This is a genomic window from Streptomyces sp. NPDC111744, from assembly GCF_055634995.1.
In genome coordinates, this window is the sequence record NZ_JBVKCG010000027.1 from 1 (window position 1) to 55,656 (window position 55,656).

Here is a 55,656-nt window from a genome sequence, read left to right on the forward strand (position 1 = left end):
GCGTCCGACGAACGATCTGAATCACGGGGCTGTGTCGTGGCCACAGCCAGAGCCTCCCATCACTCCGTGATCCAGATCTAGCCCTGTAGTACTAGCGGGCTCGCTCCACCCGGCGCTCGTCCCACACCGGCTCCGGGGTCTCGCGGACCCGGCCGTCGGTGCCGAAGACCAGGTAGCGGTCGAAGGAGCGGGCGAACCAGCGGTCGTGGGTGACGGCGAGCACCGTGCCGTCGAAGGCCTCCAGACCCTCCTGGAGGGCTTCGGCGGACTCCAGGTCGAGGTTGTCGGTCGGCTCGTCCAGCAGCAGCGCCGTTACACCCTGTAGCTCCAGCAAGAGGATCTGGAACCGGGCCTGCTGGCCACCGGAGAGCCGATCGAAGGTCTGTTCGGCCTGGTCCGTCAGCTCGTAGCGGCGCAGCCGGGACATCGCGGCGCCCCGGTCCTGGGAGTGTTCCGTCCACAGGATGTCGAGGAGGGTACGGCCCTGGAGCTCGGGGTGGGCGTGAGTCTGCGCGAAGTGGCCGGGCACCACCCGTGCGCCCAGCTTCCACTGTCCCGTGTGCGCCACCTCCTGGCCGGCCAGCAGCCGCAGGAAGTGCGACTTGCCGGAGCCGTTGGAGCCGAGGACGGCGACCCGTTCGCCGTAGAAGACCTCCAGGTCGAAGGGTTTCATCAGGCCGGTGAGTTCGAGTCCCGCGCAGGTGACGGCCCGCACACCGGTACGGCCGCCGCGCAGCCGCATCCGGATGTCCTGGTCGCGCGGCGGCTCCGGGGGCGGGCCGGCCTCCTCGAACTTGCGCAGCCGGGTCTGCGCGGCCGCGTACCGGGACGCCATCTCGTGGGAGACGGCGGCCGCCTGGCGGAGGTTCAGCACCAGCTTCTTCAGCTGGGCGTGCTTCTCGTCCCAGCGGCGGCGCAGTTCCTCGAAGCGGGCGAAGCGTTCACGCCGGGCCTCGTGGTAGGTGGCGAAGCCACCGCCGTGCACCCAGGCGTCGGCGCCGGTGGGCGAGGGCTCGACGGAGACGATCTTCTCGGCGGCGCGGGCTAGGAGTTCCCGGTCGTGGGAGACGAACAGGACCGTCTTGCGGGTCTCCTTGAGCTGCGCCTCCAGCCAGCGCTTGCCGGGGACGTCGAGGTAGTTGTCCGGCTCGTCGAGCAGCAGCACCTCGTCGGTGCCCCGGAAGAGGGCCTCCAGCACCAGCCGCTTCTGCTCACCGCCGGAGAGGGTGCGCACCTGCCGCCACTGGGCCTTCTCGTACGGCACGCCGAGCGCGGCCGTCGTGCACATGTCCCAGAGCGTCTCGTGTTCGTAGCCGCGCACCTCGGCCCAGTCGGCGAGCGCCTGCGCGTAGCGGAGCTGGGCGGCTTCGTCGTCGACGGTCATGATGCCGTGCTCGGCCCGGTCGACGGCCTGCGCGGCCTCCCGGATCCCGGGCGGCGCCACGGACACCAGCAGGTCACGCACGGTGGTCTCGTCCCGTACGGAGCCCACGAACTGGCGCATCACGCCGAGGCCGCCGCTCACGGTCACGGTGCCGCCGTGCGGCTTCAGCTCACCGGAGATCAGCCGCAGCAGGGTGGTCTTGCCTGCGCCGTTGGGGCCCACCAGCGCGACGGCTGCCCCCTCACCGACCCGGAAGGACACATCCCCGAGCAGGGGCCTCCCGTCGGGGAGGTAGTACTCGAGATGCGCGGCTTCCAGATGTCCCATGGTCTGGGATTCTGCGTGGCGCCCCCGACCGGGGGCAAACCGTTATCAGCCCGGCGTCTGCGGATGCGGGCGCGTAGTCACTCCGCGGCGGACTCCAACGGCTCCCCCGTCGGCCCGCTCGCCCCCGCCGGCTCCACGACCGCGCCCTCCCAGGAGACCGCCTTCCAGCCGTCCTCCGGGTAGCCCTCCAGGATGACCACGCCGGTGTTGTCGAGGGGGCGGGCGGCGGCGTAGGCGATGTCGACGTTGTCGGCGCGGGCCGCTGTCCACAGGCGGATCGCGGCGCCGTGGCTGATCATGGCGACTGTCCTGGCGCCACTCGCCGCGGCCTCGGCGATCACGGCGTCGTAGCGGGCCAGGGCCTCGTCCCCGGTCTCCCCGCCGGGCATGCGCAGCGCGGTGTCCCCGGCCGCCCAGGCGAAGACGGTTCGCATGTACTCCTCGCCCCGCTCGGAGTGACCGGGCAGCATCTCCAGGTCGCCGGCGGAGACCTCGCGGATGCCGTCGCGGACGACCGGGCGGAGACCGCGGGCCGCGGCCAGCGGGGCGGCGGTGAGCTGGGTGCGGGTCAGCGTGGAGACGTAGAGGACCTCGATGTCCTCGTCGGCGAGGGCCTCGGGAAGGGCCGCCGCCTGCTGTTCGCCGAGCGCGGTCAGACCGGGGCCCGGTACGCCGGTGTCGAGCAGGAAGTCGACATTGGTCGGGGTCTGCCCGTGACGTATGAGGAGCAGGCGCATCCGTGGGTTCCTCTCACTCGACCGCACCGCGTACCGGCAGGAAACAGCCACTTCAGGGTAACCGGACCCGCATGAGCCCAGATGTTGACCTGACCGTCCTGAAGCCGGGCCGGCACGCGCTGCGCGACCGGCTGCTCGCTCTCGACCTGAGGCTGTTCGAGGTGGCCGCCGAGCGGAACTGGCCGTTCGCCGAGCCGGTGCTGCCCCGGCTGAGCCGCAGCGCCAACCACGGCGTGCTGTGGTTCGCGGTGGCGGCCGCGGTGGCCGCGTCCCGCACCCCCCGGGCCCGCCGGGCCGCCGCCCGCGGCCTGGCCTCGCTCAGCCTGGCCTCCCTGACCATCAACACGGTTGGCAAGCGCTCGGTACGCCGGCCCCGGCCGGTCCTGGACCCGGTGCCGGCGGTACGGCATCTGAAGCGGCAGCCGATCACCACCTCCTTCCCCTCCGGACACGCCGCGTCGGCGGCCGCGTTCGCGACCGGCGTCGCCCTGGAGTCCCCGGCGTGGGGCGCGGTGGTGGCGCCGGTGGCGTTCTCCGTCGCCATGTCCCGGGTCTACACGGGCGTGCACTTCCCGAGCGATGTGCTCGCGGGCGCGGCGCTGGGCGCGGGCGCCGCGTTCGCCCTACGCCGGCTGGTGCCGACCCGGGGCCAGAACGGCCCGCCGCCCCGGCCCCGTGCGGACGCCCCGGCGCTGCCCGACGGGGACGGCCTGGTGATGGTGGCCAACCGCGCCTCGGGCAGCGCCGACCGGGTCCGGGCGCTGCACGACGAGCTGCCGAAGGCCGAACTGGTGGAGTGCGAACCGTCCGAGGTGCGGGCCGAGTTGGAGAAGGCGGCGCTGCGGGCGCAGGTGCTCGGGGTGTGCGGCGGCGACGGCACCGTGAACGCGGCCGCCCAGATCGCCCTGCGGCACGGCCTGCCGCTCGCGGTGCTGCCCGGCGGCACCCTCAACCACTTCGCCTACGACCTGAGTGTCGAGGACGGCCGCGCCCTGGGCCGTGCGGTGCGCGACGGCGAGGCGGTCCGGGTGGACGTCGGCCGCTTCGCCTGCGACGGCAAGGAGGGCGTCTTCCTCAACACGCTGAGCCTCGGCGTGTATCCCGAGCTGGTGCGCGAGCGGGAGCGCTGGGCGCACCGCATCGGCGGCCGGCCCGCCGAGGTGCTCGCGGCGCTGCGCGTGCTGCGCACGGACCGGCATCCGCTGGAGGTCGAACACGGCGGCGAGGCCCACCCGTTGTGGCTGCTGTTCGTCGGCAACTGCGTCTACCACCGGATGGGCCTGACACCGGGCCGCCGTACCGACCTGGCGGACGGGCAGCTGGACGTACGGGTGGTGCACGGCGGTCGGCATCCCGCGCTGCGCCTGCTCTCCGCCGCCGTCGCGGCCCCGCTGGTCCGTTCCCCCGCGCACGCGGAGGTGCGGGTGAGCCGGCTGCGTCTCACCGGCCTCAAGACCGGCACCCCGCTCGCGTACGACGGCGAAGTCACCGATGTGACGGGGGAGGTGACAGTGGAGAAGCTGCCCGAGGCGCTGACCGTCTACCGGTCCCACTGACAGTTCGTCAGTCCATATCGTAAAACTCGGATCTCATCATTCGGCGTGCGGGCGTAGCGTTGCGGACAGCGCGGGACGGGGTCGACCGGCCCCGTCCGCCCGGTGTGAAGCGAAGGGGCTGAGCCATGTCGAAACCGCAGGAGACCGCCGTCTACACGCACGGGCACCACGAGTCGGTGCTGCGTTCCCACACCTGGCGTACCGCCGCCAACTCCGCGGCGTATCTGCTCGGTGCGCTGAAGCCCCACATGAGGATCCTGGACATCGGCTGCGGCCCCGGCACGATCACCGCCGACCTGGCGGAACTGGTGCCCGAGGGCCATGTCACCGGCGCCGACCACGCGCCGGGCATCCTTGAGCAGGCCAGGTCGACCGCCGCCGGGCGCGGGCTGACGAACGTGGACTTCACGGTCGCCGACGTGCACGCGCTGGACTACCCGGACGACACCTTCTGCGTGGTCCACGCCCACCAGGTGCTCCAGCACGTGGGCGACCCGGTGCGGGCGCTGCGCGAGATGCGCCGGGTCACCAGGCCCGGCGGTTTCGTCGCCGTACGAGACTCGGACTACGCGGCGATGACCTGGTACCCGGCGGTGCCGGGGCTGGACGAGTGGCTGGAGCTGTACCGGCGGGTGGCGCGGGCCAACGGGGGTGAGCCGGACGCCGGGCGGCGGCTGAAGTCCTGGGCGCTGGCCGCGGGGCTGACCGACATCACCGCCACCTCCGGCACCTGGACGTACAGCACGACCGAGGAACGGGAGTGGTGGGGCGAGCTGTGGGCGGACCGCACGGTCGCCTCGTCCTACGCCGGGCGGGCCACGGAGGGCGGTCACGCGAGCACCGGGCAACTGCACGCGATAGCGGCGGCCTGGCGGGAATGGGCGGCCCAGGACGACGGCTGGTTCGCCGTGCTGCACGGAGAGATTCTCTGCCGGAAGCAAGTCTGATCCGTGTCATTCGGGAAACTCGGATCACAGGAGGTCAGACTATGGTTCCCATTCTGCTGGTACTGCTTCTGGTGCTGATACTTTTCGGTGCCGGATTCGCGGTGAAACTGCTCTGGTGGGTCGCGCTCGCCGTACTTGTGCTGTGGCTACTCGGATTCCTGGTCCGCGGCACGACCGGCGCCGGCGGCAGGGGCCGCTGGTACAGGTGGTGAGGCCACCTCCTGGTGGCCGGCTCACTCGCGCGGCAACAGCGGTCCCAGCGGCCCGAGGTCCAGATTGAGGTCCTCGGGCCGCAGTCCGTAGCGGTCCCGGAGTTCGGCCATGCGGTCCTCCAGGAGCATCAGGGTGAGCCCGATCCGCTCCTCCTGCTGCTCGGTGAGGTCCCCGGTGTCGAAGCGGCGCAGCGCCTGCCGCTCCATCAGCTGACGCAGCAGCTCCACGACGGTCAGCACCAGCTTGACCAGGTCGCGCTCGACGGTGTCCGGGTCGAGGTCCAGCCGGTTGCGGCGCTCGCCCGGCTCCAGGATCTCGCCCCGCTCCAGGTCCTCGCGCTCCAGGTCCTCGCCCGGCTCCAGGTCGCGGTGCTCATTCACGTCGGCTCCCCCCAGGGCGCGGGCACTTGGGCGTTGACCGAGCTGATCAGCGCGTTGAGGTCGATCCGGACGAGGTCGACATCCGCGATGCGCAAGGTGATGTCGCCGGTGATGACGACCCCGCCGGCCAGCAGCCGGTCGAGCAGGTCGACCAGGGCGACCTCACGACGTTCGACGATGGTCACCGCCCGGCCCCCTCCCCCGGTTCCTGCGTCGGTTCCGTGAACGAGTAGGCCGCCCAGGGCCCGGTGAGTTCCACCCGCATTCCGGGTGCCTCGTCCTTGGTACGGTCGACCAGTTCCACGAATTCCTCGGATTCCGCGCGCGCCACCAGATAAGCCGCGTTGAGTAGATTCTGTCCCGGCGCTCCGGAAAGCACCGCGTTCTGCGGTGGGTGCAACCGGGAATCCTCGGCGTGCTGGGAAAGCTGCCTGTGGAGGGCGGCGGCGAATTCCTCGGCGGCCCGCCATTTCTCCTCGTGCTCGCGGCTGCGCGTTCGCCGCTGCCGCAGATAGTCCCGCCCGCTGACGGGTTTGCCGACGGGCGCCGGCTCCTGCTCGGGCGGGTCGGCGTACAGCTTGACGCCCCACTCGACCCGTCCCTCGAGCCGGTCGAGGGTGCGCAGGAAATCGGCCTCGCGGGCCTCCATCATGGTCCGTACGCCGCTGTCGTCCCGGAAGACCGTGGCGAGCCGCAGCGGCAGCGGGGTGGTGACCGTGGTGAGCGCGTCGATCACACCCTGATGGGCGCGGGCGGTCGCGGCCAGCCAGTCCAGATCCTCCAGATGGTCCCGCAGGGGCCCCTCGGCGAAGTCCCCCTCCGGGACCGTGCTGACGACGGCGACCAGCCCGTGGTGCCTGAGCAGCCCGGGCGGGGCGCCGGCCACGCCGGTGAGCTGGGACTGGAGGGCCGCCTCGAAGGGGCGGCAGACGGCGTACACGTACCGGAGTCCGGCCTGTGCGGTCATCGCTCCTCCTCCTGCCGTCGCCCGCGTCCGGCCTCCAGCGCCTCCAGCGCCGCGAGCCGTTCCCGCAACTCGTGGTTCTCCCGCGTGAGCTGGTCGCGCCGGGCACGGGTGGACAGCTCGGGGTCGTGCTCCCACCAGTCGATGCCCATCTCCTTCGCCCGGTCGACGGAGGCGACGACCAGGCGAAGCTTGATGGTGAGCAGTTCTATGTCGAGCAGGTTGATCCTGATGTCACCGGCAATGACGATGCCCTTGTCCAGGACGCGCTCCAGGATGTCGGCGAGGTTGGCGCCTCCACCGTCACGTCCGTACGGCTCGGGCAGCCGACCGGGCATCGTCATCGACGGCTCCCGGACTCGGCGTACTCGTCCTCGTCCTCGGCCTCGCGCTCGGTGACCTCAGAGTCCTCGTACCCGTCCTCGGGCTCCTCCTCGGCCTCTTCGCCTTCCTCTTCGTACTCCTCATCCTCCCCCTGCCCGGCGGCCTCCGCCTCGTCGTACGGCTCCTCGTCCTCGTACTGCTCCTCGCCCTCGTTCTCCTCGTTCTCTTCGTTCTCTTCGTTCTCTTCCTCGGCCAGGGCGTCCTCATGGCTGCGGACGACCTCGCCGTCGCGGATCTCGCCGCGCCAGCCGTCGTCCACCTCGCCCTTGATGGAGATGTGCCGGGCGAAGTGCTTGAGGTCGAGACGGGTCCGGCGGCCCGGGGCGCGCCAGATGTTCGCGGTCTTCTCGAAGAAGCCGCTGGGGTAGTACTCCATCACCAGGAGAATGCGGGTGAGGTTCTCGTCGAGCGAGTGGAACGTGACGACGCCCTTGTGGGTGCCCTTGGCGCCCTCCGACGACCACTGGATGCGGTAGTCGGGGACCTGCTCGATGGTGTGGCCCTTCCAGCTGCGGCTGGACCACCAGATCTTGCCCTGCCAGTCCGACGTGGTGTCGTCGGTACGGCTGGCACTCTTCACACCCTTGGCGAAGGTGCTGAAGTCCTGGTAGCGGGTCCACTGGTCGTAGGCGGTGCGCACCGGCACGCCGACGTCGACCGACTCGATGATGACGGTCGGCTTCTGTCCGCTGCTCTTCCCCTTGCCCTTGCCACCCCCGATGTTGCGCACCTTGTCCATGACGGTGTCCTTCGCGTGGGACAGGCCGATCTCCACTGCGGAGCGCACCGGCCCCTTGCCCTCGGCGACCTTGCGGCCGGCGTCCAGGGCCAGCTGGGCGAAGCCCGGGCTGTTGCCCTCGGCGATGTCGTTGAGCTTGCCGGTGGTCTCGCCGAGCTTGCGTCCTGCGCCTACGAGCAGGCGCTGGGCCTGGGCGGCGAGGTACTCCTGCACCTCCGCCTTCAGGCGGTCGGCGGCCTCGGAGCGGGCCGCGTCCGTGAGCGGGCTGTTGTTCATCGGTCACCGCCTCCCTTCGGGGCCCGGCCCGCCGTCTTCTTGGCGGCGGGCCGGCCCTGCGCGGCCTTCTTGGCCGGAGCCTTCTTGGCGGCCGCCTTCTTGGCCGGAACCTTCTTGGCCGCCTGCTTCGCCGGGGCCTTGCGGGCGGGCCCCCTGTCGCGCTTCTCCTCGCCACCGCCGCGCTCGTCGTCGTCCTCGGCCCGCCCGCGACGGTCCTCGTCCTCCTCCTCGGCGTCCTCCTCGTCGTCCCGGTCGTCATCGAGACCGAGGGTGCCGGTGTCCGGCACGACGCCGGCCAGCTGGTCGCGCACCTCGGCGGTACGGCCGTGCAACCGGTCGGCGAGGGAGTCGAGCTGCCGTTCGACCATGGCGCCGGAAGCGGCCCGGCCGACACCGCGCAGATCCTCGCGCAGCTGGTCGCCTATCTCCTTGAACTGCGGATTGTCACGCAGCTGCTGGTTGACGACGCTCATGAGCGCCCCCGGGCTCAGATTCAGCTTCTTGCCGGCAACCAGCGTGCCGACGGCAAAGGCCAGCTTCAGCTTCTTGGTCCGGCCCAGGAGGTATCCAGCCCCGATCGCGAGGCCCAGTCCTGTTCGGTTCATGTATGCATCCCATTGCCGGGCCCGGCGCCTTTGCGCAGGGCGATCTCCAGCCGGTCGAGGAGTTCGTCCTCGGCCCGGTCGAACTCCTCCTCGTCGATCTCACCGGCTTCCAGCCGTTCCTCCAGCCGGGCCAGTTCGGCCCGGATCGCGGCGGGGTCGTAGTAGATCCGTTCCGCCTCGTGCACTACCTGCTCGACGACCCAGGCGCTGCCGCGCACGGGTGCGAAGGGCAGTAGCAGCAGCTCCTTGATCAGTCCCATGGGTACGTGCTCCTGCTCTAGGCCTCGGCGCCGCCTGCCGTGGTGCCGGCGGGCTCGGAGGCACCCGGTTCGACGAAGCTGTACGGCGGCAGCGGCCCGTTGATGCGTACTTCCAGATGCGGATGGCTCTTGCGCAGCCGTTCGACGGCGGCCAGGAAGTTCTCCGCGGAGTCCCGGTCGACGAGGAAGGACACGTTGGCGAGCCAGCCGGTGGACTCGGGGCCCACGCTCACGGCCGCCGCCTCCGCTTCCAGTGCCTGCCGCAGCTCCACGGCGTCCTCGGCCTCCCGGGCCTGGACAGCGGCCACCACCATCTCGCCCAGTTGCAGCCGGCTGTCGTAGCTGCCGCCGCCCTCCTGCCGGTTGGCCTCGGCGAGGGCGCGCAGCTCCGGGTTCTCGGACATCACCCGGTGCAGGACCGCCTCTTCGACGTGGCTGGCCTTGATGTTGTACTCGACCTTGCCGTCGAGGGTGCGCAACCGCTCCTCGTAGTGGTCGGCGCGTTCGGCGAGGACGCTGGTGACGGTGTCGTCGTCCGGGGCGACACTGCCGAACCGCATGGGCAGCACACACCCGCCGCCGCCCGCCTCGGCCAGCACCTGCTGGTGAGCGAGCAGGTCCTTGCGCTTGGGGCGCAGCCCCTCCGGGGCCTCGCTCACCAGGGCGGCGAGCGGGCCCTGCGTCAGCACGCGCACCGGCCGGGCGGGGTCGCCGACACCGCCCATGCCCTCGGGCAGAGAGGGGTGTCCGGCGGCCGTGATGCCGTAGACATAGGTGCTCACTCCTGCTCCTCCTTGCGGCGCGCTATGGTCGACTTACGGGGGCGCGGGCGGGACTCGCTCTCGCCGGAGCGCTCGTCGCGAGCCTGCTGGAAGGCATCGGAGATGGTCTCGGCGGCGCCGGAGAGGGCGCCCTTCGACTTGCCACGGGCACCGGACTCGGTGACCTGGCCGACCACGTCCGGCAGGCCGGGGCTCTTGTTCGGGCCGGACTCCAGGTCGAGCCGGTTACAGGCCTCGGCGAAGCGCAGATACGTGTCCACGCTGGCGACCACGACCCGGACGTCGATCTTCAGAATCTCGATTCCGACCAGAGAGACCCGAATGAACGCGTCGATGACCAGCCCTCGGTCGAGAACGAGTTCGAGTACGTCATAGAGGCCGCTGCTGCCGCCTCCGCCGGTCTGCTGTGCCGGTACGACCGTCATGCCTGTCCACCCTCCTTGTCGTGTGATGTGTCCGCCGTCGGGCGGCCTAGCGGCCGCCGGACCGGTGTGCGTCGGCGCGTCCGCGTTCGTAGCGGCCCATGCGCCGGTAGCCGGTGAGCTGCCCGTCGGGGTCGAGCTCGACCCGGTAGCTCGCCATCAGGCTCATCGTGTCGGGCACCCTGGGGAGTTCGAGGACCTCGACCTCCAACACCCAGCCGTCCTCCGTCTGTTCGAAGGACGACACGGACTCGGCGGCCATACCGGTGAGTTCGGCGAGCTGGGCACGGGCCTGGCGCAGCACCTCCATCGGGCGCGGCCGGTTCTCCTCGGGGCCGGACCCGTCTTCGTGATTGCGGTCTTTTGGTGAATCCTGCGTCTTTGACGTGTCATTTGTGTTCGTCATGGCCACCTCTTGGTCCGAGTGGCCGGAGGTCCCAGGATCAAACCTTCACAGCCGGCCGGTGACGCAACGCGTCCGGACGGCGACGCCTTGCGTGCGCCGGAGCCGACTCGGCCGATTCCGCCGTGAGGTGTGCCGGAACCCGGCTCAGCCGGTGCCGGCGCGCAGCGCGTCGAGGCGGCGGCGGGCCGGGCCCAGGGCGCGGCCACGGGACGGCAGACCGCCCCAGGGGTCGGTGCGGGCCTGGTCGACGGCGTCGGCGATGGTCCAGCGGCGGGCGTCCAGGCCCGGGTCGTCGAGCTGGTCCCAGGTGACGGGTACGGCGACGGGGGCGCCGGGGATGGCCCGCACGGTGTAGGGGGCGACCGCGGTCTGGGCGTAGGCGTTGCGCCCGACGTCCAGGAAGAGCCGGTCACCGCGGTCCTCCTTGCGGACGGCGGTGGTGAGCCGGTCGGGGTGTTCGGCGGCGAGCAGCTCGGCCAGGTCGTGGGCGAATGCGCGTACCTCGTCGAAGTCGTGCCGGCCGTTCAGCGGAACGACGAGATGGAGTCCCCGGGAGCCGGTGGTCATCGGCGCCGAAGGCAGCTCCAGCCGGTCGAACAGGTCACGGGCCCAGCCGGCGGCCTCCCGCACCGGGGCGAAGTCGGTGCCGGGAGGGTCCAGGTCGAGAACCAGCTGGTCGGGGTAGTTGAGGCGGGGGGTGCGGGAGAGCCAGCGGTGCAGGGTGATGCAGGCCTGGTCCGCGAGGTAGAGGAGAGTGGCGGTGTCGCCGCAGACCACATGGGTCACCGTGCCGCCCTCCTTGGCGACCTCGGCCCGCTCGATCCACTCCGGGTAGTGGTCCGGGGTGTTCTTCTGCATGAACCGCGGGCCGTCCACACCGTCGGGGTGCCGTTCGAGCATCAGCGGGCGCCCGCGGAGCTGTGGCAGCAGGTAGGGCGCGACGGACCTGTAGTAGTCGACGAGGTCGGCCTTGGTGTACTCCTTCGCGCCGTCGCCTCCGGGGAAGAGCACCTTGCCGGGCCGGTGCACCTCCACCGTCCGGCGACCAGCCCGCACCGGCCGCACCTCGTCACCGCTCATCACATGATCACCTCGTCGGCGGTCATCGCACGACCACCTCGTCACCGGTCATCGCACGACGGCCTCCTCGACCAGCAGTCGCCCGGCCGCCGCGATCGACTCGGCGTCGATGCCCGCCGCGTGCAGCTGCTGGTCGGGCGCGGCCGAGCCCGGCATGGTCCGCACGGCGAGCCGTACCAGGCGCGGTACCGGCCGGCCGTCGGCGAACGCCTCGGCGACCGCGTCACCGAGTCCACCCTCCTCGCGATGGTCCTCGACGGTGAGCAGACAGCCGGTCTCCTCGGCGGCCCGGCGCAGGGTCTGCTGGTCGACGGGCTTGACCGAGTACAGGTCGACGACCCGGATCCGGATGCCGTCCTCGGCGAGCGCGTCGGCGGCCTTCAGCGCCTCGTGCAGGGTGACCCCGGCGGCGACCACGGTCAGCCGGTCCTCGGCGGAGGAGCGCAGCACCTTGCTGCCGCCCACCGGGAACTCCTCGTCCGGCCCGTAGATCACCGGGCTCGCACCGCGCGAGGTGCGCAGGTAGCGGATGCCGTCGAGCCCGGCCATGGTCACGACGAGTTTGGCGGTCTGGTTGGCGTCGCAGGGGTACAGCACGGTCGAGCCGTACACGGAGCGGAACATCGCCAGGTCCTCCAGGCCCATCTGGGAGGGCCCGTCCTGACCGATCGAGACGCCCGCGTGCGAGCCGACCAGGTTGATCCCGCTGCCGCTGATCGAGGCCATGCGGACGAAGTCGTGGGCCCTGGTGAGGAAGGCGGCGAACGTGGCGGCGTACGGTACCCAGCCGCGGGTGGCCATGCCGACGGCGCCCGCGACGAGTTGCTGTTCCGCGATGTAGAACTCGAAGTAGCGGTCGGGGTGTTCCTTGCCGAAGAACTCGGTACGGGTGGAGTCGCCGACCTCGCCGTCCAGTGCGACGACGTCGGCGCGTGCGGTGCCGAGCGCGGCCAGCGCCTTGCCGAAGGCGTCCCGGGTGGGAACCTCGTCGCCCTTGTCGTAGCGCGGGAGTTCGAGCGTGCCGGTGGGCACGGAGTGCAGGGCACGGGCCGCCGGAGGCTCCTGCACATGAACGTGGAGGTCGCGGATTCCGCCCAGTTCGGCGATGGCCTCCTCGGCGTCCGGCAGCGGCTTGCCGTGCATGCCCTCGCGGTCCTCGACGGCGGCGACGCCCCGGCCCTTGCGGGTGCGGGCGAGGATCACCGTGGGCTGTCCGACCGTGGACGCGGCCTCGCCGTAGGCGCGGTCGATGGCGTCCACGTCATGGCCGTCGATCTCCACGGTGTGCCAGCCGAAGGCCTGGAAGCGGCGGGCGTGGGCGTCGAGGTCGTGGCCGTGCCGGGTGGGGCCGCGCTGGCCGAGCCGGTTGACGTCGACGATCGCGGTGAGGTTGTCGAGATGCTCGTACCCGGCGTGCTCGGCGGCCTCCCACACCGAGCCCTCGGCCAGTTCGCTGTCCCCGCACAGCACCCAGGTCCGGTACCGGCCGTGCTCCAGCCGCTTCCCGGACAGCGCGATACCGACGCCGACCGGCAGGCCCTGGCCGAGGGAGCCGGTGGCGGTCTCGACCCAGGGCACCCGGCGCGGGGTGGGGTGCCCCTCCAGATGGGAGCCGAGCTTGCGGAAGGTGAGCAGTTCGGCGTCTTCGATGGCACCGGCCGCCTTGTAGGCGGCGTACAGCAGGGGCGAGGCGTGGCCCTTGGAGAGGATGAGGCGGTCGTTTCCGGGGTGGGCGGGCCGGTCGAAGTCGTAGCGCAGATGGTGGGCGAGCAGGACCGCCATCAGATCGGCGGCGGACATCGACGAGGTCGGATGCCCGGACTCGGCCGCAGCGGCCGCCCGCACGCTGTCCACGCGCAGCTGCTGGGCGAGTTCGACGAGTTCTGCGGTGTTCATGAGGCTCCTTCGGAGGGAGTGTCGGTAGCGGTTTCGGGGGCCTTCGGCAGCTCCGGTGAGGCCGTGTCCAGCGGCACCGACCAGGACCGCACGAGGCCCAACTGCACGCCCTGGCGCGGCAGTACGGCGTCCAGCAGCCAGTCGGCGGCGACCCGTACCCGGCCCGTGGGCATCGCCGCGAGGTGGTAGCCGCGGGTCACCAGCCCGGCGGGCGGCCCGGACAGGGGCACCCCGAGCGGGTCGGCGGCGGCCTGGAGACCTCCGAGGTCGACGACGAACCCCAGGTCACGGTGGCGGTAGGGGCGCCGGGGCCTTCCGCTGCCGAGCGAGGCGGCCACGTTCTCGCCGGCCACCCGCCCCTGCCGCCACGCGTGCTGGGCGGTCATCGGGGTGAACGCGCCGGGATTCGCCAGGTCCGGCACGGCGGCCGCGTCCCCGCAGGCGAACACGTCGTCGCAACCGGGGAGCTGGAGATACGGGTCGACGATCAGCCGCCCCTTCTCCAGCGGCCGCCCGGTGCCCTCGACCAGCGGGTCGGGCCGCACCCCCACACACCACACCAGGGTCCGCGAGGCGACGAACTCGCCGTCGGAGAGCAGCACCCCGTCCCGGGTGGCCTCCTTCACGGAGGTCCCCATGCGCACCTCGACCCCCCGCCGGCGCAGCACCCGGTCGGCCGTGCGGGACAGCTTGTCGTCCATCCCGGGCAGCACGCGGGGCGCCACGTCCAGCAACAGCCAGCGTGGCCGCACCCCGTACGGGAGGGGGTTACGGCGGGCGAGCTCGGCGGTGAACATCCGCATATGAGCGGCCACCTCGGTGCCGGTGTATCCGGCGCCGACGACGACGAAGGTGCACCGGGCGGCGGCGAGACCGGCGTCCGCGGCGACGGCTGCCAGCTCGGTCTGCCGGATCACATGGTCACGGAGGTAGAGGGCCTCGGGCAGTCCGCGGAAGCCGTGCGCGTGCTCGGCGACGCCGGGGATGGGCAACAGCTTGTTGACGCTGCCGACGCAGAGCACCAGCCGGTCATAGCCGAGGGCACCGCGGACGCCCTCGGGGTCGGTGTAGTGCACCCGCTTCCCGTCGAGATCGACGCCGTCCGCTTCCCCGAGCACGGTGCGCACTCCGCGCAAGGTGCCGGACAGGGGCAGGGCGATCCGCCGGGGATCGAGGATCCCGGCGGCGACCTGGGGCAGCAAGGGCAGATACAGAAAGTAGTCGGTGGGGTTGAGAAGAGTGATGTCGGCACGGTTCCGGGCCAGCCGCGCGAGGGTACGGGCCGCGCGATACCCGGCGAACCCGGCGCCGACGATCACGATCCGGGGTCGACGACTCACGGTGCGCCTCCGGGGATGCGTCTGGGGTCCGAGGCTTCCCAGGCAACCGTAGGCGGGCCGGGCGGACGCCGCCCGCCGAAGGCGCCCGCACGGGGCGCCGGGAACCGCTCGACCGGCCGCACCCAACCCGCGGCGGCGGTCGGCGGTCGGCACTGGGCGCTCCACGGCCGGCGAACGGCGCTGTCGGCCTCAGGCCCGACGGTGCGGCGCGCGCGGCGCCTCCTGGTCGGCATCAGGCGTCACCGGAGTGACCGGGGTGATCGGTGTGACCGGCGGCTCCGGCGGCATGGGCGGGTACGGCAGCCCCATCCCACCGGGCGGCCCCGCGGGTGCGCTTCCGCCGACGACCCGATGGGGGGCGTGCGGCCTGCTGGGTCGGCCTGCCTCCCTCAGCAGATAGGCGACCGCACTCAGGATCACTGCGGTGATCAGTGCCGCGGCCCACCCCGGGAGCACGATCGCCAGCGCCAGGCCCACGGCCAATGCCACCGCGGCGCCGGCGTACAGGGCGACCGCACCGGAGGCGCCGTACAGCACGGCGGCCCGCCGCCGCTTGCGGCCCTGCTCGCGCAGCTCATCCCGTACGGTCTCGCGCGCGACCTGCGCCAGTTCGTCGACGAGGTCCTTGTCCAGATGTTCGAGATGATCCAGATGTTCCATGTCGGCCGGGTACCCGGACATGAAAAGCCGTAACAGGAGATCACCGGAGGCGGCGTCTTCGCGTCCGGTGCCAACTAGGCTCGTCCCATGGAGATTCTGGGCGCCTCCCTGCGCATCTGCGTCGACGACCTCGAAACAGCGATCCCGTTCTACGAACGCCTCTCCGGCGGCAGAGCCCTCCGTTTCGAACGCGGGGGCGTCCAGGTCGCCGCGGTCGGCTCCTTCCTTCTGATGAGCGGACCGGAGTCGGAGCTGGAGGTGCTGCGCAAGGTGACCGCGACGATCGCGGTCCAGGACGTCGATGCGGCCCACCAGTTGCTGGACGACCTCGGCGCCCACATCCTCGCCGGGCCGGTGCCCACCCCCGCCGGCCGCAATCTGCTCGCGATGCACCCGGACGGCTCGGTGTTCGAGTACGTCGATCAGCGCCCGGCCTGATCAGGGGTTCCCCGGCCGCATCCGGAAGTCGTACCGACCGGGCAGCGGTTCGTCACCGAGCCGCTGCCACAACCGGCCGATGTCATCGGCCCCTTCCCGCAGGTCGGCCACCTCGAACCCGTCCTCGAACACGGCCCGGGCCGCTGCCCGCCGTCCCTCGGCGAGCAGCAACTCGGCCTCCAGGAGCCGGAACCGGCCGCGCTCCCGGGTCGTCGGCGACAGCGCCTCCCAGACGGTGCGGGCGTCAGCGACCCGCCGTACCCGCAGCAGCGCTTCGAGGGCCTCGCGGCCCAGCGCGGCAGCGGCCGCCGTCCAGGCCTCGCCGTCGTCTCGGCGTTCCCGGCACAGGTCGTCGAAGGCGTCGGCGTACCGCTCGGCGGCCCGCTCGTGGTGCCCGTACTCCTGGTCGGCGACGGCGAGACAGCGCAGCAACGGCCACAGGGACGGCGCGAGCTGGAGGGCCCGCTCCCAGCTGCGGACGGCCTGGGCGCGGTCGCCGGCGTGCCACTGGGCGACGCCGAGGTGGTACTCGGTGTGCGGGGTCGCGGGGGCCGTCTCCAGCATGTCCCGCCAGTGCGGGGCGACCAGGGTGGGTCCCGGCGGCCGTACCCGGCGGGGTTCGGGGAGCGTGCCGGTGCGCAGCAGTTCCAGCCAGGGCGCCTGGTCCTCGCCCAGCGTGGACTCGGCGAACGGGGTGCCGGGCAGCTTCCAGTCAGTGCGCAGCACTTCGAGCGCACCCCAGCCGGAGCCGGTGGCGAGGATCTCGCCGGGTGCGGTGTCGGCGTACGGCTGCCAGGCCGCGTACGCGGCGTCGAGCCCGGCGCGGGGCAGGACGGCCGCCAGCCGCTCCTCCACCGTCTCCACGTCGTGCGAGGCGGACAGCGGCCCGTACGCCTCCAGCCACGAAACCTCGCTCTCCGCCTCCAGCCGGACGTGCTCCAGCTGGGTGCGGGCGAGCCCGGCCTGGATCTCGCGGTAGCCGCCGGTGCCGGGTCCGCCGAGCCATTCCTGCCAGCGCCGGCCACCGGGCCCCGAGCCCCACACGAACAGCTTCCGGCCACGTAGTTCGTCGGTCGACGTCTGCGCCAGCCCGTGCCCGTCCGCGTCCAGCGCGGCGATCCAGCGGCGCCGGCCGTCCGGTATGTCGTAGAAGTAGTCGGTCGCGTACCGGTGTTGCGCGTCGTACGACGGAACGGCTACCCGGCGCAGTCGGCGTTCGGGCCCGAACTCCCAGGCCTCAGCGGCCGGAACCACGACCCGGCGGTCCTCAGGTACGGCCGTGTTGGACCACCAGTAGAGCGGCACCGGGCGTTCGTGCGGGTTACGGACGCGGACGCCGACGTACAGGAAGTCGGAGCCGTCCGGCAGCCACAGGTCGACCTGGAAGGGCAGGTCGCGCAGCCGCTCCCACTCCCACAGCCGAAGCATGTCGCCGCCGTCGGGGGCGCGGACCCGGGCCGCGTGCAGCGGGGCGCAGGAGAGGGTGGTGTGGCCGGTGGCGCCGATGTTCCATTCGATCCCACCGGAGTACCAGGCGCCGTTGAGGGCGAAGTCGGCGGGCTGGAACACCGGGTTGCGGTAGAGGAGTTCGCGGCCGGTGGGCAGATGGACGAGGGAGGCGACGCGGCCGCCGAGGCCGGGCAGCACGGTGGCGCGCAGCCGGTCGTTCTCGATCACGAGCGTGTCGAGGGGGCGGGTTTCGCGGGTTCTGCCGTAGCCGTCGCGGATCCACACCGGGAGGAGGCTGCGGAGCGGCTCGTAGCCGAACTGCCGGGCCATGTCCGCGGGCAGGTCGTCCCGGTCGCGCTCGTCGGCGCGGTGGATCTCGCCCGGGGGGCGGAGCGGCGGCAGCGGGTTGTCCGGGCCCAACTCCGCCGCGGGCAGGGTCAGTACCTCACGTCGGATCCTCGTCACGATCACCATGGAACCCGGCGTGGGATGAGCTGACCAGGGGAGCTGCCGGTCAGGATTGCGCAAAGGCCGGGCTCAACCGCCCGTGCGCATCTCCGCGGTGATCGCCCACCGTTCGTGGTCCCGCCAGGCCCCGTCGATGTAGATCATGTTCGGCGAGAAGCCCTCCAGGCGGAAGCCGGCGCCACGCGCGAGCGCGATGGACGCGGCGTTGCCGGGCTGCACATTGATCTCCAGCCGGTGCAGCCTCATCGGCCCGAAGGCGTGGTCCACGACCAGCCCCATCGCCTCCCGCATCAGCCCGCGCCCCGCCGCGTGCGCGAACACCCCGTAGCCGAGGGCACCGCACTGGAAGCCGCCCTCGACGATGTTGTTGATGTTGATGAACCCGGCGATCGCCCCGTCGTCCTTCTCGCAGACCAGGAACCCGGCCTTGCTGCGGTCCTCGATCAGCCGGCCCGCGTAGCCGGCGTAGGCCGCGTCCGTGGTGGGCGGGAAGAGCCAGGGCTGGTGGAGGTCCTTGCTCTCCCGGGCCCGGGCGATGAACTCGGCGCCGTCCTCGTAGGTGAAGGGACGGATGCCCACACGGGGGCCCTCGGCGAGATAGCGGGATGCGATGTGCGGCATCCGGCCACCCTACGCGGCGCCGCGGCCTTCGAGCTCGGACGCCCAGGCTGCGCCGGCGGCCCCCCGCCCCGCACGGCGAGCGCCGCTGCCCACGCGGCCTCAGCGCAGGGCCGGCTCCAGCAGGGTGAGCGTGCCCGCGTCGGCGTCCAGCTCCGCCGCGACGCCGAGCGGGATCGTCAGGGCCGCCTCGCAGTGCCCGAAGCCGAACTCCTCCACCACCGGCACTCCCAGCCCGCCGAGCCGGTCGGCGAGCGTCGCCCGCACGCCCTCGTACGGTCCGCAGCCGTCCCAGGACCCGAGCAGGATCCCGGCGACGCCGTCGAGCCAGCCGGACCGCAGCAGCTGGGTGATGCTCCGGTCGAGGCTGTACGGCTGTTCGCCCACGTCTTCCAGCAGGAGCAGGCCGCCGCGCGCGCCCGGGTGGGTGTGCGGGGTGCCGATGCCGGTCGCGAGCAGGCGCAGGCAGCCGCCGACCGTGACGCCCCGGGCCCCACCGGGCGCCAGCGCGGTGCCCCGGGCGGTGATGGTGCGGACCGTCTCCGGGGTGAACAGGGTGGCCCGCAGGTGCTCCTGTGCCTCGGCGCTCTTGACGAAGTCGGCGCCCGAGGCCACCGGGCCGTACAGGGTGGCGAGTCCGAGCCGGGTCGCGAACGCCTCGTGCAGCACGGTGGCGTCGCTGAAACCGACGAACGCCTTCGGCCCCGCGGCCCGCATCGCCTCCCAGTCGAGCAGGTCGACGAGGCGCTGTGCGCCGAAGCCGCCGCGTGCGCAGAGCACGGCGGACACGGACGGGTCGCACCAGGCCCGCTGGAGGTCGGCGGCCCGGTCGGAGTCCGAGCCCGCCAGATACCCCAACCCGCCGTCCTTGGCGAGCACATGGGGTGCCACCACCGGGTCGAGATCCCACCCGCCCAGGATGTCGAGGCCTGCCTGGAGCCGCTCCTCCACCACCGGCCCGCTCGGCGCGACGACGGCGACCCGCGCTCCGGGGGTGAGCCTCGGCGGCCGTGCCAACTCTCTCACTTCACCAGCTCCAACTCGGGAATCCCGGGCGCGATCAGCCCGAACACCTGGGCGTACAGGGCGAGTTCGGCCTCCAGGGCACGAACCATGGTCTCGGCGCGGCGGAAGCCGTGTCCCTCGCCCGCGAAGGTGAGGTACGCGTGCGGCACCTGGCGTCCGTCGAGCCTGGCGAGGAAGCGTTCGCACTGCACGGGCGGGCAGATCACGTCGTCCAGGCCCTGGAGCAGCAGGAAGGGCGCGGTGAGCCGGTCGGCGTGCTCGCTGGGCGAGCGCTCCACATACCGCTCGGGCACCTCGGCCAGCGGGCCGATCAGCGACTCGAGGTACCGGGACTCGAAGTCGTGGGTCTCCCCGGTGCCCCAGCCGGTGAGGTCGAGGACGGGATAGGCGATGGTCCCGCAGGCGTAGACGTCGGTACTGGTCAGCGAAGCCGCGGCGGTCCAGCCGCCGGCGCTGCCGCCCCGGATGGCGAGCCGGGCGCGGTCGGCGGTGCCCTCCTCGGCGAGGGCGAGGGCGACGGCCGCGCAGTCCTCGACGTCGACCACGCCCCACTGCTCGCGCAGCCGGTTGCGGTACTCCCGCCCGTACCCGGTGGAGCCGCCGTAGTTGACCTCGGCGACCCCGATGCCCCGGGAGGTGAAGTAGGCGATCGCCAGGTCGAGGACGAGCGGCACCCTGCTGGTGGGGCCGCCGTGTGCCCAGACGACGTAGGGCGGCAGCTCGCCGTCGGGGCCGGTGTGGCCGGGGTGGTGGGGCGGGTAGATGTGGGCGTGCACCTCGCGGCCGCCCGGGCCGGTGAAGGTGCGGACCTGCGGCTCGGGGTAGTGGGCGGGGTCGACCGGGTCGCGGTGGGCGGCGCCGACGACCCTGGCGCGGCCGCTCGCGGTGTCGAGTTCGATCACTTCGTACGCGGTGCGGGGACTCGCGCCGACCGCGACGACGCGGGTGCCGTGCGCCGCGAGGGCGGGCGCGAACTCGGTCCAGGGTCCGGCGGCGTCGACGAGTTCACCGGACTCCGGGTCGAGTATCCCGAGCGCGGTCGACCCCCGGCCGTGGACGACGGCGATCAGCCCGTTGTCCAGCGGTGCGAACCAGCGCTGGCCGAGCTTCCAGAGCGGCCCGGCGAACTCCTCCTCGCGCCGGCACAGCGGGCTGCCGTCGCGGTAGAGGTTCCACCAGCCGCTGCGGTCACTCGCGTACAGGAGACGGTCGTCCGTGGACCATTCGACCTGGGCGATGGACTCCTCGGGGCCGCCCGCGACCGTGCGGACCCTGTGCAGCACACCGTCGTCGCCGACCTCGCCGACCAGCAGCTCCGTGCCGTCCCACGGCATCCGCGGATGGTCCCAGGCGAGCCATGCGGCCCGCCGCCCGTCGTGCGAGAGGCGCGGCCCGGTCACGAACCGGTGCCGGTCGTCGGTGAGTTCGCGTACGGCGGCCCGGTCCTGGGCGGCCGAGCCGTCCAGCGGTACGGCGGCGAGCACCCGCCGCACATCGTCGGGGTGGTCCCCTGTGAACTCCTCCAGCACGCACCAGACTTCACCCCGGTCGAGCAGCAACCACGGGTCCGCCCACCGGGGTCCGGGCGGGGTAAGCGGGCGAGGCTCGGCGCCCGGCTCGTACCGGTACAGCCGCTGGTCGTCGAAGTGGACGAAGACCAGCAGGGGTTCACCGCCATCGGCCGGGACCGCACCGGCCCAGGGCTGTCCGCCGTACTCGATGACCCGGCTGCGGACGTTCCACGGCGCGGGCAGCACGGAGTCCCGGGTGCTCCCCCGCACCAGGGTCCGGCGCCCGCCCTCCCGCGGGCGGGGTTCGGTCCACCAGGTCTCGCCGCCGACGAAGCCCACCCACTCGGGGCTGCCGTCGTGCGCGGCGGCCAGGGCCGCGTCGATGGGTGAGGGCCAGGAGCCGTACGGCTTCGTCTCCACGATGTCTCCTATGCCGTGCGCAGGAAGCGGTCCAGGACCCGGACGCCGAAGTGCAGGGCCCCGGCGGGGACGCGTTCGTCGACGCCGTGGAACATGGCCTGGTAGTCGTAGCCCTCCGGCAGCCGGAGCGGCGTGAAACCGTAGCCGGTGATGCCGAGCCGGGAGAACTGCTTGGCGTCGGTGCCGCCGGACATGCAGTACGGCACCACATGCCCTTCGGGCGCGAACTCCTCGACGGCGGCGCGCATCCGGGCGTACGTCGGTGAGTCCACCGGCGCCTGGAGGGCGACCTCGCGGTGCTGGAACTCCCAGTCGACATCGGGCCCGGTGAGCTGGTCGAGGGTGGCACGGAACTCGTCCTCGGTGCCGTACAGATGGCGTCCGTCGACGAAGGCGACGGCCTCGCCGGGGATGACGTTGACTTTGTAACCGGCGTTCAGCATGGTCGGGTTGGCGCTGTTGCGGACGGTGGACTCGACCAGTTTGGCGGCCGGGCCGAGCTTGTCGAGGAGCAGGTCGACCTTGTCCAGGTCGGGTTCGATGCCGTAGAGGGCGGCGAGTTCGGTGAGGGCGGCGGTGACCGTCGGGGTGAGCCGGAGCGGCCAGGTGTACTCGCCGATGCGGGTGACGGCGGCGGCGAGCCGGGTGACCGCGTTCTCCTTGTTGACCTTGGAGCCGTGTCCGGCGCGGCCGCGCGCGGTGAGCTTCAGCCAGCCTGTGCCCCGCTCCCCCGCGGCGATGGGGTAGAGCTGCCGCCCGGTGCCGTCGTGGAAGGTGAAGGCACCCGACTCGCTGACGCCTTCGGTGCAGCCCTCGAACAGCTCGGGGTGGTGGCCGGCGAGGAAGCCGGAGCCGTCCTCGGCGCTGGCCTCCTCGTCGGCGGTGAAGGCGACGACGATGTCCCGGCGCGGCCGTACCCCCGCCCGGGCCCAGGCCCGCACCACGGCCAGGATCATCGCGTCCATGTTCTTCATGTCGACGGCGCCCCGGCCCCACACGACCCCGTCGCGGATCTCCCCGGAGAAGGGGTCGACGCTCCAGTCGGCGGCCTGCGCGGGCACCACGTCGAGGTGACCGTGCACCAGCAGTGCGTCGGCCGACGGGTCGGTGCCCTCGATACGGGTGACGACGTTGGTACGGCCCTCGGTCCGCTCAAGGAGGATCGGTTCCAAACCCGCTCCCGCCAGCTGCTCGGCCGCGTACTCGGCGGCGGGGCGCTCCCGGCAGTCGCCGCCGCCGAAGTTGCTGGTGTCGATCCGGATCAGGTCGGAGGTGAACCGGACGACCTCGTCCAGTGCCTGTTCGTCAGCCATACTGCTCCTCCACCGCGGCCGAGACGATCGTGGTGACGGCCTTGAAGGTGCGGATGCCGTCGTACATGGTGACGCTGGTGTAGGCGACCTTCCGTGCGCCGACCTGCGCCACGCCGGGCACGACGGTCGCGGCGAGGGCGAGGTGCGTGGCGTCGAACTCGACGGCGACGGTGTACGGTCCGCTGTCGACCGGAGCCCGGCGCACCGCGAGCGATGCCGCCTCCTTCGCCGCCGCTCGGATGTCGGCGGCGGTCCGGGCGGGCGCCCGGCACACGGCCGCGTACCGCGAGACATGGTCCTTCACGGCGACCTTCGGCGCCTCGGGCGCGTAGCCGAGCGCGTCCTCGCAGGTCAGGTCGTCGCCGGTGACGAGGACGACCGGGACGCCGTACTCGGCGACGACATGGGCGTTGAGCAGGCCCTCGCTGGCGCGCACGTCGTTCAGCCAGACGCCGGTGATGGAGTTGGCGAGGTAGGTGTGGGCGAGGACGCCCTCCATGCCGGCGCCGGTGTGGTAGCCGACGAAGGCGATGCCGTCGACGTCGCCGTGCTGGACGCCCTCGACCATCGAGAGGGACTTGTGGCGGCCGGTGAGCATCTCGGCGCGCTCGTCGAGCCGCTCCAGGAGCAGATTGCGCATGCTCCAGTGGGCCTCGTTGATGAGGACCTCGTCGGCACCGCCGTCGAAGAAGCCGAGGACGGCGGCGTTGACGTCCGCGGTGAACATCGACCGGCACCGCTCCCACTGCGGTGTACCGGGCAGTACGTCACCTGGCCAGGTCACCCCGGTGGCGCCCTCCATGTCGGCGCTGATGAGGATCTTCATGGTGCGCCACGTTACGCGCCCCGGCGGCCACCGGCCAGGAAGTGGGCCGCAGGATCGGTTCGGCGGCCACGGCGTCCCCCGGCACGCGGCATCCGACCGGCCCGGCACATGAGTCCGCCCTTCGGCCGCGTCGCGTCGAAGGGCGGGCTCCGGGTGTCCGTCGGTGGTCAGTTCGCGCGTCCGGCCACCAGCCACTTCGACGGCAGCACGATCCGCTCGCCGTCCGGTGTGAACTCGGTGCTCGTCAGGGGCAGTTCGCCGCTCGCGAGGACCGCGAGGCCGGCGTTGCGCAGGTACTCGGGCACCGCGTCGTCGGCGACCTCGCCGGGGGCGATGCCGTGCCGGAAGACCGGGGCGAGCTTGGGCGGCGGGCCGGACGGGCTCTGGGCGAGACCGCCGAGGATGGGGCGGGCGGCCTCGGAGAGCTCGACGAGGAAGGCCCGGCCGCGACCGCCGACAAGCGTGGCCACGGCGTCGATCATCGGCTGCCGGTCGTCGGGTTCGCACTGGTGGAGAACGCCCCGCACATAGACGTTGGCCTCTCCGAGTTCGGCGTGCAGGGCCTCGGCCTCGCCCTTCTCCGCCGCGTCCAGCTGCCGGTAGCGGGCCTGTCCGGCGGGGTCGGCGTGCCGGGCGTGCTCCAGGGCGGCCTCGGCGATGTCGGTGCCCAGGACGCGCGGGAAGCGGCCGGCGAGGAAGCGGGTCTGGGTGCCGTTGCCGCAGCCGAGGTCGACCATGGGCAGGCCGGGGTCGGTGAGGTGGGGCTCGAAGAGGGAGACGTGGACCGCGGCGGTGACCTCCGGCTCGGCGTCCCAGAACACCGCCCCCGGCTCGTCGGGCGCCTCGCGCCAGAAGCCCTCCCAGGCGTCCCGGTATCGACTCGTCACGCTCATGCCCAACTCCCCAGGGTGTGACCGCAGATGACCGCCGCAAGTGACGGGCCAGTACGGTTTACCCTGTGCTGGTTTCGGCCACAAGCGCCTGGCGCGTTCCTTCACCCCACTTTCGACGGACGTGGGCTCCCCGGTCAGCGGCGGCGCGAGGTGAGTTCGAACCAGACGGTCTTTCCGGCGGCCGTGCGGCTGGTGCCCCATTCCCTGGCCAGCGTGCTGACCACCCGAAGTCCACGGCCAGCCGCGGCGCCGGGGTCCGCGCCGAGCAGGGTCGGCAGGGTGTGGTCGTCGTCATCGACCTCGCAGAGCAGGGTCTCGCCGCGGATCAGCCGGAGTTGGACCGGGCGGCTGTGGGAGTGCCGCAGGGCGTTGGTGACGAGTTCGCTGACCATCAGTTCGGCGGGCTCGGCGAGGCGGGCCAGGCCCCAGTCGTGGAGTTGTTCGCGGACGGCGGCACGGGCCCGGCGGACCTCGGCCGGGTCGAGGGCGAGCCGCCATTCGGCGACGTCCTCCGGCTCGATGCCGTTGAGGCGGGCCATCAGCAGGGCGACGTCGTCCTTGCGGCCGCCGCGAGTGTTGAGGGCACGGATGATGGTGTCGCAGGCGTCGTCCATGGAGGCGGCCGGGTGGGCGGCGGACTCGCAGAGGGTGGCGAGGCCGACGCCGATGTCCTCGCCGCGCATCTCGACGAGTCCGTCGGTGCACATCACCAGCCGGTCGCCGGGCTCCACACGCACCCGCAGCGACTCGAAGGCGACCCCGCCGACCCCGATGGGCGCCCCGGTGGGCAGGTCGAGGAGTTCGCTGCGGCCGTCGACGGCCCGGACCAGCACGGGCGGGATATGGCCCGCGTTGGCGAGGTGGAGTTCGCTCTCGATCGGGTCGTAGACGGCGTAGAGGCAGGTGGCGAGATAGCCGTCGCCGAGACGCTGGGCCAGGTCGTCGAGGTTGCGCAGGAGCTGGGCGGGCGGCAGGTCCATGGCCGCCATGGTCTGGACGGCCGTCCGCAACTGACCCATCATCGCGGCCGAGTTGAGGCCGTGGCCCATGACGTCGCCGACGACGAGGGCGGTGCGGGCGCCCGGGAGTTTCACGGAGTCGAACCAGTCGCCGCCGACGCGGCCCAGCAGGGTGCCCGGCAGATACCGGGTGGCGATGTCGCAGCCCGCCATGCGCGGCGGGATGTGCGGCAGCATGCTGTCCTGGAGGGTCTCGGCGACGCTCTCCTGAAAGGTGTACATGCGTGCGTTGTCGAGCACGAGGCCCGCGCGGGCGGCGAGTTCGGCACCGGTGACCCGGTCCATGTCGTTGAACAGCTCGCGCTCCGGGTGGCGCAGCAGGATCATGAAGCCGAGCACGACGTTGCGTGCCTTCAGCGGCACGACCAGCATGGACCGGCCGGTGATCAGTGGCCGGATGTCGCGCTTCTCGAACTGGGAGGCGATGGCGTGGCCCATCTCCACGCTGATGCGCGGCACCAGGACCGGTTCGCCGGTGGTCATGCACTGGAAGAACGGCGTGTGCGCGGGGAACGGCATGGCCTCGCCGACCGGTACGACGTCGTCCCAGCGGCCGGGTTCGTCGGTGTGCTCCAGGGCGACCCGGTGCCACATGGTGGTGGTGTCGGGCACCCCGTCCGGGAACCCCTCGCCGGCGACGACCTGTTCGCGCAGATAGGTGCCGGCGACGTCGGTGAAGCGGGGTACGACGGCTCTGCTGACCTCGATGATCGTGCGAGACAGGTCGAGCGAGGTGCCGATCTTCCCGCTGACCTCGTTGAGGAATTCGAGGCGCTCGCGGACGGCCGCGTACTCCAGGTCCTCGCCCTCGTCGTCGGTGAGGTCGGCGGGCAGCGGCAGGCCCTGGGCGGCCACCCGGGCGGCGCGCTCACGGCGGGCCTTGCGCTCGGTGCGCCGGGCGACGCCCCAGTCGGGGGTGACGGGTACCCGGTCGTTCTGGCTGAACTCCAGAATCGGATAGCCGAGTTCGAGGATCTGGGCGACGATCCGGGCGCTCTCGTCGACGCTCATGCTGGGCAGGATCTCGGGGAGCCTGCGGGCGAGTTCCTCGGCGCCGGGGAAGTCGGTGTGCAGGGCGAATCCGGGCGCTATGCGCTCGAAGGGGATGTCCTCGTCGCGCTCGGACCGGCGTAGCCGCTCGGCATCGGCGGCGAGCACAAGCAGCCGCTCGTCGCCCGGGCCGACCAGCGGATACGCCCACCACAGCACATCGGCGCGGTCCCGGTCCGGCACGGTGAGCCGGGCGCGGCCCGCGGCGGGGAAGTTCAGCCGTCCGTCGAGGGAGGATTCCAGGTCGGGGCCGAGTCCGTCGTAGGCCGCGTAGGCGCCGTAGGGGGTGATCTCGTCGTCCTCGGGGAGCGCCCCGGAGACCGGCAGCAGGTCGAGGACGGAGTGGCCGATCGCCTGCTCCTTGGCGGCGCCGAAGAGCCGGCGCGCGCCGGTGCTCCAGTGCGAGACCTGCCCGTCGCGGTCGACGACGACCACGGCCAGGGGGATACGGCCTGCCGTGCCCTCCCCAGCACCGAGGCTGGGAGGTGTGTCCCGCTCGCTGCCATGGTTCATGGACCAGGCCCTCTCTCCCCACGGCTCCGCAAAAGATCTGTGCCGCCCGCCACTACCGTACGGTGGCCGCCGGTTGCGATGTGTGGCAATCCTGGAATTGGTTTCACCGGAGCGCACCGGCGCGCAGGTCGGCGCCCCGCGCCCGGTCCGGTCGGCCCTCGCGCTCCGGTCCGGTCAGTCCTCGTGCCCGAGTTGGAGATCGCGTTCGGTGCGGCCGCCGCCCGCGACCCGGAGCACGGTGGCGACCGGCGGGTAACCGGCGGCGATGACGGTGTACTCGCCGGAGGAGAGGTCGACGAACCGGAACGTTCCGTCGGGGCCGGTGGTGAGGGTGTCCACGACGTTCCCGGCGGCGTCGAGGAGGGTCACGCGCGCGTCCTCGACGGGCCGCCCGCCGCCGGCCCGGACGGTGCCCTTCAGTACGGCGCCGCCCGCGAGCTCGACGTCCTGCCGGGTCTCCCGGGACGCCTGGACGGTGACCGGGAGGGCGGCCGGGCGGAAGGCGGGGGCGCTGGCGGCGAGGGTGTACTCGCCGGCGACCAGCTCGGTGATGACATAGCCGCCCTCGCGTCCGCTGCGGGTGCTGGCGACGACCTCGCCCTGCACGTTGGTGAGCGTGACGGTGGCGTCGCGGACGGGCGTGCCGTCGGCGGTGCGGACGGTGCCCGCGAGGCGTCCGGCGCCGCCGAGGACGACGTCCAGTTCGACGGGCCGCTCGCCGACGGTCACGGAGACGGCCTGCGGCTGGTGGCCGCCGGCGGCGGCGATCAGCACGTACGCCCCGGCGCCGGGCGTGGACAGGGCGTACCGTCCGTCGTCCCCGCTGGCGCCCCGGCCGATCTGCCGGCCGACGGCGTCGATGAGGGTGAGTGCGGCGCGGGGCACCACGGTCCCGTCCGGGTGCTGCACCGTGCCGCAGACCGGGATCCCGGCGCCGGTGTAGGGCGAACGGGCCTGCGGGATAGGGGCGTTGACGGGGGCGGACGTGGTTTCGGCGGTGTTGTGGGACACCAGCGGTTTCTCCTTGAGGAAGCAGGCGATGAGCAGGCCGAGCACGAGCATCGGGACCAGGTAGAGGAAGATCCGGGGCATCGCGTCGGCGTAGGCGCGGATGTAGGCGTCGCGCAGTTCCGGGGGCAGCGCGTGGACGAGCTGCGGGGTGAGGGACTCGGGGTCGGGCAGCCTGGCGCCGGCGTGGGCGGGGAGACGTTTGCGCAGGGCGTCGGCGAGCCGGTCGGCGAACAGGGTGCCGAAGACGGCGGCGCCGACGCTGCCGCCGATCTGCCGGAAGTAGTTGTTGGCGCTGGTGGCGGTGCCGAGGTCGGCGGGCGGTACGGAGTTCTGTACGGCGAGGATGAGGACCGGCATCACCATGCCGATGCCGGCGCCGAGCACGGCCATCCAGATGCTGTACTGCCAGCGCGGGGTGTCGACTGCGAGCCGGGACAGCAGCCACATGCCGCCGACGGACAGCGCCCCGCCGAGCACCGGGTAGATCCGGTAGTGCCCGGTGTGGCTGATGAGCTGTCCGGCGACGATCGAGGCGCCGACGATCCCGCCCATCATGGGCAGCATCAGCAGCCCGGACTCGGTGGCCGAGGCGCCGTCGACCATCTGCAGGAAGGTCGGCAGATAGCTGGCCGCGCCGAACAGCGCGACGCCGATGACCAGCCCGACGAGCCCGGTCACGTTGAAGACGGAGTCGCGGAACAGCCGCAGCGGGATGAGGGGTTCGGCGGCGCGGTGCTCGGCGAGCAGGAACAGCACGGTGGCGACCACGGCACCGGCCCCGAGCCCGAGGATGACCCGCGAGCCCCACTCGTACTCCGTGCCGCCCCAACTGGTCAGCAGGACCAGGCAGGTGGACGCGGCGGCCAGCAGCAGGGTGCCCAGGACGTCGAAACGAGCGCGGACCGTGGGTTTCGGCAGCTTCAGCACGGCGGTGATGACGGCCAGCGTGACCAGCCCGAAGGGCACGTTGACGTAGAAGCACCAGCGCCAGGAGAGGTGGTCGGTGAAGTAGCCGCCGAGCAGCGGCCCGGCGACGGACGCCAGGCCGAAGGCGGCGCCGATCAGGCCCATGAAGCGGCCGCGCCGCCGGGGCGGCACGATGTCGGCGATGATCGCCTGGACGCCGATCATCAGCCCGCCCGCGCCGACGCCCTGCACCGCGCGGAAGGCGATCAACTGGTCCATGTTCTGGGCCCGTCCGGCCAGCGCCGAGCCGACGACGAAGACGAAGATCGCGAACTGGAAGACGCTCTTGCGTCCGATGAGGTCGCCGAGTTTGCCGTAGACGGGGAGGCCGACGGTGGCGGTCAGCAGATAGGCGGTGATCGCCCAGGACATCTTTTCCAGGCCGTGCAGCTCGCCGACGATCTTCGGCAGCGCGGTGGCGACGATCATCTGGTCCAGGGCGGCGAGGAGCAGGGCGAGCATCAGCCCGCAGAACACCAGCCGGGTGCGGCGCGGCCCGAGTCCCGGGTCCGGGGCGGGTTCCGGCACGGGGACGTCCGCGGGCGCCGCGGCCGGCTCCTCGTACTGCACCAGAGTCGTCCCCACGTACCGCTCCCCTCGTCGCGCCTGCGCACAGTTCCCGCCTTATTTCCCGTAGGGCGACAACTGTGGGCAAGCACGACGAGTTACGGCACAAGGGCGACCGGCCCGGAGATCCACTCGAACCGGTGAGGGGGGTCAACGCCCCCTGTTCATCCCGCGGTTACCTCCGCCGCAGGACCGGGACTACTTCTCCACCTCGGTGGCGAGCTTGCCGAGCACCTCGTCGTAGATCCGGCCGAGGCCCTTGGGCGCGAAGGTCTTCTCGAAGAAGCCCCCGATACCGCCGGCGCCCTGCCAGGTGGTGTGGACCACGACCTTGGAGCTGCCCTCGCCGGCCGGGGTGACGCGCCAGGTGGTGACCATGGAGGAGTTGCGGTCCTTCTCGACCAGCTCGCCGTCGGTGGGCTCACTGACCTCCAGGAGGCAGTCGCGGACGCGCTTGCTGGTGGCCTGGAGCTTCCAGTGGACGAGGGTGCCCTCGCCGTCGCCGCCCTCGCGCACCTCGTACTCGCTGAAGTGCTGGGGCAGCAGCTTCGCGCGCGTGCCGCTGTAGTCGGCGAGCGCGTCGAACACCGTCTCCGCGTCTGCCGCGACGACCCGCTCCGTAGTGGCCTCGACCTGCGCCATTGACTTCCTCCAGCACCTGAGTTCTCGGGGTTGGTGGCAAGCCAACCACCCCGGCGCCCGGCCGCCCAAATCGGGGTGCCGGAAGCGGTCGGAAACGGCGTCCGCGCGGTCTCCACAGATCGTTCGCACGATCATGGGAACAGATGTTCTATTCTGGGCGCAGTGCTACCGAGGAGGCGTCATGCGCTGGGAGAACCTCACCGAGGAGGCCGAACACGGCCGGGCCGGTACCGCGCTGTTCGGCGCGGAAGCGGTCACCACCCGCACCATCGACACCCCAGAGTTCCGGGGGATCACGTTCCACGAGGTGCGGGCGCGCTCGATCATCAACCGGGTGCCGGGCGCCTCACGGATGCCGTTCGAGTGGACGGTGAACCCGTACCGGGGCTGCACGCACGCGTGCGTGTACTGCTTCGCGCGCAAGACGCACAGCTATCTGGACCTCGACACCGGGATCGGCTTCGACACCCAGATCGTGGTCAAGGTGAACGCGCCCGAGCTGCTCCGCCGCCAGCTGGGCTCACGGCGCTGGCAGGGCGACCACATAGCGATGGGCACCAACGTCGACTGCTACCAGCGCGCGGAGGGCCGCTACGGGTTGATGCCGGGGATCATCTCGGCCCTCACCGAGCACGCGAACCCCTTCTCGATCCTCACCAAGGGCACGCTGATCCTGCGCGACCTCGACCTGCTGCGGCGGGCGGCGGAGGTCACGGACGTCGGGGTCTCGGTGTCGGTCGGCTTCGTCGACCCCGTGCTGTGGCGCACCGTGGAGCCCGGCACCCCGGCCCCCGAGCGCCGTCTGGAGGTGGTACGCGCCCTCGGCGAGGTCGGCATCGGCTGCGGGGTGCTGATGGCGCCCGTGATCCCCTTCCTGGGCGACCACCCGGCCCAACTGCGAGCCACCGTGCGCGCGATCGCCGCCGCCGGGGCCACCTCCGTGACACCTCTGGTGCTGCATCTGCGTCCCGGCGCCCGCGAGTGGTTCATGAGCTGGCTCGCGGCCCACCACCCGCACCTCGTCCGGCGCTACGAGCGGCTGTACGCGGAGGGCGCCTACGCGCCCAAGTGGTACCAGCGCCGGATCACCCGTCAGGTGCACGAGCTGGCCGAGGAGTACGGCATCGGGCCGAACCGCGCGGCGACACCCCGCCGGATGCCGGTACCGCCGACCGAGGAGGAGCCCGCGCTGCCGGAGCCGACGCAACTCACGCTGCTCTGAGAGCGGTCGTCGCCGAGAGCGTTCGAGCGCAACCCTCGGCCCAACTGGGTCAATAATCGTCAGAACACGTTCCTCCTGGGGCCGTTCCCGGGACGATGCGGCGAGGACCGTGACACGTGCGGTCCGCGACACCTCCGTCCTGGGAGGACCCCATGCGAACACGCGCAGCCGTGCTGTGCGCCGCCGCCGCTGTCGTGGCCGGGTCGTTCACGGCCCTGCCCGCGAGCGCCACCGCCCGAGCCGCCGTCCAGGTGTCCTCGGTGACCTGGAAGAAGTGCGGCACCACCGACTATCCGACGTTGCAGTGCGGCACCGTCAAGGTGCCCCTGGACCACCGGAACCCGGGCGGGAAGCAGATCACGCTGGCCCTCTCCCGCGTCCCGCACACCGCGTCGGCGTACCAGGGTCCGCTGCTGGTCAACCCCGGCGGCCCCGGCGGCAGCGGGCTGACCCTCGCGGGCTTCGTCGCCTCCACGCTGCCGAAGAAGGTGGCGGCCCAGTACGACGTCATCGGCTTCGACCCGCGCGGCGTGGGCAGCAGCAGCCCGGCGATCGACTGCGCGCCCGGCTACTTCAAGCCGGTGCGCCCCGACTCGGTACCGGCCACGTCCGCCGTGGAACAGGCGAACCTCAAGCGGGTGCAGTCGTTCGCGGCCGCCTGCGGCAGGAAGTACGCGAGCCTGCTGCCGTACCTCGACACGGTCAGCGCCGCACAGGACATGGACTCGATCCGCCAGGCTCTCGGGGCCCGCCGGATCAGCTATTTCGGCTACTCGTACGGCACCTACCTGGGCGCCGTCTACGCGAAGCTGCACCCGGAGCGGATCCACCGGCTGGTCCTGGACTCGATCGTGGACCCGACGGGCGTCTGGTACGACGACAACCTCGGCCAGGACTACGCCTTCAACGACCGCCATCGCGCCCTGATGGCGTGGATCGCGAAGTACGACTCCACCTACAAGCTCGGCACGGACCCGGCGCAGGTCGAGGGCAAGTGGTACGCCATGCGGGCGGCGCTGGCGAAGAAGCCGGCGGGCGGCAAGGTGGGCGCCGCCGAACTGGAGGACACCTTCATCCCGGGCGGCTACTACAACGGCTACTGGCCCTACCTGGCCGAGGCGTTCTCGGCCTACGTCAACGGGAAGAAGACGGCCGCGCTGGTCGAGGCGTACCAGAACTTCGCCGCCGTCGAGGCCTCGGGCGAGAACGGCTACAGCGTCTACGCGGCCGTCCAGTGCCGGGACACCTCCTGGCCCCGGGACTGGAACCAGTGGCGCAAGGACAACTGGGCGGTCTACGAGAAGGCGCCGTTCATGGTCTGGAACAACGCCTGGTACAACGCGGCGTGCGCCTCCTGGCCGACGTCCGCCCTGAAGCCGCTGAACATCGCCAACGGCAAACTCCCGCCGACCCTCCTCTTCCAGGCCACGGACGACGCGGCCACGCCCTACCAGGGCGGCGTCACGGCCCACCGGCTGCTGGCCGGCTCCAGCCTGGTCGTCGAACAGGGCGGCGGCAACCACGGCATCACGCTGAGCGGCAACACCTGCCTGGACGACCACCTCGCCGCCTACCTGACCGACGGCAAGGTCCCGCACGGTGACGGCATCGCCGACGCGGTCTGCCGGAAGACCCCGGACCCGAAGCCCCTGAGCACGAAGGCGGCGTCGACGTCGTCCCGCGGCTCGACCCTGCACGGGCTGCTCGGGTTCCGCGGTTGAGCCTGCCCTGACGCACCGTCGGGGGCGTTGTCGGACCCATGGTCCACCATGGACGCATGACCGACCTGACCCGCATCCCCGCCCCCGACGGCGTCGCCGCGGCCGCCCAGTACACCCATGTCGTGGCGGCCACCGGCCGGTTCGTCGCCGTCTCCGGTCAGCTGCCGCTGGACGAGCACGGCAAGCTCGTCGGCGAGGGCGACCCGGCCGCCCAGGCCCGCCAGGTCTTCGAGAACCTGCGCCGCTGCCTGGCGGCCGCCGGCGCCGGCTTCGACGACGTCGTCAAGGTCACCTACTTCGTCACGGACATGGCCCATATGCCGGCCGTCCGCGCGGCCCGCGCCGCCCACATACCCGACGACCGCCTGCCGGCGGCGTCCGCGGTTCAGGTGGCCGCACTCGCCGGTCCCCAGTTCCTGATGGAGATCGAGGCCTTCGCGGTGGTGGCCGGCTGAGCGAAATGCCGGGCGCGCGAAGCCGTCCGCTTTTTAGGGTGCCGTCATGGCCGACGACTCCCTCCTCATCCGACCGATGGCCCTCGACGACTGCGACCGTGTCTCGGAGATACGCGTGCGGGGCTGGCAGTACGCCTACCGGGGACTCATGCCGCAGCCGTTCCTCGACGGGCTCAGCGTCGAGCGGGACGCCGAGCGTCGGCGGGCCCGGTTCCGGGACGGTGAGGACGGCGTGACGGACCTGGTTGCCGTGCGGGGCGGTGAGATCGTCGGGTGGGCGGCGCACGGGCCGTACCGGGACGGGGAAGTGCACACCGGCGACGCCGAGTTGTACGCCATCTACCTCGACCCCGCGCACGTCGGGACCGGAGCCGGGCGCAGGCTCCTGGAGACGGTTCTCCAGCAGTGTGCCCGGCACGCGCGCGTGTACCTGTGGGTGCTGAAGGGGAACACGCGCGCCCGGCGGTTCTACGAGATCGCGGGTTTCCGGCCCGACGGCGCCGAGGAGCCGTACGAGGTCGACGGGGTGCCCGTGCCCGAGGTGCGGTATGTCAAGGACCGCGACCTCACCTCGGCCTAGGGATGTGGGACAGGGCCCGGACCGCGGCCTCGGCGAGGGTGGGGTGGGCCAGCGCCTCGCTCAGGACGCGGCGGGCGCGGGTGTCGCCCAGGGTGCCGAGGCCCTCCACACAGGCGAGGGCGACCTTGCGGTAGGGGTCATGGGGGCGCAGCCGGCGCTCCAGGGTGGTGATGAGGGCGGGGACGGATTCCGGGGCGCGGAGTTCGACCAGGAGCCGGACCGGGTGCAGGGCGTAGGCGACACGGAGCTCGTTGGTGGCGAGGGCGGCGGCCGCGCGGGCGGTGCGCGGGTCCTGCAGGCGGGCGAGAGCGTGCGCGGCGGAGGCGCAGCGGGGCGGGTCGCGGTGGTTCAGGAGGAGGACCAGGGTTTCGAAGGCGCGTCGGTCACCGGCCGTCCCCAGCCGGTAGGCCGCCAACTCCCTGGCCCACAGCGGCTGTCCGGCGGCGGTGAGCACCTCCGCCAACTCGTCGTGGTCCTCGGTGGCCAGGAGCCGGTCATAGGCGGCCGTTCCCTGCGACTCCTGGCGCAGACGCTCCGTGAGTGATCGCAACTCTTCGTCCACGAAGCCCAGCGTAGAGGGGTTGCGGGAGTGGAGGGACGTACATCACAAAGTCGGAGGGCTAGCGCGCTCGTTACCCGCCGGTTAAGCTCAATCGAGCGAGTCACCCACTCGCGCTACAGCTCACTCCGGTTTGGTGACGCAGCCGTCGTGAGCATCAGGTCGGTTCGGTACCTCGTACCGTTCATACGATCCGGCTCCGGGACAGGGCCGGTCGGAATCAGCCGCTCCCGGGCGTTGCGCGCCCGCGGCGACGGCACCGGGCGTGTGCGCCAGCAGCCCGGCAACACCCGCATTCACGCAGCCCTTTCCGCACCCGGTGCGCCCCTTCGGCGCACCCGGGGGCGTTCCAGTCGTCACCCTCATTCCTGGAGTCCCGCGATGGCCACTCCCCAGTCCGACCCCTCCCTGTCCCCGCTCAGGACCGTCGCCGTCGTCGGCCTCGGCACCATGGGCACCGGTATCACCGAGGTCCTCGCGAAGGCAGGCCGCGAGGTGATCGGCATCGACGTCAGCGAGGCCCAGGCCGCCGGCTCCCTCGCCGCCCTGGAGGCCTCCACGGCCCGTGCCGTGGCCCGCGGCAGACTGACCGAGCAGGAACGCGCCGACGTCCTCGCCCGGATCCGTACCGGCACCGACCTCACGGCCGCGGCCGAGGCCGACCTCGTCATCGAAGTGGTTCCGGAGTCGTACGACATCAAGCACCAGATCTTCCGTGAGCTGGACGGCATCGTCCGCCCGGAGACCATCCTCGCCACCGGCACCAACGCGCTCTCCGTGACCCGTCTGGCCGCCGACTCGGCCCGCCCCGAGCGCGTCCTCGGCCTGCACTTCTTCAACCCGGCCCCGGCGATGAAGCTGGTCGAGGTCGTCTCCTCGGTGCTCACCGCCCCGAGTGCCGTCGCCGCGGTCACCGACCTCGCGGTCGAACTGGGCAAGGAGCCGGTCGCGGTCGGTGACCGCCCCGGGTTCGTCGCGGACGGGCTGCTGTTCGGCTACCTCAACCAGGCCGCCGCGATGTACGAGGCGAAGTACGCCTCCCGTGAGGACATCGACGCCGCCATGCGGCTCGGCTGCGGTCTCCCGATGGGCCCGCTCGCCCTGCTCGACCTGATCGGCGTCGACACCGCGCGTACGGTCCTGGAGGCCATGTACGCCGAGTCCCGCGACCGGCTGCACGCCCCGGCCCCCATCCTCAAGCAGCTCAGCGAGGCGGGCCTGACCGGCCGCAAGTCCGGGCGTGGCTTCTACACCTACGAGGCCCCGGGCAGCGCCACGGTCGTCCGGGACGCGCTCACGCCGCTGGACGGCGCCGCCCTCGCCCCGGGCCGGCCGGTCCGCTCGGTCGGGGTGGCCGGCTCCGGCACCATGGCCTCCGGCATCGCGGAGGTCTTCGCCAAAGCCGGCTACGAGGTCGTTCTCGCCGCCCGCAGCGAGGAGAAGGCGCAGGCGGCGAAGGCCAGGATCGGCAAGTCCCTGGACCGCTCCGTCGGCAAGGGGCGGATGACCGCCGAGGCCGCCGCGCGGACCCTGGACCTGATCACCCCGGCGGGCTCGTACGACGCCTTCTCCGACGTCGACCTGGCCGTCGAGGCGGTCGCCGAGGACCTGGAGGTCAAGCGGCAGCTGTTCGCCACGCTGGACAAGGTCTGCAAGCCGGGCGCGGTCCTGGCCACCACGACCTCCTCGCTGCCGGTCGTGGCCTGCGCCCGGGCCACCTCGCGTCCGCAGGACGTGATCGGTATGCACTTCTTCAACCCGGCGCCGGCCATGAAGCTGGTCGAGGTCGTCCGTACCGTGCTGACGGCCGCGGACGTGCACGCCACGGTCCGCGAGGTCTGCGCGACCGTCAGGAAGCACGCCGTCGACTGCGGTGACCGGGCCGGTTTCATCGTGAACGCGCTGCTGTTCCCGTACCTCAACAACGCGATCAAGATGGTCGAGGAGCACTACGCCTCGCTCGACGACATCGACGCGGCGATGAAGCTCGGCGGCGGCTATCCGATGGGCCCGTTCGAGCTGCTGGACGTGGTCGGCCTGGACGTCTCGCTCGCGATCGAGAAGGTCCTGCACCGGGAGTTCCGCGACCCCGGCCTCGCGCCCGCGCCACTCCTGGAGCACCTGGTGGCCGCGGGCTGCCTCGGCCGCAAGACCGGCCGTGGCTTCCGCGAATATGCCCGCCGCTGAGGGCCTCGGCGACTGGTTCCGGGACGAGCAGGACTGGGGCGGGCTGCTCGACCCGGGCGGCCGTCCCCCGCCCGTCCGGTCCGGCGGTCCCCCGCCCGTCACAGGCGGGGGAAACCCGGGACATGCCCATCAAGCTGCGCACATGCAGTACGTTCGGGTCATGCCCCAGCCCGCCAAGTCCTCCCGTACACCAGCCACGCCCGACGCGCCGGAAAGTGCCGCAGGCAGTCGCGCGGCCGCCCAGCGGCTCAAGATGCGCCGAGAACTGGCGGCCGCCGCGATGGAGCTGTTCGCGACCAAGGGGTACGAGGCGACCACCGTCGACGAGATCGCGGCCGCGGCCGGCGTGGCCCGGCGCACCTTCTTCCGCCACTTCCGCTCCAAGGAAGAGGCGATCTTCCCGGACCACGACGACACGCTGATCCGCGCGGAGGCCGTGCTCAACGCGGCCCCCGCGCACGAGCACCCCCTCGACACCGTGTGCCGTGGCATCAAGGAAGTCATGAAGATGTACGCGGGCCGGCCGGACATCTCGGTCGCCCGCTACAAGCTCACCCGCGAGGTACCGACGCTCCGAGAGGCGGAGATCGCCTCGGTGGCCCGCTACGAGCGTCTCTTCACCCGCTACCTCCTCGGCCACTTCGACGAGCACGCGCACGCCGACGACGCGAACGACGACCCGTTGCTGGCCGAGGTCGCCGCGTCTGCGGTGGTCACCGCCCACAACCATGTGCTGCGGCGCTGGCTGCGGGCGGGCGGGCAGGGTGATGTGGAGACGCAGCTGGACCACGCCTTCGCGATCGTGCGCAAGACGTTCGGAACAGGGATCGGGGCGGGCCGGGAGACAGCGCCCCGGCCGACCACGACGGCGTCGGTGGCCTCGCAGGGGGAGGTACTGGTGACGGTGGCCCGGACCGACGCGCCACTGGACGAGGTCATGCGCACGATCGAGCAGGCGCTGAAGGAGCGGTCGTAGGGGGTCGCGGTCACCTAGTCGCCGCTCGGCCGCTCAGCCGCAGACGCCGGACGCGCTGAATTCGACTGCGGGACAAACGCGTTCTGATGGCTCGACATGCGGCACGGGCAGGGGCGGCTGGGCCGCCGGAAAGCCGGACCGCGGGGTCGCGGGGCTGCACGGCCCCTCCCGGCGCAGCGATGGCACTGCGTGCCGGGTCACGGCCGGAGCCGGGCCGGAGCGTCTTCCCGTGGCCGAGCTGCGCGTGCCGCAGCTCGTGAGGGCCGCGGTACGGCAGGAGCCGGCCCGGTCGGTGGCGCTGCAGACGGGCATACGCGAGCGCGAGAACCCGGACACCCCTGGCCGACCTGCTCCACATCGGACCCGATCGGACCCGCTCCGACATCGGGACGACTCCCGCAAGTCGGGGCGCCTTACCGTACTCGGCGGTAGCTTTGATCGATCATCGCTCATTTGTTACGTAAAGATTTCATTTGAGAGCAAGTTCTGGCACTCAGTGCCTTGCCACCTGACACGCGGTGTCATACGTTGTTGATGTCCGGCCTGTCCCGGCGAGCCCACCAGCCCGCCCGCCGGACGCCTGCGTCACAGGCAACCTCCCGCGCCACAAAGCGCTGCCGAAGCACCACCCACGCCGAACCGACGGCGCCTTCCCAAAACCCTCAGCAGCACCGACGCAACCCTCAGCACCCCCTTCCCTCAAGGGGCGCACACCGCCGGAGGCAACACCGTGACCACTCAGGCCATTCTCGACGCGATCCAGTCGCCGGACTCGACGCCGGCCGACTTCGCCGCCCTGCCGCTCCCGGAGTCGTACCGCGCGATCACCGTGCACAAGGACGAGACGGAGATGTTCGCGGGCCTGGAGACCCGCGACAAGGACCCGCGCAAGTCCACCCACCTCGACGAGGTCCCCCTGCCCGAGCTGGGCCCGGGCGAGGCCCTGGTCGCCGTCATGGCATCGAGCGTCAACTACAACTCGGTCTGGACCTCGATCTTCGAGCCGCTGTCGACCTTCGGGTTCCTGGAGCGCTACGGCAGGCTCTCCGAGCTGACCAAGCAGCACGACCTGCCGTACCACATCATCGGCTCCGACCTCGCAGGCGTGGTCCTGCGCACCGGCCCGGGCGTCAACGCCTGGAAGCCCGGTGACGAGGTCGTCGCGCACTGCCTGAGCGTGGAGCTGGAGTCGTCCGACGGCCACAACGACACCATGCTCGACCCGGAGCAGCGGATCTGGGGCTTCGAGACCAACTTCGGCGGCCTCGCCGAGATCGCGCTGGTCAAGTCCAACCAGCTGATGCCCAAGCCGGGCCACCTGAGCTGGGAGGAGGCCGCCGCCCCCGGTCTGGTCAACTCCACCGCCTACCGGCAGCTGGTCTCCCGCAACGGCGCCGGCATGAAGCAGGGCGACAACGTGCTCATCTGGGGCGCGAGCGGCGGACTCGGCTCCTACGCCACGCAGTTCGCGCTGGCCGGCGGAGCGAACCCCATCTGTGTGGTGAGCAGCCCGCAGAAGGCGGATATCTGCCGGGCGATGGGCGCCGAGGCGATCATCGACCGCAACGCCGAGGGCTACAAGTTCTGGAAGAACGAGCACGAGCAGGACCCGAAGGAGTGGAAGCGCTTCGGCAAGCGCATCCGTGAGCTGACCGGCGGCGAGGACGTCGACATCGTCTTCGAGCACCCGGGCCGCGAGACCTTCGGCGCCTCGGTCTACGTCACCCGCAAGGGCGGCACGATCGTCACCTGCGCCTCCACCTCGGGCTACAACCACGAGTACGACAACCGCTACCTGTGGATGTCCCTGAAGCGGATCATCGGTTCGCACTTCGCCAACTACCGGGAGGCCTGGGAGGCCAACCGGCTGATCGCGAAGGGCAAGATCCACCCGACGCTGTCGAAGGTCTACTCCCTGGAGGAGACCGGTCAGGCCGCCTACGACGTGCACCGCAACCTCCACCAGGGCAAGGTCGGCGTCCTCTGCCTCGCCCCCGAGGAAGGCCTGGGCGTGCGCGACGAGGAGATGCGCGCCAAGCACCTCGACGCCATCAACCGCTTCCGCAACATCTGAGACACCCGAGGTCATAGATGACTGAGCGTCAGATCGCCGAAGGCAGGCGGGAGAAGGACCGGCCGTGGCTCATGCGCACGTACGCCGGGCACTCCACGGCCGAGGCGTCCAACGAGCTGTACCGGCGCAACCTCGACAAGGGCCAGACCGGCCTGTCGGTGGCGTTCGACCTGCCGACGCAGACCGGCTACGACCCCGACCACATCCTCGCCCGCGGCGAGGTCGGCCGGGTGGGAGTACCCGTCTCGCATCTCGGTGACATGCGCCGGCTGTTCCAGGACATCCCCCTGGAGCAGATGAACACCTCGATGACGATCAACGCCACCGCCATGTGGCTGCTGGCGCTCTACCAGGTCGTCGCCGAGGAGCAGGGCGCGGACATCACCAAGCTCCAGGGCACGACCCAGAACGACATCGTCAAGGAGTACCTGTCCCGGGGTACGCATGTCTTCCCGCCGGGGCCCTCGCTCCGGCTGACGACGGACATGATCGCGTACACGGTCTCCCACCTCCCGAAGTGGAACCCGATCAACATCTGCAGCTACCACCTGCAGGAGGCGGGCGCCACCCCGGTCCAGGAGATCGCGTACGCGATGTCCACGGCCATCGCGGTCCTTGACGCCGTCCGTGACTCCGGACAGGTGCCGCAGGAACGCATGGGCGATGTCGTCGCGCGGATCTCCTTCTTCGTGAACGCGGGCGTCCGGTTCGTCGAGGAGATGTGCAAGATGCGGGCGTTCGGCCGCATCTGGGACAAGGTCACCCGCGAGCGGTACGGCATCGAGGACCCCAAGCAGCGGCGCTTCCGGTACGGCGTCCAGGTCAACTCGCTCGGACTGACCGAGGCGCAGCCGGAGAACAACGTCCAGCGGATCGTCCTCGAGATGCTCGCCGTGACGCTGTCGAAGGACGCCCGCGCGCGTGCCGTGCAGCTTCCCGCGTGGAACGAGGCCCTTGGCCTGCCCCGGCCCTGGGACCAGCAGTGGTCGCTGCGCATCCAGCAGGTGCTCGCCCATGAGAGCGATCTGCTGGAGTACGAGGACATCTTCGAGGGCTCGCACGTCATCGAGGCGAAGGTCACCCAGTTGGTCGAGGACTCCCTCGCCGAGATCGAGCGGATCCAGGAGATGGGCGGTGCGATGGCCGCCGTCGAGTCCGGGTATCTGAAGTCGCAGCTGGTCGCCTCGCACGCGGAGCGCCGGGGCCGGATCGAGTCCGGGCAGGAGAAGATCGTCGGCGTCAACATCTTCGAGACGACCGAACCCAACCCGCTCACCGCCGACCTGGACACCGCCATCCAGACGGTCGACCCGGCGGTCGAGGCACGGGTGGTGCAGGCGATCGGCCGCTGGCGCGACACGCGCTACCAGCCGCCGTTCAACCACCCGCGGCCCTGCAAGGCGCTGGAGCGGCTGAAGGAGGCCGCCAAGGGCACCGGCAACCTCATGGAGGCCACCCTGGAGTGCGCCCGCGCCGGGGTCACGACCGGCGAGTGGGCGGGCGCGCTACGCGAGGTGTTCGGCGAGTTCCGAGCGCCGACCGGGGTCTCCTCGGCCCCCGTCGCCGTCCCCGTCGAGGCGGGCTCGGCGCTTGCCGAGGTGCGCGCCAAGGTGGACGCCACGGCACGCGACCTGGGCAGCGGCAAGCTCCGTTTCCTGGTCGGCAAGCCGGGCCTGGACGGGCACTCCAACGGCGCCGAGCAGATCGCCGTACGGGCCAGGGACGCCGGCTTCGAAGTGGTGTACCAGGGCATCCGGCTGACGCCCGAACAGATCGTGGACGCTGCCCTCGCCGAGGACGTGCACGCGGTGGGCCTGTCGATCCTGTCCGGCTCGCACGCCCAGCTGGTCCCGGACGTCCTGGAACGCCTCCGTGTGGCCGGTGCCACAGATATACCCGTCATCGCCGGTGGCATCATCCCGAATGGTGACGCCGATCAGCTCCGGGCCGCCGGGGTGGCCGCGGTCTTCACCCCGAAGGACTTCGACATCACCGGCATCATCGGCTGCATCGTCGACGAGATCCGGAAAGCGAACAAGCTCGACCCCCTGGAGGTCCCCGCATGACCACGCCCGTCAACCGACTCCGCCCGCGGCGCTCCTGCCTGGCCGTGCCCGGCTCGAACCCGCGCTTCCTGGAGAAGGCGCAGGGCCTCCCGGCGGACCAGGTCTTCCTGGACCTGGAGGACGCGTGCGCGCCGCTCGCCAAGCCCGAGGCGCGGCACACCATCGTCAAGTTCCTCAACGAGGGCGACTGGACCGGCAAGACGCGCGTGGTCCGCGTCAACGACTGGACGACCGAGTGGACGTACCGTGACGTCGTGACCGTGGTCGAGGGCGCCGGGCAGAACCTGGACTGCATCATGCTGCCGAAGGTCCAGACGGCCCAGCAGATCGTCGCGCTGGACCTGCTGCTGACCCAGATCGAGAAGACCATGGGCTTCGAGGTCGGCAAGATCGGCATCGAGGCGCAGATCGAGAACGCGCAGGGCCTGAACAACGTCAACGAGATCGCCACCGCGTCCCAGCGCGTAGAGACGATCATCTTCGGCCCGGCCGACTTCATGGCCTCCATCAACATGAAGTCGCTGGTCGTGGGCGAGCAGCCGCCCGGATACCCGGCGGACGCCTACCACTACATCCTGATGAAGATCCTGATGGCCGCCCGCGCCAACGACCTCCAGGCGATCGACGGCCCCTACCTCCAGATCCGCAACATCGACGGCTACCGCGAGGTCGCCCAGCGCGCCGCCGCGCTCGGCTTCGACGGCAAATGGGTGCTGCACCCGGGCCAGGTCGAGGCGTCCAACGAGATCTTCTCGCCGTCGCAGGAGGACTACGACCACGCCGAGCTGATCCTGGACGCGTACGACTACTACACGTCCGAGGCGGGCGGCAAGAAGGGCTCGGCGATGCTCGGCGACGAGATGATCGACGAGGCCAGCCGCAAGATGGCCCTGGTCATCTCCGGCAAGGGCCGGGCCGCCGGCATGCGGCGCACGTCGAAGTTCGAGATCCCGGAGGCGTGACCACGATGCAGTTCGGACGCACGTACGAGGAGTTCGAGGTCGGGGCGACGTACAAGCACTGGCCCGGGAAGACGGTCACGGAGTACGACGACCACCTGTTCTGTCTCCTCACCATGAACCACCACCCGCTCCACATGGACACCAACTACGCCGAGAAGACGACGGACTTCGGCAAGAACGTGGTGGTCGGGAACTACATCTACTCGCTGCTGCTCGGCATGAGCGTGCCGGACATCTCCGGCAAGGCGATCGCCAACCTGGAGATCGAGTCGCTCAAGCACGTGGCGCCGACCTTCCACGGGGACACGATCTACGGCCAGACGACCGTGCTCGACAAGTGGCCCTCCAAGTCGAAGAACGACCGCGGGATCGTCTACGTGGAGACCAAGGGCTACAAGCAGGACGGCACGCTGGTCTGCGTCTTCCGCCGCAAGGTGATGGTGCCGACCGAGACGTACATCAAGGAGCGCGGCGGCGAGCAGCCGGGCCGCCCCGAGCTCAAGGAACAGGGGAAGTAAGCGATGGCCCGTCTCGCCCAGACCGCCGGTCTGACCGACGTCCAGCAGGAGATCCTCTCCACCGTCCGCGACTTCGTGGACAAGGAGATCCTCCCGGTCGCCACCGAGCTGGAGCACCGCGACGAGTACCCGCAGGAGATCGTCGACGGCCTCAAGGAGCTCGGCCTGTTCGGCCTGATGATCCCCGAGGAGTACGGCGGCCTGGGCGAGTCCCTCCTGACGTACGCGCTGTGCGTCGAGGAGATCGCCCGGGGCTGGATGTCCGTCTCCGGGATCATCAACACGCACTTCATCGTGGCGTACATGCTCAAGCAGCACGGCACGCAGGAGCAGAAGGAGCACTTCCTGCCGCGGATGGCGGCCGGCGACATCCGGGGCGCGTTCTCGATGTCGGAGCCGGGCCTCGGCTCGGACGTGTCGGCGATCACCTCGAAGGCGGTGCGGGACGGCGACGAGTACGTCCTGAACGGCCAGAAGATGTGGCTGACGAACGGCGGTACGTCGTCCCTCGTGGCCGTCCTGGTACGAAGTGACGAAGGACACCCCGAGGGCACGGCCCCCCACAAGTCGATGACGACCTTCCTGGTGGAGAAGGAGCCCGGCTTCGGAGAGGTCCGCCCCGGCCTCACCATCCCCGGAAAGATCGACAAGATGGGCTACAAGGGCGTCGACACCACCGAGCTGATCATGGACGGGCTGCGGATTCCGGCCGATCGGGTGCTCGGCGGCGCAACGGGCCGAGGTTTTTACCAAATGATGGACGGGGTCGAGGTCGGCCGCGTCAACGTGGCGGCGCGTGGCTGTGGTGTAGCGCAGCGTGCGTTCGAGCTCGGCATCCAGTACGCCCAGCAGCGTCACACTTTCGGCAAGGCGATCGCCCAGCACCAGGCCATCCAGTTCAAGCTCGCGGAGATGGCCACCAAGGTCGAGGCCGCACATGCCATGATGGTCAACGCCGCACGCAAAAAGGACTCCGGGGAACGAAACGACCTTGAGGCAGGGATGGCGAAGTATCTCGCCTCCGAGTACTGCAAGGAGGTCGTGGAGGACGCCTTCCGGATCCACGGCGGCTACGGCTTCTCCAAGGAGTACGAGATCGAACGTCTCTACCGCGAGGCGCCGATGTTGCTGATCGGCGAGGGTACCGCCGAGATCCAGAAAATGATCATCGGGCGGAGGCTGCTCGAAGAGTATCGATTCCAGGGCTGATCGTCCGGATACGGGGTGTTTTCTTCGAGAAGAAGATCACACCCCGTCAACGGTCTTCAGCCGCCGACTCGTCTTCCTGGCTTGCCCAGTTGTGGCCCCCGACCGGTACGATCCCGGAAAGCCGCCGTCCCCGTTTCCCGCGCGGCATCATCCGCTACGAAGGTCATCCATGCCCCACAGCCAAACCTCTGCACATCGAGACAGCCTGGCCGGCGTACGCCTCGCGCGCGGAGCATCGCCGTGGCTTCTCCCGACCGTCGCCACCGCAGCCGTCAGCCTGCTTCGCGCCCGCCGCTCCGGCGCAGCCAAGGCCGTCGCCGTGCCCGCCACCGCACTCGCGGCGGGAATGCTGTGGTTCTTCCGCGACCCCGAGCGTGAGATCGCCCAGGGCCGTGTCATCTCCCCCGCCGACGGTGTGGTGCAGAGCATCATGCCCTGGAAGGACGGCCGCACCCGCGTCGCCATCTTCATGAGCCCGCTCAACGTCCACGTCAACCGCGCGCCCCTCTCGGGCCAGGTGACGTCGGTGGAACACATCCCCGGTGGCTTCGTTCCCGCCTTCAACAAGGAGAGCGAGAACAACGAGCGCGTAGTCTGGCATTTCGACACCGAACTCGGCGACATCGAGATGATCCAGATCGCCGGCGCGGTGGCCCGCCGTATCGTCCCCTACGTCCCTCAGGGCACGAAGGTCGAGCAGGGCGACCGCATCGGGCTGATCCGCTTCGGCTCGCGCGTCGACATCTACCTGCCGGAGGGCGTGGAGGTCGCGGTCGAGGTCGGCCAGAAGACCGTGGCTGGGGTGACTCGCATTGACCGTGATTGATCCTGAGACCCAGGCGGGCTGGGTGCCCGAGGCCGACGAGATCGGCGAGGACGAGGAGGAGATGCCGCTCTCTCTCCGCCTCTCGATAGCGGACACCCTCACGCTCGGCAACGCGACGTGCGGCTTCATGGCGGTGTACTTCACCACCACCGGCATCCTGATCCCGCACCTCACCGGGGACGACCAGTCGGCGGGCATGGCACGCCACAGCGCCGCGACCGCGGTCATCCTGATGCTCTGCGCTGCGATCTTCGACCTGTTCGACGGCCTGGTGGCGCGCAAGCTGCGCTCCTCCCCCATGGGCGCCGAGCTGGACAACCTCTCCGACCTGATCAGCTTCGGCCTCGCCCCGGCGTACTTCGTCCTCGTCTACGGCATGGTGGCGGACGACGCGTACCAGAAGGTGGCCGCGGTCGGAGCGGTCGTGGTGCTGCTGGCCGTGGTGCTGAGACTCGCGCGCTTCTCGTGCGTGTCGCCGCCGAACGGCATGTTCCAGGGCATGCCGTCGCCGTTCGGCGCCCTCACGGTCGTCTCGATCGTGCTCCTGGAGCTGCCGTTCTTCGCGACGCTGCTCGCGATCCTCGGCACGGCGTGGCTGATGGTGAGCCGGGTCGAGTACCCGAAGCCGCGTGGCCGCCTCGCGGTCGCGATGCTGTCCTGGATCGTGCTCGGCGTGGGCCTCCTGGCGGCCTGGGCGTTCGACGCCCCGGGCGGCCAGCTGCTGCTTCAGACCGGCTGCGCGCTGCAGCTGGTGACGGGTGCGGTGATCCCGCTGTTCGCCACGGCCCGCCGGGTGAACAACTTCCGCGACAACGGGAGAGGGGAAGGGGAGAAACATCTGCCTCGCCTTCCGTCAAAACGAGAACCGGGTGTGGCCCGAGCCTCGCAGGCTCGGCCCACACCCGTTTCGCGTTCAAGGGCGTACGGCGTTGGCCTTTGACGGGTCAACCACCCCTGGCAGATGCCGAGTTGCAGAGGGCGAGGCCGCGGAGGACGGTGGAATTGGGCTTAACTTTACGGGGATTTGTCCCTATTCGGGGAAGGGGATTGCCCCCGTCTTACGGATCGGAGGACAGCCATGACCGCACCCACTCACAAGGACTACTCGGTCCCGCACGTCTCGAAGCTGCCGGCGAACGAGGGCGACACCGTGAACCTCTTCGTCCGGGAGTACGACGGCACCAAGGGCAACCAGCCGCACGAGGTGGTGCTGATGCTCCACGGCAGGAGCGTGCCGGTTCTCGCCGGGTACGACCTGACCGTCCCCGGCTCCGCCATCGACTACAACTGGGCGCAGGACCTGGCCAGGCACCACTTCGACGTCTTCCTGATGGACCTGCAGGGAAACGGCCGGTCGCCCCGCCCGAAGATGGACGAGCCCCGCAACGCCAACCCGGCGCAGCGCGGCGTCCTGTCGCCCGATCCGCTGCCGGTCCCGTACACCGGCCCGCCTCTGTACCCGCACCAGCTGGGCAACACCGACAGCGAATGCGCGGAGCTGGCCACCGTGGTCGACTTCATCAGGGCGCTGCCCGGGAGGAACAAGCCCCTGGACTTCATCGGCTGGTCCGCCGCCGCACCGTCCATGGGGCCGTTCACCCTCCAGCACCCCGAGGTCGTCAAGAGCCTGTTCCTGCTCGCCCCCGTCTTCCCTCCGGCGGGACGGTGGTCGGGCGACCCCGCGAACCCCTTCGCCATTCCGCCGAACACCCCACTGCCGGTCTCCGACCCGCCCGCCCTCTACGGCTTCCCCATGTTCGTGAACGACAAGAAGAGCTTCGTGCAGGCATGGGACCGCGAGCAGGGCACCCCACCCCAACGGGAGCCCGGTATGGAGGACAGGGCATGGGCCGCCATGATGGAGAACGACCCCGTCGGCAGCAAATGGGGCCGGAAACTGTCACCCGGCGTGTACGAGGGCATCCACCGGTTCCGGAACTCCTATTTCTGGGGCTGGTCCAACGAGACGGTGCCCTATCAGGACACGTCGGGCAACTACATCCTCGGTGACCGGGTTCCCCTCGCCATCGTCTACGGGGAACTGGACAAGACGGCCAACACCCCGCCGAACATCCCCGTCCCCCCGCCCCTGCGCTTCTCCGTGCCGGCCCTCTACGCGGCCGTCGGGGGACCGGAGAAGCTGATGTTCCAGCTGGAGGGTGCGGGACACTCCGTGGTGTGGGAGCGCCCCGCCGAGGTCGTGCACGACATCGCGTTCCAGTGGCTGCACAACAAGCACAAGGTGTGGGGCCTCACGAGTGGCAGCTACTACCGTGACTCGACGGGCGTCCTGACGCCGGTCTAGGCCGCCCTCAGCAGAGAAAGTCCCGCGCGATCTGCTCGGCGACCCGCTCCAGGATCGGCCCGGCGTCCGCGATGCACTTCACCACGTCCGGTTCCACCTCGGTCAGCGGGTAGGCGCGGCGGATCCCGGCCCGGCCGATCGCCTCCGGCGGCAGGGCGAGGCGGCCGCACACCGCCACGACCTCCTTGTCGGCGGCGCGCGCCGCGGCCGCCACCCCCGCCGGGGCCTTCCCGTGCAGGGTCTGCTCGTCCAGCGAGCCCTCGCCGGTGATGACGAGCGACGCCCGCTCCAGCGCGGGCGCGAAACCCAGGACGTCGAGCATGACCTCGATGCCGGGCCGGAAGCGGGCGCCGAGCAGCAGGGCCCCGTACCCGATGCCCCCGGCGGCCCCGGCACCCGGCGCGGCCGCGTACTCGACGGCGCGCGGGCCGACCTCGGCCTCCAGGGCCTTCGCGAAGTGGCCGAGCGCCTCGTCCAGGGCGGCCACGTCGTCCGGCGAGGCCCCCTTCTGCGGGCCGTAGACCGCGGGCGCGCCCTTCGGGCCGGTGAGCGGGTTGTCGACGTCGCTGGCGAGGATCAGGTCGACGGAGGCCAGGCGCGGGTCCAGCCCGGACAGGTCCGCGCGGGCCAGGTCCGCGAGGCCGCCCCCGCCCGGCGGTACCGGTCCGCCGTCCTCGTCCAGGAACCGCGCCCCGAGGGCCGACAGCATCCCGGCGCCGCCGTCGGTCGTGGCGCTCCCCCCGACACCGAAGACGATCGTGCGCGCACCCGCGTCGAGCGCGGCCCGCAGCAGCTCTCCGGAGCCGTAGGTGGAAGCCGTCAGGGGCGCGAAGACCCCGCGGGGCAGCCGCTGCAGCCCACTCGCCTCGGCCATCTCCACGACCGCGGTGTCGCCGCGCAGCGCGAACGCGGCGGTGACCTCCTGGCCCAGCGGCCCGGCGACCTCCCGCTCGTGCCGGTCGAACCCGGCCGCGACCGCCGCGGCCACCGTGCCGTCCCCGCCGTCCGCGACGGGCAGCGCCTCGACGTCGAGGCCGGGCACGACCCGCCTGAGCCCCGCCGTGACCCGCTCGGCGACCTGCACGGCCGTCAGCGAGCCCTTGAACTTGTCCGCGGCGATGAGCACGCGCTGTGTCACCTGTAATCCCCTTGCTCTCCGGGCCTCACGCACATCAAGGCCAGTCGCGCCGCTGTGACCTTAACCGGAGGACACCCTCGCCGTCATTCCCCGACCGAAGCCTGGGAAAGGCCTGGGAACCGCCTGGGAAAACGGGTAGACCACAGCCATGAGCAACCACGGCACCGCCGGGCCTGACCTCGCCGACCGTGTGCTCGGCGGCTGGCTCGGCCGGATCGCGGGCAACATGCTCGGCAAACCGGTCGAGCGGGGCGACCTGTGGACCCGGGAACGCATCGACGGCTACCTGCGGCGGGCCGCCGCCCTGCCGCTCACCGACTACCTCCCCGAGCCCGCCGAAGAGAGCGACGCCCTGGCACTGCGCCCCGAGTGGCGTCAGTGCGTGCGCGGCCGGATCCACGGCAGCTGCCGTGACGACGACGTCGACTACGCGATCCTCGGCCTGGACCTCCTGGAGACCCACGGCTTCGGTTTCAGCACCGAGCAGGTCGGCGAGCTTTGGCTGCTGCGGCTGCCGTACCTCCAGACCTTCACGGCGGAACGGGCCGCGTACCGCAACCTCGCGGACGGCCTGAAGCCGCCCCTCACCGCCACCTACGACAACCCCTACCAGGAGTGGATCGGCGCCCTGATCCGCGCCGACATCTTCGGCTGGACCTGCCCGGACGACCCGCACCGCGCCGCCGCCCTGGCCCGCCGGGACGCCGTGCTCTCCCATACGGGGAACGGGGTCTACGGCGCGATGTGGGCCGCCGCGCTGATCTCGGCGGCGTTCACCGCGCCGACCGTACGGCAGGCGATCGACAGCGCGCTCACCGTCGTACCGGCGAGCTGCCGTCTCGCACGGACCGTACGGCGGGTCGTCTCCCTGCACGAGACCCGGCTGAGCTGGGAGGACACCCTCGCCACCGTGTCCGAGGAGACCGCGGGCCTGGGCTGGATCCACGCCGTCCCGAACGTGGCCGTGCTCACCGCCGGGCTGCTCTACGGCGACGGCGACTTCACCCGGACCGTCACCCTGACCGTGCGCGGCGGCCTGGACACCGACTCCAACGGGGCGACGGCGGGCTCGGTGGCCGGGGTGCTGACCGGCGCGGCGGCCATCCCCGACCAGTGGAAGGACCCCCTTCAGGACACGGTCCGCAGCGCCGTCTTCGGCTTCGACGGGGCCCGCATCAGCGACTTGGCGGAGCGCACCGTGCGGCTCGCCCGGACGAGCACCGAGCCCGCGCTGGTTACTCTTCCTGAGTGACCACGACTGACACCTACGCCGCGTACATCGCGAGCCTCCCCCGGATCCTCGCCGGGGCGGCCGCACTCTTCCGGGACGCCGAGGGACGGGTGCTGCTCGTCGAGCCCAACTACCGGGAGGGCTGGGCGCTGCCGGGCGGAACCGTCGAGTCCGACGACGGGGAGACCCCGCGCCAGGGCGCCCGCCGGGAGACCCTGGAGGAGATCGGCCTCGACCGGGAGATGGGCCGGCTGCTCGCGGTGGACTGGGTGCACGGCACGGGCCGGCCGCCGATCGTCGCCTACCTGTACGACGGCGGTGTGGTCACCGACGCCGACCTCAAGGCGATCCGGCTCCAGGAGGAGGAACTGCTGTCCTGGCGGCTGGTCCCGCGCGCCGAACTCACCGGGTACCTGCCGGGCGCTCTGGGCCGCCGGGTGCGGGCCGCGCTGGACGTACTGGACGAGGGCGCGGGTACCGCGGAACTGGAGAACGGCGACCGCGCCGGGTGATCCCGGAGGGCGGGCGATATCCGCTCGCCGCCCGCGCCCGCCCCGCCCTACCCTCGAACGCATGACCAAGCCCCTCGTCGCCATCCTCAGCGGCGCCGGCATCTCGACCGACTCCGGGATCCCCGACTACCGCGGCCCGAACGGTCTGTGGCGCAGGGACCCCGAGGCCGAGAAGCTCGTGACCTACGACTACTACATGGGCGACCCGGAGATCCGGCGCCGGTCCTGGCAGATGCGGCGCAAGAACCGCACCCTGAAGGCCGAGCCGAACGCCGCCCATCGCGCCGTCGCCGAGCTGGACGGGTCCGGGATCCCGGTGCGGGTCATCACCCAGAACGTGGACGGACTGCACCAGCTCGCCGGGATGCCCACCCGCAAGGTGCTCGAACTGCACGGCACCGCGCGGCAGGTGGTGTGCACCAAGTGCCATGCCCGGGGGCCGATGGCGGACGCGATCGCCCGCGTCGAGGCCGGCGAGGAGGACCCGCCGTGCCTGGAGTGCGGAGGCATCCTCAAGTCGGCGACCGTGATGTTCGGTGAACGGCTCGACCCCGTCGTCCTCGGCGAGGCCCTCGCCATCAGCAAGGCGTGCACCGTGTTCATCGCCGTCGGCAGCAGCCTCCAGGTCCAGCCCGCCGCCGGGCTCGCCGGAGTGGCCGCCGACCACGGCGCCCGGCTCGTCATCGTCAACGCCGACCCGACACCGTACGACGACCGGGCCGACGAGATCCTCCGCGAACCCATCGGAACCGCGCTGCCGAAGCTCCTCATGGAGTTGCGAGCCGCCTGAGCCCTGTCGGACGCCGGTCAGAAGAGGCCCGCGCCCCGCTCGAAGTCCAGCAGGCGCTGCTTGCGGGGCAGGCCGCCGCCGTAGCCGGTGAGGCTGCCGTTCGCGCCGATGACGCGGTGGCAGGGGACGATGATGCCGATGGGGTTCTTCCCGTTGGCGAGGCCGACCGCTCGGGAGGCCTGCGGGTTGCCGAGGGCGTCGGCGAGTTCGCCGTAGGTGCGGGTCTCGCCGTACGGGATCCGCGCCAGCTGGGCCCAGACGCTGCGCTGGAACGGGGAGCCGTTCAGGCGCAGTTCGAGGGTGAACTCCTTCAACTCGCCCTCGAAGTAGGCGGTCAGCTGTTCCTCGGCCTCGGTGAAGAGGGTGTTGTCGCGGTCGCCGAAGGTCTCCTCGGGCGGACGGTGGCGCTGGGCCTCCATGTAGAGGCCGCAGAGCGTGCCGTCCTCGGCGACCAGGGTGAGGGGGCCGTAGGGGCTGTCGGTGACGGTGTGGTTCTTCACGGCAAGGTTCCTTACACGGGAAGGAAGTTGATCGGGTGGCTGTCGGTCGCCCACAGGTACTGGACCGCGTAGGCCCTCCAAGGGCGCCAGGCGGCCGCGCGTGCGGTGAGGGCGGCCGGGGTGCCGGGCAGGCCCAGCTCCTGGGCGGCGCGGCGGATTCCGAGGTCGGTGGGGAGGAAGGCGTCGGGGTCGCCGAGGGCGCGCATGGCGATGACGTCGACGGTCCAGGGGCCGAAGCCGGGGAGTTCGAGGAGCTTGGCGCGAGCCTGGGCCCAGTCGCTCTCCACACCCAGGTGCAGAGTGCCGTCGGCGAGTTGGCCGACCAGGGTGGTGAAGGTGGTTCGGCGGGTGCGGGGCATCGCCAGGGTCTCGGGGGGCAGTTCGGCCAGCGCCTCGGGAGACGGGAAGAGGTGGGTGAGGCCGCCCTCCGGGTCATCCACCGGAGTGCCGTGGGCGGTCACCAGGCGGGCCGCGTGGGTGCGGGCGGCGGCCGTGGAGACCTGTTGGCCGAGCACGGCCCGCACCGCGAACTCCGCCTCGTCGACCGTGCGGGGCACCCGGCGGCCGGGCGCCTTGTCCACCAGCGGAGCCAGGACGGGGTCCGTGCGCAGCTGGTCGTCGACCGCGACCGGGTCGGCGTCCAGGTCGAGCATTCGCCGGCAGCGGCTGATCGCGACGGGCAGGTCCCGCAGATCGCTGAGAGTGAGCCGGCAGGCGATGTGATCGGGCTGCGGGGCGAGAGCCACGATGCCGTGGCCGTACGGCAGCCGCAGGGTCCGCCGGTAGGCGCCGTCCCGCCACTCCTCGACGCCGGGTACGGCGGTGGCCGCGAGGTGGCCGAAGAGGTTGTCGGGGTTGAGGGGGGCGCGGAAGGGCAGCCGCAGGGTGAGTACGCCCGGGGCGAGATGCGCCGAGCGTGGGCGGCGGTTGCGCAGGTCACTCGGGGACAGCGCGAAGACCTCGCGGACGGTGTCGTTGAAGGTGCGGATCGAGGAGAAGCCGGCCGCGAAGGCGATCTCGGCCATCGGCAGGGGGGTCGTCTCGATCAGCAGGCGGGCGGTCTGGGCGCGCTGGGCCCGGGCGAGGGCCAGCGGGCCGGCGCCGAGTTCGGCGAGGAGCTGACGTTCGACCTGCCGGGGGCTGTAGCCGAGGCGGGCGGCGAGACCGGGCACGCCGTCGCGGTCCACGACCCCGTCGGCGATCAGCCGCATGGCGCGGGCGACCAGGTCGGCGCGCTGGTTCCACTCCGGGGAGCCGGGGCTGGTGTCGGGGCGGCAGCGCTTGCAGGCCCGGAAGCCGGCCTGCTGGCAGGCGGCCGCGCTCGGGTAGAAGGTCATGTTCTCGGGCTTGGGCGGAACCACCGGGCAGCTGGGCCGACAGTAGATGCGGGTGGTCAGGACGGCCGTGAAGAACCAGCCGTCGAACCGTGCGTCCTTCGACTGCACGGCCCGCACACAGTGCTCTCGGTCGAGGATCGTCCCTTTCTGCATGTTCTGCATGGGTCCAGCATCGGCCACCGGTTGTGGCCGATGCTGGCGGAAATCCGACACGTAGGTGCGCTGACCTCCAGGGCCCTATATGACCCTCAGTCGAAGTAGTGGTCCTGGTCGAGGTCGGCCAGCAGCCCCGGCTCCTCGGGTCGCCACTCGTAGCGCTCCCGGGTCGCGGCGCTCGACGTCGGGTTGTCGTTGCTAACGAAGCCGATCATCCAGCTGAAGTGGGCGGCCGCCTCCTCCGGCGCGAGGGACACGACCGGCAGGCCGAGGCGGCGGCCGATGACCGAGGTGATGTCGCGGAGCGGTACGCCCTCCTCGGCGGCCGCGTGCAGCACGGCACCGGCCGGGGCGGTCTCCAGGGCCTTACGGAAGAGGACGGCCGCGTCCAGGCGGTGCACGGCCGGCCAGCGGTTGGTGCCGTCGCCCGGACAGGCGGCGGCGCCCTTCTGCCGGGCGAGTTCGATCAGGTGTGGGACGAAGGCGTGGTCGCCGGTGCCGTGCACGGAGGCCGGGAGCCGGATCGCGGAGACGCGTACCCCGCGGTCGGCCAGGGCGAGGGCGGCTCGCTCCGACTCACCGCGGTGCGCGCCGGGCGCCGCCGGGTCGGGGCCGTCCGTCTCGATGCCGAGACGGCCCGGGGTGAGCAGCCCTGTCACAGAGCTGATGACCAGGGGCCGGTGGGAGTCGGCGAGGGCGTCGCCGAAGGCCGCCAGGGCCGCGAGTTCGGTGCGCAGGGCACCCTGCATGTCGGAGAAGTCGTGGTTGAAGCCCGTGTGGACCACCCCGTCCGCCGATTCCGCCGCGACCCGCAGCCCGTCGACGTCGTTCAGGTCACCCCGGTGCGCCTGCGCCCCCACCTCCTTCAGGGACGCCTCGGCCTCGTCCGAGCGGGCGAGGCCGAGTACCTGGTGCCCGGCGCCGAGCAGTTCGCGGACGACCGCGCTGCCGATGAACCCGGTGGCGCCGGTGACGAACACACGCATGACGAATCACCTCACGGAGAGTGGATGTGCTGGGATGACTCCAGCGTGCGTCCGGCCCGCGGCCCCGGTCCAAGACCTGTTCCGCACCTGGCGATGCCTGTCCGGTCATGACCGCAGCTCACGACGGCGGGAGTACAGTCGAGGGGTGCGCGATTCCTTCGTACCGCCGGTGGACCTGGAGCTGCGCCTGGTGCGCTACTTCACCGTGGTCGCCGAGGAGTTGCACTTCGGCCGGGCGGCCGACGCGCTGCATCTGGCCCAGCCGTCGCTGAGCCGTCAGATCCGGCGGCTGGAGCGGGAGTTGGGGGTCCGGCTGCTCGATCGCACCCCGCGCGGCACCCGGCTCACCGAGGCCGGAGAGACCTTTCTGCCGCAGGCCAGGGAGCTGCTGCGGAGTGCCGCCCGGGCCGCCGCGAGCGCGCGCTCGGCCGCCGCGCACGGCCCGTTCACGGTCGGTTACACCACCCACCAGATCGTCACCCCTGCCGTACGGGAGGTGCGCCACCGCCACCCGGAGGCCGACATCCGCACCCTGCACGTGGACTGGAACGAACCGCGGGACGCGCTGCTCGACCACCGGGTCGACGTGGTGGTGACCCGGTTCCTGTTCAGCGCCGACGGTCTGGACATCGCGGTTCTGTACGACGAGCCGCGGGTCCTGCTGGTCCCGCTCGGCCACCGGCTGGCGGGCGAGGAGTCGGTCACCCTCGCCGACTTCGCCGACGAGCCGCTCCCCCGCTTCACCGGCGCCGACCGGGTGGGCGCGAATCCCCCCGGTCACACCAACCTGGGCGCCCTGGTGGACACGCTGGAGGACAAGCTGGAGCTGGTGGCGAGCGGTGAGGTGGTGTCGCTGGCTCCGGCCGGCTTCCGGGGCAACCTGCGGCCGGACATCGTCGTCGTGCCTGTCGTGGACGCGGACCCGCTCCAGGTCGTCCTGGCCACCCGGGCCGGCGACCGCCATCCCCTGTTCCCGGCGTTCCGGCGCGCGGCCGAGGCCCATCTGGTCCCGGTCGGCACTGCCTGGACTGAGCGGCCGGAATCGACGGTCGGGGCTGAGTGATGAGTGGGTCCGGGAGAGTCACGCTGAACGACGTGGCCGCCGCCAGCGGTGTCTCGCGTGCCACGGTCAGCTTCGTACTGAACGATGACCCGCGCCCGTCCATCTCGGCCGCCACCCGCGACCGGGTACGGCAGGCCGCGCGCGACCTCGGCTATGTCCCGCACGGGGTGGCCCGCGCGCCGCGTGAGGGCAGTT

53 protein-coding genes and 1 pseudogene (1 of these 54 only partly in view) are annotated in these 55,656 nt (G+C 71.4%); 23 read left to right on the forward strand and 31 right to left on the reverse strand.

Annotated features, from left to right (window positions below):
- Positions 1–91: 91 nt before the first annotated feature.
- Together ACZ7OO_RS37395 and ACZ7OO_RS37400 are read right to left on the reverse strand one after the other, a co-directional pair.
- A complete protein-coding gene (locus ACZ7OO_RS37395; protein WP_471511929.1) occupies positions 92–1,711 on the reverse strand; it encodes an ABC-F family ATP-binding cassette domain-containing protein in 1,620 nt (539 codons plus the stop codon).
- A gap of 77 nt (positions 1,712–1,788) precedes the next feature.
- Positions 1,789–2,448 (reverse strand): histidine phosphatase family protein, encoded by a 660-nt coding sequence (locus tag ACZ7OO_RS37400; protein WP_471511930.1) that lies wholly within the window; start codon positions 2,446–2,448, stop codon positions 1,789–1,791.
- A gap of 71 nt (positions 2,449–2,519) precedes the next feature.
- Between ACZ7OO_RS37400 and ACZ7OO_RS37405 the strand changes: the two genes are divergently transcribed.
- The 3 genes from ACZ7OO_RS37405 (at position 2,520) to ACZ7OO_RS37415 (ending at position 5,163) form a co-directional block, all read left to right on the forward strand.
- A complete protein-coding gene (locus tag ACZ7OO_RS37405; RefSeq protein WP_471511931.1) occupies positions 2,520–4,004 on the forward strand; it encodes a phosphatase PAP2 family protein in 1,485 nt (494 codons plus the stop codon).
- A 125-nt stretch (positions 4,005–4,129) separates the two neighbouring features.
- The gene (locus ACZ7OO_RS37410) at positions 4,130–4,951 is read left to right on the forward strand and encodes a class I SAM-dependent methyltransferase (RefSeq protein ID WP_471511932.1); all 822 of its coding nucleotides are present in this window, start codon (positions 4,130–4,132) and stop codon (positions 4,949–4,951) included.
- Between the two features lie 41 nt (positions 4,952–4,992).
- Positions 4,993–5,163 (forward strand): hydrophobic protein, encoded by a 171-nt coding sequence (locus ACZ7OO_RS37415; protein ID WP_352224212.1) that lies wholly within the window; start codon positions 4,993–4,995, stop codon positions 5,161–5,163.
- A gap of 21 nt (positions 5,164–5,184) precedes the next feature.
- Here the strand turns inward: ACZ7OO_RS37415 and ACZ7OO_RS37420 are convergent, their stop codons facing one another.
- From ACZ7OO_RS37420 to ACZ7OO_RS37485, 14 genes are all read right to left on the reverse strand, one after another.
- Positions 5,185–5,475: a gas vesicle protein K gene (locus tag ACZ7OO_RS37420; RefSeq protein ID WP_471512005.1), complete on the reverse strand. Its 291-nt coding sequence runs from the start codon at positions 5,473–5,475 to the stop codon at positions 5,185–5,187.
- 65 nt (positions 5,476–5,540) lie between these two features.
- Entirely contained in the window at positions 5,541–5,729 is a 189-nt protein-coding gene (locus tag ACZ7OO_RS37425) for a gas vesicle protein (protein WP_352224213.1), read from the reverse strand.
- Positions 5,726–6,511 carry a GvpL/GvpF family gas vesicle protein gene (locus ACZ7OO_RS37430; protein WP_471511933.1) on the reverse strand — a complete coding sequence of 262 codons (786 nt, stop codon included), beginning with the start codon at positions 6,509–6,511 and terminating at the stop codon, positions 5,726–5,728. The genes ACZ7OO_RS37425 and ACZ7OO_RS37430 overlap by 4 nt, the downstream gene beginning before the upstream one ends.
- Positions 6,508–6,852 (reverse strand): gas vesicle protein, encoded by a 345-nt coding sequence (locus ACZ7OO_RS37435; RefSeq protein WP_471511934.1) that lies wholly within the window; start codon positions 6,850–6,852, stop codon positions 6,508–6,510. The genes ACZ7OO_RS37430 and ACZ7OO_RS37435 overlap by 4 nt, the downstream gene beginning before the upstream one ends.
- The gene (locus ACZ7OO_RS37440) at positions 6,849–7,907 is read right to left on the reverse strand and encodes an SRPBCC family protein (protein ID WP_471511935.1); all 1,059 of its coding nucleotides are present in this window, start codon (positions 7,905–7,907) and stop codon (positions 6,849–6,851) included. The genes ACZ7OO_RS37435 and ACZ7OO_RS37440 overlap by 4 nt, the downstream gene beginning before the upstream one ends.
- Entirely contained in the window at positions 7,904–8,512 is a 609-nt protein-coding gene (locus ACZ7OO_RS37445) for a DNA primase (protein WP_471511936.1), read from the reverse strand. Before ACZ7OO_RS37445 ends, ACZ7OO_RS37440 begins: the two co-directional genes overlap by 4 nt.
- On the reverse strand, positions 8,509–8,772 hold the full coding sequence (locus ACZ7OO_RS37450; protein ID WP_471511937.1) for a gas vesicle protein GvpG: 264 nt from the start codon (positions 8,770–8,772) through the stop codon (positions 8,509–8,511). Before ACZ7OO_RS37450 ends, ACZ7OO_RS37445 begins: the two co-directional genes overlap by 4 nt.
- Before the next feature lie 17 nt (positions 8,773–8,789).
- Positions 8,790–9,554: a GvpL/GvpF family gas vesicle protein gene (locus ACZ7OO_RS37455; RefSeq protein WP_471511938.1), complete on the reverse strand. Its 765-nt coding sequence runs from the start codon at positions 9,552–9,554 to the stop codon at positions 8,790–8,792.
- A complete protein-coding gene (locus tag ACZ7OO_RS37460) occupies positions 9,551–9,979 on the reverse strand; it encodes a gas vesicle structural protein GvpA (RefSeq protein ID WP_471511939.1) in 429 nt (142 codons plus the stop codon). Before ACZ7OO_RS37460 ends, ACZ7OO_RS37455 begins: the two co-directional genes overlap by 4 nt.
- A gap of 46 nt (positions 9,980–10,025) precedes the next feature.
- Entirely contained in the window at positions 10,026–10,382 is a 357-nt protein-coding gene (locus tag ACZ7OO_RS37465) for a gas vesicle protein GvpO (protein WP_471511940.1), read from the reverse strand.
- A gap of 144 nt (positions 10,383–10,526) precedes the next feature.
- Positions 10,527–11,462, reverse strand: coding sequence for a non-homologous end-joining DNA ligase (gene ligD / locus ACZ7OO_RS37470; protein ID WP_471511941.1), 936 nt, complete (start codon positions 11,460–11,462; stop codon positions 10,527–10,529).
- 48 nt (positions 11,463–11,510) lie between these two features.
- Positions 11,511–13,358 (reverse strand): transketolase, encoded by a 1,848-nt coding sequence (locus ACZ7OO_RS37475; RefSeq protein WP_471511942.1) that lies wholly within the window; start codon positions 13,356–13,358, stop codon positions 11,511–11,513.
- Positions 13,355–14,698: an NAD(P)/FAD-dependent oxidoreductase gene (locus ACZ7OO_RS37480; protein WP_471511943.1), complete on the reverse strand. Its 1,344-nt coding sequence runs from the start codon at positions 14,696–14,698 to the stop codon at positions 13,355–13,357. The genes ACZ7OO_RS37475 and ACZ7OO_RS37480 overlap by 4 nt, the downstream gene beginning before the upstream one ends.
- 189 nt (positions 14,699–14,887) lie before the next feature.
- On the reverse strand, positions 14,888–15,358 hold the full coding sequence (locus ACZ7OO_RS37485; protein ID WP_471511944.1) for a phage holin family protein: 471 nt from the start codon (positions 15,356–15,358) through the stop codon (positions 14,888–14,890).
- Between the two features lie 87 nt (positions 15,359–15,445).
- On the opposite strand from ACZ7OO_RS37485, the gene ACZ7OO_RS37490 reads away from it, so the two are divergent.
- Complete coding sequence (locus tag ACZ7OO_RS37490) at positions 15,446–15,796, forward strand: VOC family protein (RefSeq protein WP_471511945.1); 351 nt, start codon at positions 15,446–15,448, stop codon at positions 15,794–15,796.
- On the opposite strand, the gene ACZ7OO_RS37495 is transcribed toward ACZ7OO_RS37490, so the two are convergent.
- From ACZ7OO_RS37495 to ACZ7OO_RS37540, 10 genes are all read right to left on the reverse strand, one after another.
- A complete protein-coding gene (locus tag ACZ7OO_RS37495) occupies positions 15,797–17,719 on the reverse strand; it encodes a DUF5107 domain-containing protein (protein WP_471511946.1) in 1,923 nt (640 codons plus the stop codon). It lies immediately after the preceding gene.
- Between the two features lie 63 nt (positions 17,720–17,782).
- Complete coding sequence (locus ACZ7OO_RS37500) at positions 17,783–18,334, reverse strand: GNAT family N-acetyltransferase (RefSeq protein WP_471511947.1); 552 nt, start codon at positions 18,332–18,334, stop codon at positions 17,783–17,785.
- Between the two features lie 99 nt (positions 18,335–18,433).
- Positions 18,434–19,357: a S66 peptidase family protein gene (locus ACZ7OO_RS37505; RefSeq protein ID WP_471511948.1), complete on the reverse strand. Its 924-nt coding sequence runs from the start codon at positions 19,355–19,357 to the stop codon at positions 18,434–18,436.
- Positions 19,354–21,288, reverse strand: a complete 1,935-nt coding sequence (locus tag ACZ7OO_RS37510) for an LpqB family beta-propeller domain-containing protein (protein ID WP_471511949.1) — start codon at positions 21,286–21,288, stop codon at positions 19,354–19,356. Before ACZ7OO_RS37510 ends, ACZ7OO_RS37505 begins: the two co-directional genes overlap by 4 nt.
- An 8-nt stretch (positions 21,289–21,296) precedes the next feature.
- Positions 21,297–22,601, reverse strand: a complete 1,305-nt coding sequence (locus ACZ7OO_RS37515; protein WP_471511950.1) for a M20/M25/M40 family metallo-hydrolase — start codon at positions 22,599–22,601, stop codon at positions 21,297–21,299.
- On the reverse strand, positions 22,594–23,427 hold the full coding sequence (locus tag ACZ7OO_RS37520) for a M55 family metallopeptidase (protein WP_471511951.1): 834 nt from the start codon (positions 23,425–23,427) through the stop codon (positions 22,594–22,596). The genes ACZ7OO_RS37515 and ACZ7OO_RS37520 overlap by 8 nt, the downstream gene beginning before the upstream one ends.
- A 167-nt stretch (positions 23,428–23,594) precedes the next feature.
- Positions 23,595–24,320: a class I SAM-dependent methyltransferase gene (locus ACZ7OO_RS37525; protein ID WP_471511952.1), complete on the reverse strand. Its 726-nt coding sequence runs from the start codon at positions 24,318–24,320 to the stop codon at positions 23,595–23,597.
- A 134-nt stretch (positions 24,321–24,454) separates the two neighbouring features.
- Positions 24,455–26,902: an ATP-binding SpoIIE family protein phosphatase gene (locus tag ACZ7OO_RS37530; RefSeq protein ID WP_471511953.1), complete on the reverse strand. Its 2,448-nt coding sequence runs from the start codon at positions 26,900–26,902 to the stop codon at positions 24,455–24,457.
- Positions 26,903–27,076: 174 nt separating this feature from the next.
- The gene (locus tag ACZ7OO_RS37535; RefSeq protein WP_471511954.1) at positions 27,077–29,464 is read right to left on the reverse strand and encodes an MFS transporter; all 2,388 of its coding nucleotides are present in this window, start codon (positions 29,462–29,464) and stop codon (positions 27,077–27,079) included.
- 180 nt (positions 29,465–29,644) lie between these two features.
- Positions 29,645–30,088 (reverse strand): SRPBCC family protein, encoded by a 444-nt coding sequence (locus tag ACZ7OO_RS37540; RefSeq protein ID WP_352224235.1) that lies wholly within the window; start codon positions 30,086–30,088, stop codon positions 29,645–29,647.
- Between the two features lie 181 nt (positions 30,089–30,269).
- On the opposite strand from ACZ7OO_RS37540, the gene ACZ7OO_RS37545 reads away from it, so the two are divergent.
- The 4 genes from ACZ7OO_RS37545 to ACZ7OO_RS37560 all read left to right on the forward strand — a co-directional run bounded on the left by ACZ7OO_RS37545 (position 30,270) and on the right by ACZ7OO_RS37560 (position 34,066).
- Positions 30,270–31,310: an Rv2578c family radical SAM protein gene (locus tag ACZ7OO_RS37545; protein WP_471511955.1), complete on the forward strand. Its 1,041-nt coding sequence runs from the start codon at positions 30,270–30,272 to the stop codon at positions 31,308–31,310.
- A gap of 152 nt (positions 31,311–31,462) precedes the next feature.
- Positions 31,463–33,031, forward strand: coding sequence for an alpha/beta hydrolase (locus ACZ7OO_RS37550; protein WP_471511956.1), 1,569 nt, complete (start codon positions 31,463–31,465; stop codon positions 33,029–33,031).
- A 56-nt stretch (positions 33,032–33,087) separates the two neighbouring features.
- Positions 33,088–33,486 (forward strand): RidA family protein, encoded by a 399-nt coding sequence (locus ACZ7OO_RS37555; RefSeq protein ID WP_471511957.1) that lies wholly within the window; start codon positions 33,088–33,090, stop codon positions 33,484–33,486.
- A 46-nt stretch (positions 33,487–33,532) separates the two neighbouring features.
- The gene (locus ACZ7OO_RS37560; RefSeq protein WP_471511958.1) at positions 33,533–34,066 is read left to right on the forward strand and encodes a GNAT family N-acetyltransferase; all 534 of its coding nucleotides are present in this window, start codon (positions 33,533–33,535) and stop codon (positions 34,064–34,066) included.
- Here the strand turns inward: ACZ7OO_RS37560 and ACZ7OO_RS37565 are convergent.
- Complete coding sequence (locus ACZ7OO_RS37565; RefSeq protein ID WP_352224240.1) at positions 34,053–34,628, reverse strand: adenylosuccinate lyase; 576 nt, start codon at positions 34,626–34,628, stop codon at positions 34,053–34,055. The genes ACZ7OO_RS37560 and ACZ7OO_RS37565 overlap by 14 nt on opposite strands.
- A 378-nt stretch (positions 34,629–35,006) precedes the next feature.
- Here ACZ7OO_RS37565 and ACZ7OO_RS37570 point away from each other — a divergent pair, with 378 nt between their 5' ends.
- The 10 genes and pseudogenes from ACZ7OO_RS37570 to ACZ7OO_RS37615 all read left to right on the forward strand — a co-directional run bounded on the left by ACZ7OO_RS37570 (position 35,007) and on the right by ACZ7OO_RS37615 (position 47,748).
- The gene (locus ACZ7OO_RS37570) at positions 35,007–36,812 is read left to right on the forward strand and encodes a 3-hydroxyacyl-CoA dehydrogenase family protein (protein WP_471511959.1); all 1,806 of its coding nucleotides are present in this window, start codon (positions 35,007–35,009) and stop codon (positions 36,810–36,812) included.
- A 160-nt stretch (positions 36,813–36,972) separates the two neighbouring features.
- Positions 36,973–37,788 (forward strand): TetR family transcriptional regulator, encoded by an 816-nt coding sequence (locus tag ACZ7OO_RS37575; protein WP_352224242.1) that lies wholly within the window; start codon positions 36,973–36,975, stop codon positions 37,786–37,788.
- Positions 37,789–38,518: 730 nt separating this feature from the next.
- The gene (ccrA, locus tag ACZ7OO_RS37580; RefSeq protein ID WP_471511960.1) at positions 38,519–39,862 is read left to right on the forward strand and encodes a crotonyl-CoA carboxylase/reductase; all 1,344 of its coding nucleotides are present in this window, start codon (positions 38,519–38,521) and stop codon (positions 39,860–39,862) included.
- 17 nt (positions 39,863–39,879) lie between these two features.
- Complete coding sequence (locus tag ACZ7OO_RS37585; RefSeq protein WP_471511961.1) at positions 39,880–41,928, forward strand: protein meaA; 2,049 nt, start codon at positions 39,880–39,882, stop codon at positions 41,926–41,928.
- Positions 41,925–42,890 carry an HpcH/HpaI aldolase/citrate lyase family protein gene (locus ACZ7OO_RS37590; protein WP_471511962.1) on the forward strand — a complete coding sequence of 322 codons (966 nt, stop codon included), beginning with the start codon at positions 41,925–41,927 and terminating at the stop codon, positions 42,888–42,890. Before ACZ7OO_RS37585 ends, ACZ7OO_RS37590 begins: the two co-directional genes overlap by 4 nt.
- Before the next feature lie 5 nt (positions 42,891–42,895).
- The gene (locus ACZ7OO_RS37595) at positions 42,896–43,408 is read left to right on the forward strand and encodes a MaoC family dehydratase (protein ID WP_062667068.1); all 513 of its coding nucleotides are present in this window, start codon (positions 42,896–42,898) and stop codon (positions 43,406–43,408) included.
- A gap of 3 nt (positions 43,409–43,411) precedes the next feature.
- Positions 43,412–44,617, forward strand: coding sequence for an acyl-CoA dehydrogenase family protein (locus ACZ7OO_RS37600; protein ID WP_471511963.1), 1,206 nt, complete (start codon positions 43,412–43,414; stop codon positions 44,615–44,617).
- A 169-nt stretch (positions 44,618–44,786) separates the two neighbouring features.
- On the forward strand, positions 44,787–45,443 hold the full coding sequence (locus ACZ7OO_RS37605; RefSeq protein ID WP_189266580.1) for a phosphatidylserine decarboxylase: 657 nt from the start codon (positions 44,787–44,789) through the stop codon (positions 45,441–45,443).
- A pseudogene (gene pssA, locus ACZ7OO_RS37610) lies at positions 45,430–46,287 on the forward strand (CDP-diacylglycerol--serine O-phosphatidyltransferase); the annotation flags it as partial. The gene ACZ7OO_RS37605 and the pseudogene pssA, both read left to right, overlap by 14 nt.
- A gap of 234 nt (positions 46,288–46,521) precedes the next feature.
- Positions 46,522–47,748: an alpha/beta fold hydrolase gene (locus ACZ7OO_RS37615; RefSeq protein ID WP_471511964.1), complete on the forward strand. Its 1,227-nt coding sequence runs from the start codon at positions 46,522–46,524 to the stop codon at positions 47,746–47,748.
- A gap of 7 nt (positions 47,749–47,755) precedes the next feature.
- Here ACZ7OO_RS37615 and ACZ7OO_RS37620 read toward each other — a convergent pair whose 3' ends face one another.
- Complete coding sequence (locus ACZ7OO_RS37620; RefSeq protein ID WP_471512006.1) at positions 47,756–48,874, reverse strand: glycerate kinase; 1,119 nt, start codon at positions 48,872–48,874, stop codon at positions 47,756–47,758.
- Positions 48,875–49,034: 160 nt separating this feature from the next.
- Here ACZ7OO_RS37620 and ACZ7OO_RS37625 point away from each other — a divergent pair, with 160 nt between their 5' ends.
- From ACZ7OO_RS37625 to ACZ7OO_RS37635, 3 genes are all read left to right on the forward strand, one after another.
- Positions 49,035–50,138: an ADP-ribosylglycohydrolase family protein gene (locus ACZ7OO_RS37625; RefSeq protein WP_471511965.1), complete on the forward strand. Its 1,104-nt coding sequence runs from the start codon at positions 49,035–49,037 to the stop codon at positions 50,136–50,138.
- Complete coding sequence (locus tag ACZ7OO_RS37630; protein WP_471511966.1) at positions 50,135–50,629, forward strand: NUDIX domain-containing protein; 495 nt, start codon at positions 50,135–50,137, stop codon at positions 50,627–50,629. The genes ACZ7OO_RS37625 and ACZ7OO_RS37630 overlap by 4 nt, the downstream gene beginning before the upstream one ends.
- 61 nt (positions 50,630–50,690) lie before the next feature.
- A complete protein-coding gene (locus tag ACZ7OO_RS37635; protein ID WP_471511967.1) occupies positions 50,691–51,419 on the forward strand; it encodes an SIR2 family NAD-dependent protein deacylase in 729 nt (242 codons plus the stop codon).
- A 17-nt stretch (positions 51,420–51,436) separates the two neighbouring features.
- Here ACZ7OO_RS37635 and ACZ7OO_RS37640 read toward each other — a convergent pair whose 3' ends face one another.
- From ACZ7OO_RS37640 to ACZ7OO_RS37650, 3 genes are all read right to left on the reverse strand, one after another.
- The gene (locus tag ACZ7OO_RS37640; RefSeq protein WP_471511968.1) at positions 51,437–51,919 is read right to left on the reverse strand and encodes a methylated-DNA--[protein]-cysteine S-methyltransferase; all 483 of its coding nucleotides are present in this window, start codon (positions 51,917–51,919) and stop codon (positions 51,437–51,439) included.
- Between the two features lie 11 nt (positions 51,920–51,930).
- The gene (locus tag ACZ7OO_RS37645; RefSeq protein WP_471512007.1) at positions 51,931–53,409 is read right to left on the reverse strand and encodes an AlkA N-terminal domain-containing protein; all 1,479 of its coding nucleotides are present in this window, start codon (positions 53,407–53,409) and stop codon (positions 51,931–51,933) included.
- 95 nt (positions 53,410–53,504) lie between these two features.
- A complete protein-coding gene (locus ACZ7OO_RS37650; RefSeq protein ID WP_471511969.1) occupies positions 53,505–54,398 on the reverse strand; it encodes an SDR family oxidoreductase in 894 nt (297 codons plus the stop codon).
- Positions 54,399–54,543: 145 nt separating this feature from the next.
- Between ACZ7OO_RS37650 and ACZ7OO_RS37655 the strand changes: the two genes are divergently transcribed.
- Together ACZ7OO_RS37655 and ACZ7OO_RS37660 are read left to right on the forward strand one after the other, a co-directional pair.
- A complete protein-coding gene (locus ACZ7OO_RS37655) occupies positions 54,544–55,461 on the forward strand; it encodes a LysR family transcriptional regulator (RefSeq protein ID WP_471511970.1) in 918 nt (305 codons plus the stop codon).
- A gap of 32 nt (positions 55,462–55,493) precedes the next feature.
- Positions 55,494–55,656 carry the 5' portion of a LacI family DNA-binding transcriptional regulator gene (locus ACZ7OO_RS37660; RefSeq protein WP_471511971.1) on the forward strand. It continues 170 nt past the right edge of the window, so only the first 163 of its 333 coding nucleotides appear in the window; it begins with the start codon at positions 55,494–55,496; its stop codon lies off the right edge, out of view.

Excerpts from the sequence above, each read along its gene's own strand:
- ACZ7OO_RS37495 (WP_471511946.1), bottom strand. The coding sequence starts at position 17,719 with ATGGTGATCGTGACGAGGATCCGACGTGAGGTACTGACCCTGCCCGCG.
- ACZ7OO_RS37500 (WP_471511947.1), bottom strand. The coding sequence starts at position 18,334 with ATGCCGCACATCGCATCCCGCTATCTCGCCGAGGGCCCCCGTGTGGGC.
- ACZ7OO_RS37570 (WP_471511959.1), top strand. The coding sequence starts at position 35,007 with ATGGCCACTCCCCAGTCCGACCCCTCCCTGTCCCCGCTCAGGACCGTC.
- ACZ7OO_RS37465 (WP_471511940.1), bottom strand. The coding sequence starts at position 10,382 with ATGACGAACACAAATGACACGTCAAAGACGCAGGATTCACCAAAAGAC.
- ACZ7OO_RS37605 (WP_189266580.1), top strand. The coding sequence starts at position 44,787 with ATGCCCCACAGCCAAACCTCTGCACATCGAGACAGCCTGGCCGGCGTA.
- ACZ7OO_RS37525 (WP_471511952.1), bottom strand. The coding sequence starts at position 24,320 with ATGAGCGTGACGAGTCGATACCGGGACGCCTGGGAGGGCTTCTGGCGC.
- ligD (WP_471511941.1), bottom strand. The coding sequence starts at position 11,462 with ATGAGCGGTGACGAGGTGCGGCCGGTGCGGGCTGGTCGCCGGACGGTG.
- ACZ7OO_RS37545 (WP_471511955.1), top strand. The coding sequence starts at position 30,270 with ATGCGCTGGGAGAACCTCACCGAGGAGGCCGAACACGGCCGGGCCGGT.
- ACZ7OO_RS37520 (WP_471511951.1), bottom strand. The coding sequence starts at position 23,427 with ATGAAGATCCTCATCAGCGCCGACATGGAGGGCGCCACCGGGGTGACC.
- ACZ7OO_RS37440 (WP_471511935.1), bottom strand. The coding sequence starts at position 7,907 with ATGAACAACAGCCCGCTCACGGACGCGGCCCGCTCCGAGGCCGCCGAC.
- ACZ7OO_RS37450 (WP_471511937.1), bottom strand. The coding sequence starts at position 8,772 with ATGGGACTGATCAAGGAGCTGCTGCTACTGCCCTTCGCACCCGTGCGC.
- ACZ7OO_RS37515 (WP_471511950.1), bottom strand. The coding sequence starts at position 22,601 with ATGGCTGACGAACAGGCACTGGACGAGGTCGTCCGGTTCACCTCCGAC.
- ACZ7OO_RS37625 (WP_471511965.1), top strand. The coding sequence starts at position 49,035 with ATGAGCAACCACGGCACCGCCGGGCCTGACCTCGCCGACCGTGTGCTC.
- ACZ7OO_RS37445 (WP_471511936.1), bottom strand. The coding sequence starts at position 8,512 with ATGAACCGAACAGGACTGGGCCTCGCGATCGGGGCTGGATACCTCCTG.
- ACZ7OO_RS37560 (WP_471511958.1), top strand. The coding sequence starts at position 33,533 with ATGGCCGACGACTCCCTCCTCATCCGACCGATGGCCCTCGACGACTGC.
- ACZ7OO_RS37600 (WP_471511963.1), top strand. The coding sequence starts at position 43,412 with ATGGCCCGTCTCGCCCAGACCGCCGGTCTGACCGACGTCCAGCAGGAG.
- ACZ7OO_RS37555 (WP_471511957.1), top strand. The coding sequence starts at position 33,088 with ATGACCGACCTGACCCGCATCCCCGCCCCCGACGGCGTCGCCGCGGCC.
- ACZ7OO_RS37460 (WP_471511939.1), bottom strand. The coding sequence starts at position 9,979 with ATGACGGTCGTACCGGCACAGCAGACCGGCGGAGGCGGCAGCAGCGGC.
- ACZ7OO_RS37485 (WP_471511944.1), bottom strand. The coding sequence starts at position 15,358 with ATGGAACATCTGGATCATCTCGAACATCTGGACAAGGACCTCGTCGAC.
- ACZ7OO_RS37400 (WP_471511930.1), bottom strand. The coding sequence starts at position 2,448 with ATGCGCCTGCTCCTCATACGTCACGGGCAGACCCCGACCAATGTCGAC.
- ACZ7OO_RS37615 (WP_471511964.1), top strand. The coding sequence starts at position 46,522 with ATGACCGCACCCACTCACAAGGACTACTCGGTCCCGCACGTCTCGAAG.
- ACZ7OO_RS37530 (WP_471511953.1), bottom strand. The coding sequence starts at position 26,902 with ATGAACCATGGCAGCGAGCGGGACACACCTCCCAGCCTCGGTGCTGGG.
- ACZ7OO_RS37435 (WP_471511934.1), bottom strand. The coding sequence starts at position 6,852 with ATGACGATGCCCGGTCGGCTGCCCGAGCCGTACGGACGTGACGGTGGA.
- ACZ7OO_RS37430 (WP_471511933.1), bottom strand. The coding sequence starts at position 6,511 with ATGACCGCACAGGCCGGACTCCGGTACGTGTACGCCGTCTGCCGCCCC.
- ACZ7OO_RS37635 (WP_471511967.1), top strand. The coding sequence starts at position 50,691 with ATGACCAAGCCCCTCGTCGCCATCCTCAGCGGCGCCGGCATCTCGACC.
- ACZ7OO_RS37575 (WP_352224242.1), top strand. The coding sequence starts at position 36,973 with ATGCCCCAGCCCGCCAAGTCCTCCCGTACACCAGCCACGCCCGACGCG.
- ACZ7OO_RS37410 (WP_471511932.1), top strand. The coding sequence starts at position 4,130 with ATGTCGAAACCGCAGGAGACCGCCGTCTACACGCACGGGCACCACGAG.
- ACZ7OO_RS37490 (WP_471511945.1), top strand. The coding sequence starts at position 15,446 with ATGGAGATTCTGGGCGCCTCCCTGCGCATCTGCGTCGACGACCTCGAA.
- ACZ7OO_RS37585 (WP_471511961.1), top strand. The coding sequence starts at position 39,880 with ATGACTGAGCGTCAGATCGCCGAAGGCAGGCGGGAGAAGGACCGGCCG.
- ACZ7OO_RS37550 (WP_471511956.1), top strand. The coding sequence starts at position 31,463 with ATGCGAACACGCGCAGCCGTGCTGTGCGCCGCCGCCGCTGTCGTGGCC.
- ACZ7OO_RS37650 (WP_471511969.1), bottom strand. The coding sequence starts at position 54,398 with ATGCGTGTGTTCGTCACCGGCGCCACCGGGTTCATCGGCAGCGCGGTC.
- ACZ7OO_RS37590 (WP_471511962.1), top strand. The coding sequence starts at position 41,925 with ATGACCACGCCCGTCAACCGACTCCGCCCGCGGCGCTCCTGCCTGGCC.
- ACZ7OO_RS37475 (WP_471511942.1), bottom strand. The coding sequence starts at position 13,358 with ATGAACACCGCAGAACTCGTCGAACTCGCCCAGCAGCTGCGCGTGGAC.
- ACZ7OO_RS37415 (WP_352224212.1), top strand. The coding sequence starts at position 4,993 with ATGGTTCCCATTCTGCTGGTACTGCTTCTGGTGCTGATACTTTTCGGT.
- ACZ7OO_RS37395 (WP_471511929.1), bottom strand. The coding sequence starts at position 1,711 with ATGGGACATCTGGAAGCCGCGCATCTCGAGTACTACCTCCCCGACGGG.
- ACZ7OO_RS37595 (WP_062667068.1), top strand. The coding sequence starts at position 42,896 with ATGCAGTTCGGACGCACGTACGAGGAGTTCGAGGTCGGGGCGACGTAC.
- ACZ7OO_RS37645 (WP_471512007.1), bottom strand. The coding sequence starts at position 53,409 with ATGCAGAAAGGGACGATCCTCGACCGAGAGCACTGTGTGCGGGCCGTG.
- ACZ7OO_RS37405 (WP_471511931.1), top strand. The coding sequence starts at position 2,520 with ATGAGCCCAGATGTTGACCTGACCGTCCTGAAGCCGGGCCGGCACGCG.
- ACZ7OO_RS37540 (WP_352224235.1), bottom strand. The coding sequence starts at position 30,088 with ATGGCGCAGGTCGAGGCCACTACGGAGCGGGTCGTCGCGGCAGACGCG.